The 57,671-nt window shown below is 47.5% G+C and carries 58 protein-coding genes, 1 tRNA gene and 1 riboswitch (1 of these 60 running past the window's edge); of the genes, 38 read left to right on the forward strand and 21 right to left on the reverse strand.

The genetic code is table 11. The annotated features are described in order from the left end of the window. Positions 1 to 130: 130 nt before the first annotated feature. Entirely contained in the window at positions 131 to 1,780 is a 1,650-nt protein-coding gene (locus ABE021_RS14330; protein WP_430289580.1) for a putative bifunctional diguanylate cyclase/phosphodiesterase, read from the reverse strand. A 128-nt stretch (positions 1,781 to 1,908) separates the two neighbouring features. Between ABE021_RS14330 and ABE021_RS14335 the strand changes: the two genes are divergently transcribed. The 3 genes from ABE021_RS14335 to ABE021_RS14345 all read left to right on the forward strand — a co-directional run bounded on the left by ABE021_RS14335 (position 1,909) and on the right by ABE021_RS14345 (position 6,531). Continuing rightward, entirely contained in the window at positions 1,909 to 2,808 is a 900-nt protein-coding gene (locus tag ABE021_RS14335; protein ID WP_430289582.1) for an EamA family transporter, read from the forward strand. 167 nt (positions 2,809 to 2,975) lie between these two features. Further along, entirely contained in the window at positions 2,976 to 4,748 is a 1,773-nt protein-coding gene (locus ABE021_RS14340) for an ABC transporter ATP-binding protein (protein WP_430289583.1), read from the forward strand. Beyond that, the gene (locus ABE021_RS14345; RefSeq protein ID WP_430289584.1) at positions 4,702 to 6,531 is read left to right on the forward strand and encodes an ABC transporter ATP-binding protein; all 1,830 of its coding nucleotides are present in this window, start codon (positions 4,702 to 4,704) and stop codon (positions 6,529 to 6,531) included. The genes ABE021_RS14340 and ABE021_RS14345 overlap by 47 nt, the downstream gene beginning before the upstream one ends. Positions 6,532 to 6,681: 150 nt before the next feature. On the opposite strand, the gene ABE021_RS14350 is transcribed toward ABE021_RS14345, so the two are convergent. The 3 genes from ABE021_RS14350 to ABE021_RS14360 form a co-directional block, all read right to left on the reverse strand. Next, positions 6,682 to 7,038 (reverse strand): hypothetical protein, encoded by a 357-nt coding sequence (locus ABE021_RS14350; protein ID WP_430289586.1) that lies wholly within the window; start codon positions 7,036 to 7,038, stop codon positions 6,682 to 6,684. 103 nt (positions 7,039 to 7,141) lie between these two features. Beyond that, the gene (locus tag ABE021_RS14355) at positions 7,142 to 7,612 is read right to left on the reverse strand and encodes a YusW family protein (RefSeq protein ID WP_430289587.1); all 471 of its coding nucleotides are present in this window, start codon (positions 7,610 to 7,612) and stop codon (positions 7,142 to 7,144) included. A gap of 91 nt (positions 7,613 to 7,703) precedes the next feature. Further along, positions 7,704 to 8,723, reverse strand: a complete 1,020-nt coding sequence (locus ABE021_RS14360) for a DUF2804 domain-containing protein (RefSeq protein ID WP_430289589.1) — start codon at positions 8,721 to 8,723, stop codon at positions 7,704 to 7,706. A 123-nt stretch (positions 8,724 to 8,846) separates the two neighbouring features. Here ABE021_RS14360 and ABE021_RS14365 point away from each other — a divergent pair. The 3 genes from ABE021_RS14365 (at position 8,847) to ABE021_RS14375 (ending at position 10,165) form a co-directional block, all read left to right on the forward strand. After that, positions 8,847 to 8,918: transfer RNA gene (locus tag ABE021_RS14365), tRNA-Ala, on the forward strand. A gap of 94 nt (positions 8,919 to 9,012) precedes the next feature. After that, complete coding sequence (locus tag ABE021_RS14370) at positions 9,013 to 9,498, forward strand: amidase domain-containing protein (RefSeq protein WP_430289591.1); 486 nt, start codon at positions 9,013 to 9,015, stop codon at positions 9,496 to 9,498. Positions 9,499 to 9,580: 82 nt separating this feature from the next. Next, a complete protein-coding gene (locus ABE021_RS14375; protein WP_430289593.1) occupies positions 9,581 to 10,165 on the forward strand; it encodes a nitroreductase family protein in 585 nt (194 codons plus the stop codon). Between the two features lie 205 nt (positions 10,166 to 10,370). Here ABE021_RS14375 and ABE021_RS14380 read toward each other — a convergent pair whose 3' ends face one another. Further along, a complete protein-coding gene (locus ABE021_RS14380) occupies positions 10,371 to 11,768 on the reverse strand; it encodes a dipeptidase (RefSeq protein WP_430289594.1) in 1,398 nt (465 codons plus the stop codon). Between the two features lie 330 nt (positions 11,769 to 12,098). Here ABE021_RS14380 and ABE021_RS14385 point away from each other — a divergent pair, with 330 nt between their 5' ends. The 3 genes from ABE021_RS14385 to ABE021_RS14395 all read left to right on the forward strand — a co-directional run bounded on the left by ABE021_RS14385 (position 12,099) and on the right by ABE021_RS14395 (position 15,596). After that, entirely contained in the window at positions 12,099 to 13,349 is a 1,251-nt protein-coding gene (locus ABE021_RS14385; RefSeq protein WP_430289595.1) for a hemolysin family protein, read from the forward strand. A 110-nt stretch (positions 13,350 to 13,459) separates the two neighbouring features. Then, positions 13,460 to 14,005 carry an RNA polymerase sigma factor gene (locus tag ABE021_RS14390; protein ID WP_430289596.1) on the forward strand — a complete coding sequence of 182 codons (546 nt, stop codon included), beginning with the start codon at positions 13,460 to 13,462 and terminating at the stop codon, positions 14,003 to 14,005. Positions 14,006 to 14,120: 115 nt separating this feature from the next. After that, positions 14,121 to 15,596 (forward strand): phospholipase D family protein, encoded by a 1,476-nt coding sequence (locus ABE021_RS14395; RefSeq protein ID WP_430289597.1) that lies wholly within the window; start codon positions 14,121 to 14,123, stop codon positions 15,594 to 15,596. Positions 15,597 to 15,725: 129 nt separating this feature from the next. On the opposite strand, the gene ABE021_RS14400 is transcribed toward ABE021_RS14395, so the two are convergent. Continuing rightward, positions 15,726 to 15,908, reverse strand: coding sequence for an SE1832 family protein (locus ABE021_RS14400; protein ID WP_430289598.1), 183 nt, complete (start codon positions 15,906 to 15,908; stop codon positions 15,726 to 15,728). A gap of 28 nt (positions 15,909 to 15,936) precedes the next feature. Continuing rightward, positions 15,937 to 16,989, reverse strand: coding sequence for a hypothetical protein (locus ABE021_RS14405; RefSeq protein WP_430289600.1), 1,053 nt, complete (start codon positions 16,987 to 16,989; stop codon positions 15,937 to 15,939). Between the two features lie 541 nt (positions 16,990 to 17,530). Between ABE021_RS14405 and ABE021_RS14410 the strand changes: the two genes are divergently transcribed. The 8 genes from ABE021_RS14410 (at position 17,531) to ABE021_RS14445 (ending at position 26,935) form a co-directional block, all read left to right on the forward strand. Then, a complete protein-coding gene (locus tag ABE021_RS14410) occupies positions 17,531 to 19,483 on the forward strand; it encodes a cation:proton antiporter (protein WP_430289601.1) in 1,953 nt (650 codons plus the stop codon). A gap of 68 nt (positions 19,484 to 19,551) precedes the next feature. Continuing rightward, positions 19,552 to 20,115 (forward strand): NADPH-dependent FMN reductase, encoded by a 564-nt coding sequence (locus ABE021_RS14415; protein ID WP_430289602.1) that lies wholly within the window; start codon positions 19,552 to 19,554, stop codon positions 20,113 to 20,115. A gap of 115 nt (positions 20,116 to 20,230) precedes the next feature. Next, positions 20,231 to 22,402 (forward strand): DNA topoisomerase III, encoded by a 2,172-nt coding sequence (locus tag ABE021_RS14420; protein WP_430289603.1) that lies wholly within the window; start codon positions 20,231 to 20,233, stop codon positions 22,400 to 22,402. Between the two features lie 80 nt (positions 22,403 to 22,482). After that, on the forward strand, positions 22,483 to 23,064 hold the full coding sequence (locus ABE021_RS14425; RefSeq protein WP_430289604.1) for a hypothetical protein: 582 nt from the start codon (positions 22,483 to 22,485) through the stop codon (positions 23,062 to 23,064). A 65-nt stretch (positions 23,065 to 23,129) separates the two neighbouring features. Continuing rightward, on the forward strand, positions 23,130 to 23,603 hold the full coding sequence (locus ABE021_RS14430; protein ID WP_430289605.1) for an aminoacyl-tRNA deacylase: 474 nt from the start codon (positions 23,130 to 23,132) through the stop codon (positions 23,601 to 23,603). A 276-nt stretch (positions 23,604 to 23,879) separates the two neighbouring features. Then, on the forward strand, positions 23,880 to 24,512 hold the full coding sequence (locus tag ABE021_RS14435) for a YczE/YyaS/YitT family protein (RefSeq protein ID WP_430289606.1): 633 nt from the start codon (positions 23,880 to 23,882) through the stop codon (positions 24,510 to 24,512). Between the two features lie 86 nt (positions 24,513 to 24,598). After that, positions 24,599 to 25,672 (forward strand): hypothetical protein, encoded by a 1,074-nt coding sequence (locus ABE021_RS14440; protein WP_430289608.1) that lies wholly within the window; start codon positions 24,599 to 24,601, stop codon positions 25,670 to 25,672. A gap of 72 nt (positions 25,673 to 25,744) precedes the next feature. Continuing rightward, positions 25,745 to 26,935, forward strand: a complete 1,191-nt coding sequence (locus ABE021_RS14445) for a glycine C-acetyltransferase (RefSeq protein WP_430289609.1) — start codon at positions 25,745 to 25,747, stop codon at positions 26,933 to 26,935. A 62-nt stretch (positions 26,936 to 26,997) separates the two neighbouring features. Here ABE021_RS14445 and ABE021_RS14450 read toward each other — a convergent pair whose 3' ends face one another. Beyond that, on the reverse strand, positions 26,998 to 27,168 hold the full coding sequence (locus ABE021_RS14450) for a hypothetical protein (RefSeq protein ID WP_430289612.1): 171 nt from the start codon (positions 27,166 to 27,168) through the stop codon (positions 26,998 to 27,000). An 11-nt stretch (positions 27,169 to 27,179) separates the two neighbouring features. Next, positions 27,180 to 27,848, reverse strand: a complete 669-nt coding sequence (locus tag ABE021_RS14455; RefSeq protein WP_430289614.1) for a hypothetical protein — start codon at positions 27,846 to 27,848, stop codon at positions 27,180 to 27,182. A gap of 188 nt (positions 27,849 to 28,036) precedes the next feature. Between ABE021_RS14455 and ABE021_RS14460 the strand changes: the two genes are divergently transcribed. After that, the gene (locus ABE021_RS14460; protein ID WP_430289616.1) at positions 28,037 to 28,981 is read left to right on the forward strand and encodes an L-threonine 3-dehydrogenase; all 945 of its coding nucleotides are present in this window, start codon (positions 28,037 to 28,039) and stop codon (positions 28,979 to 28,981) included. A 527-nt stretch (positions 28,982 to 29,508) separates the two neighbouring features. Here the strand turns inward: ABE021_RS14460 and ABE021_RS14465 are convergent. The 5 genes from ABE021_RS14465 to ABE021_RS14485 form a co-directional block, all read right to left on the reverse strand. Next, positions 29,509 to 30,864, reverse strand: coding sequence for a YjiH family protein (locus ABE021_RS14465; protein WP_430289618.1), 1,356 nt, complete (start codon positions 30,862 to 30,864; stop codon positions 29,509 to 29,511). Positions 30,865 to 31,032: 168 nt separating this feature from the next. After that, positions 31,033 to 31,701, reverse strand: coding sequence for a bacillithiol biosynthesis deacetylase BshB2 (bshB2, locus tag ABE021_RS14470; RefSeq protein WP_430289620.1), 669 nt, complete (start codon positions 31,699 to 31,701; stop codon positions 31,033 to 31,035). Between the two features lie 20 nt (positions 31,702 to 31,721). Continuing rightward, a complete protein-coding gene (locus tag ABE021_RS14475; protein ID WP_430289621.1) occupies positions 31,722 to 32,072 on the reverse strand; it encodes a YojF family protein in 351 nt (116 codons plus the stop codon). A gap of 126 nt (positions 32,073 to 32,198) precedes the next feature. After that, the gene (gene thiD / locus ABE021_RS14480) at positions 32,199 to 33,032 is read right to left on the reverse strand and encodes a bifunctional hydroxymethylpyrimidine kinase/phosphomethylpyrimidine kinase (RefSeq protein ID WP_430289624.1); all 834 of its coding nucleotides are present in this window, start codon (positions 33,030 to 33,032) and stop codon (positions 32,199 to 32,201) included. Positions 33,033 to 33,105: 73 nt separating this feature from the next. Then, on the reverse strand, positions 33,106 to 33,354 hold the full coding sequence (locus ABE021_RS14485; RefSeq protein WP_430289626.1) for a hypothetical protein: 249 nt from the start codon (positions 33,352 to 33,354) through the stop codon (positions 33,106 to 33,108). A 150-nt stretch (positions 33,355 to 33,504) separates the two neighbouring features. Here ABE021_RS14485 and ABE021_RS14490 point away from each other — a divergent pair, with 150 nt between their 5' ends. The 5 genes from ABE021_RS14490 to ABE021_RS14510 are packed head-to-tail and all read left to right on the forward strand — an operon-like array spanning position 33,505 to position 35,896. Beyond that, positions 33,505 to 34,287, forward strand: a complete 783-nt coding sequence (locus tag ABE021_RS14490; protein WP_430289627.1) for a DUF4230 domain-containing protein — start codon at positions 33,505 to 33,507, stop codon at positions 34,285 to 34,287. After that, entirely contained in the window at positions 34,287 to 34,970 is a 684-nt protein-coding gene (locus tag ABE021_RS14495; RefSeq protein WP_430289695.1) for a uracil-DNA glycosylase, read from the forward strand. Before ABE021_RS14490 ends, ABE021_RS14495 begins: the two co-directional genes overlap by 1 nt. A gap of 39 nt (positions 34,971 to 35,009) precedes the next feature. Beyond that, complete coding sequence (locus tag ABE021_RS14500; protein WP_191690034.1) at positions 35,010 to 35,186, forward strand: uracil-DNA glycosylase; 177 nt, start codon at positions 35,010 to 35,012, stop codon at positions 35,184 to 35,186. Next, positions 35,183 to 35,485 carry a YwdI family protein gene (locus ABE021_RS14505; RefSeq protein WP_430289628.1) on the forward strand — a complete coding sequence of 101 codons (303 nt, stop codon included), beginning with the start codon at positions 35,183 to 35,185 and terminating at the stop codon, positions 35,483 to 35,485. Before ABE021_RS14500 ends, ABE021_RS14505 begins: the two co-directional genes overlap by 4 nt. A gap of 30 nt (positions 35,486 to 35,515) precedes the next feature. Further along, positions 35,516 to 35,896, forward strand: a complete 381-nt coding sequence (locus tag ABE021_RS14510; protein ID WP_430289629.1) for a DUF423 domain-containing protein — start codon at positions 35,516 to 35,518, stop codon at positions 35,894 to 35,896. Positions 35,897 to 35,951: 55 nt separating this feature from the next. Here the strand turns inward: ABE021_RS14510 and gerQ are convergent, their stop codons facing one another. After that, the gene (gene gerQ / locus ABE021_RS14515; protein ID WP_191691208.1) at positions 35,952 to 36,323 is read right to left on the reverse strand and encodes a spore coat protein GerQ; all 372 of its coding nucleotides are present in this window, start codon (positions 36,321 to 36,323) and stop codon (positions 35,952 to 35,954) included. A gap of 18 nt (positions 36,324 to 36,341) precedes the next feature. Next, a complete protein-coding gene (locus ABE021_RS14520) occupies positions 36,342 to 36,761 on the reverse strand; it encodes a cell wall hydrolase (RefSeq protein WP_430289630.1) in 420 nt (139 codons plus the stop codon). A 747-nt stretch (positions 36,762 to 37,508) separates the two neighbouring features. On the opposite strand from ABE021_RS14520, the gene ABE021_RS14525 reads away from it, so the two are divergent. Further along, complete coding sequence (locus ABE021_RS14525; protein ID WP_430289632.1) at positions 37,509 to 38,462, forward strand: nuclease-related domain-containing protein; 954 nt, start codon at positions 37,509 to 37,511, stop codon at positions 38,460 to 38,462. Between the two features lie 422 nt (positions 38,463 to 38,884). On the opposite strand, the gene hemQ is transcribed toward ABE021_RS14525, so the two are convergent. Further along, positions 38,885 to 39,637 carry a hydrogen peroxide-dependent heme synthase gene (gene hemQ / locus ABE021_RS14530; RefSeq protein ID WP_430289633.1) on the reverse strand — a complete coding sequence of 251 codons (753 nt, stop codon included), beginning with the start codon at positions 39,635 to 39,637 and terminating at the stop codon, positions 38,885 to 38,887. 219 nt (positions 39,638 to 39,856) lie between these two features. Between hemQ and ABE021_RS14535 the strand changes: the two genes are divergently transcribed. Continuing rightward, entirely contained in the window at positions 39,857 to 40,699 is an 843-nt protein-coding gene (locus ABE021_RS14535) for a lipoate--protein ligase family protein (RefSeq protein ID WP_430289635.1), read from the forward strand. Positions 40,700 to 40,728: 29 nt separating this feature from the next. On the opposite strand, the gene ABE021_RS14540 is transcribed toward ABE021_RS14535, so the two are convergent. Next, positions 40,729 to 41,361: an RsfA family transcriptional regulator gene (locus ABE021_RS14540; RefSeq protein ID WP_430289638.1), complete on the reverse strand. Its 633-nt coding sequence runs from the start codon at positions 41,359 to 41,361 to the stop codon at positions 40,729 to 40,731. A gap of 173 nt (positions 41,362 to 41,534) precedes the next feature. On the opposite strand from ABE021_RS14540, the gene ABE021_RS14545 reads away from it, so the two are divergent. Together ABE021_RS14545 and ABE021_RS14550 are read left to right on the forward strand one after the other, a co-directional pair. Continuing rightward, positions 41,535 to 42,833: an HD domain-containing protein gene (locus ABE021_RS14545; protein WP_430289639.1), complete on the forward strand. Its 1,299-nt coding sequence runs from the start codon at positions 41,535 to 41,537 to the stop codon at positions 42,831 to 42,833. A 15-nt stretch (positions 42,834 to 42,848) separates the two neighbouring features. Continuing rightward, a complete protein-coding gene (locus tag ABE021_RS14550) occupies positions 42,849 to 43,355 on the forward strand; it encodes a YwgA family protein (RefSeq protein ID WP_430289641.1) in 507 nt (168 codons plus the stop codon). A 57-nt stretch (positions 43,356 to 43,412) separates the two neighbouring features. On the opposite strand, the gene ABE021_RS14555 is transcribed toward ABE021_RS14550, so the two are convergent. Further along, complete coding sequence (locus ABE021_RS14555; protein WP_430289642.1) at positions 43,413 to 43,598, reverse strand: 2-hydroxymuconate tautomerase; 186 nt, start codon at positions 43,596 to 43,598, stop codon at positions 43,413 to 43,415. A gap of 68 nt (positions 43,599 to 43,666) precedes the next feature. Here ABE021_RS14555 and ABE021_RS14560 point away from each other — a divergent pair, with 68 nt between their 5' ends. Further along, complete coding sequence (locus ABE021_RS14560; RefSeq protein WP_430289645.1) at positions 43,667 to 44,197, forward strand: YwhD family protein; 531 nt, start codon at positions 43,667 to 43,669, stop codon at positions 44,195 to 44,197. Between the two features lie 214 nt (positions 44,198 to 44,411). Here the strand turns inward: ABE021_RS14560 and ABE021_RS14565 are convergent, their stop codons facing one another. Continuing rightward, complete coding sequence (locus ABE021_RS14565; protein WP_430289647.1) at positions 44,412 to 44,771, reverse strand: hypothetical protein; 360 nt, start codon at positions 44,769 to 44,771, stop codon at positions 44,412 to 44,414. 43 nt (positions 44,772 to 44,814) lie between these two features. Next, positions 44,815 to 46,872: a transglycosylase domain-containing protein gene (locus ABE021_RS14570; RefSeq protein ID WP_430289649.1), complete on the reverse strand. Its 2,058-nt coding sequence runs from the start codon at positions 46,870 to 46,872 to the stop codon at positions 44,815 to 44,817. 163 nt (positions 46,873 to 47,035) lie between these two features. Here ABE021_RS14570 and ABE021_RS14575 point away from each other — a divergent pair, with 163 nt between their 5' ends. The 10 genes from ABE021_RS14575 to ABE021_RS14620 form a co-directional block, all read left to right on the forward strand. Then, on the forward strand, positions 47,036 to 47,473 hold the full coding sequence (locus ABE021_RS14575; RefSeq protein ID WP_430289650.1) for a DUF1934 domain-containing protein: 438 nt from the start codon (positions 47,036 to 47,038) through the stop codon (positions 47,471 to 47,473). Next, positions 47,470 to 49,137, forward strand: a complete 1,668-nt coding sequence (argS, locus tag ABE021_RS14580; protein WP_430289651.1) for an arginine--tRNA ligase — start codon at positions 47,470 to 47,472, stop codon at positions 49,135 to 49,137. Before ABE021_RS14575 ends, argS begins: the two co-directional genes overlap by 4 nt. Before the next feature lie 467 nt (positions 49,138 to 49,604). Then, positions 49,605 to 49,788, forward strand: a riboswitch (cobalamin riboswitch). A gap of 117 nt (positions 49,789 to 49,905) precedes the next feature. Continuing rightward, a complete protein-coding gene (locus ABE021_RS14585; protein WP_430289653.1) occupies positions 49,906 to 50,907 on the forward strand; it encodes an ABC transporter substrate-binding protein in 1,002 nt (333 codons plus the stop codon). Between the two features lie 8 nt (positions 50,908 to 50,915). Further along, entirely contained in the window at positions 50,916 to 51,899 is a 984-nt protein-coding gene (locus ABE021_RS14590; RefSeq protein ID WP_430289698.1) for a FecCD family ABC transporter permease, read from the forward strand. Further along, the gene (locus ABE021_RS14595; protein ID WP_430289655.1) at positions 51,899 to 53,368 is read left to right on the forward strand and encodes an adenosylcobinamide amidohydrolase; all 1,470 of its coding nucleotides are present in this window, start codon (positions 51,899 to 51,901) and stop codon (positions 53,366 to 53,368) included. Before ABE021_RS14590 ends, ABE021_RS14595 begins: the two co-directional genes overlap by 1 nt. Next, entirely contained in the window at positions 53,368 to 54,324 is a 957-nt protein-coding gene (gene cbiB / locus ABE021_RS14600; protein WP_430289700.1) for an adenosylcobinamide-phosphate synthase CbiB, read from the forward strand. The genes ABE021_RS14595 and cbiB overlap by 1 nt, the downstream gene beginning before the upstream one ends. Next, the gene (cobD, locus tag ABE021_RS14605; protein ID WP_430289657.1) at positions 54,311 to 55,969 is read left to right on the forward strand and encodes a threonine-phosphate decarboxylase CobD; all 1,659 of its coding nucleotides are present in this window, start codon (positions 54,311 to 54,313) and stop codon (positions 55,967 to 55,969) included. Before cbiB ends, cobD begins: the two co-directional genes overlap by 14 nt. Beyond that, positions 55,966 to 56,802: a cobyric acid synthase gene (locus ABE021_RS14610; RefSeq protein WP_430289658.1), complete on the forward strand. Its 837-nt coding sequence runs from the start codon at positions 55,966 to 55,968 to the stop codon at positions 56,800 to 56,802. Before cobD ends, ABE021_RS14610 begins: the two co-directional genes overlap by 4 nt. Continuing rightward, a complete protein-coding gene (cobS, locus tag ABE021_RS14615; protein ID WP_430289660.1) occupies positions 56,799 to 57,560 on the forward strand; it encodes an adenosylcobinamide-GDP ribazoletransferase in 762 nt (253 codons plus the stop codon). The genes ABE021_RS14610 and cobS overlap by 4 nt, the downstream gene beginning before the upstream one ends. Beyond that, positions 57,533 to 57,671, forward strand: the 5' end (the start) of a protein-coding gene (locus ABE021_RS14620; protein WP_430289662.1) for a histidine phosphatase family protein. Its footprint extends 458 nt past the window's final position; only the first 139 of its 597 coding nucleotides appear in the window; its start codon is at positions 57,533 to 57,535; its stop codon lies beyond the right edge, outside the window. The genes cobS and ABE021_RS14620 overlap by 28 nt, the downstream gene beginning before the upstream one ends.

Consider the following 57,671-nt stretch of genomic DNA (forward strand, 5'->3'; position numbering starts at 1 on the left):
ATTTCTAGTGTGCCATAAACAATTTCCTTAGGCGAAGTGAAACCTCTCCTATAACAGATCATATAGAATATAAAAAAGAGCAATTCCGTTTGCCCCAGAAGGGCGTTCGGAACAGCTCTTTTTGTTAGGTTCATTTCAATAAGGTTTCTGCGGCAACAGGTGCACCGATGTAATACCCTTGGACAGCATCGATGCCCATCGTTTTCAGCAAATCGTATTGGGCTTTATATTCGACTCCTTCAGCAATCGTATATAAGCCCATGGACTTGCTGAACTGGATCATTCCTTCAACCAGTTGCTGGGTTCTCGGGTGTGTCAGCAAGCTATTCATGTATACTTTGTCAATCTTCACTTTTGAAATCGGCAAATGCTGCATATACCGGAACGACGCATAGCCTGTACCGAAGTCATCGAGTGTGAATGCGACACCTGCATGTTGCAGTTCTTTCATCTGCTGGACAATGGACTGCTCTTCTTCAGCTTGGAAAGCGAACTTCTCCGTGATTTCCAACTCAAGCTGATCAGGACGACAGGATGTTTCTTGCAGAATAGTGAGAATGTCGTCTTTCATCGGATGGTTGGAAAACTCGCGGACGGACGTGTTAACTGAGACATGGGGTTTCCCTTCATGCGCGCCCAGTTTAACAGCTAATTGTGCAGCCTCCGTCAATACATACGCACCGATGTTGGCAATCAGCCCATTGGATTCTGCAATGGGTATAAGCTCATCCGGTGTTACTGTTCCAAGTTCGTCGTCTTCCCATCTGACAAGTGCCTCATAGACAACGATCTTCTCGGAGGCGATATCATATTGTGGCTGATAGACGACTTTCAGCGCATTATGGTCAAGCGCAGTTAGTAGTTTACGATTGATGAGTGAGCGGCGGTCGAGCACTTTGTGGGAGGAAGCGGACAGTGACATGATTTTTCCTCCGCCTTGCTGCCGTACTTCTTCCAGTGTCATCGCGGATGCATCTAGCAAATTCACGAAGCTCTTCTGGTCTTCCGGGTAGCGCGCAATTCCACCGCTGATTGAAAGAGGCAATGCCTCATTTCCCACATAGATCGGTTGCTGTTCAAGAAACTCTAGAAATCCTTGGACGTACCAGTCGCCAAACGGGGTTAGAATGACAAATTGGCTTCCCCCGACACGTGCAATGGGGTTATCTTGGAAATAGCGTTTCAGACGATTCGCAAAAGCTTGAGTCAGCTCTGTTTCAGCAGTTCCTGCCTGAAGTTCCTTCAATGTGTAATAATGGTCAATAGACAAGTAGACGAACGAGAAACTCTTTTCATCCTGAATCATTTCGTTCACGAGCACTTCTAATTTGTGGCGGCTCATTAAACCGGTTTCTACATCGATGAATGCAATCTGTTCAAGACGCTCTTTCAAATGGACTTCTTCAGTAATATCCAATTCCAGGAGCATCGTACTTTCTAGGGAACCATCCGCTGCCATGGAAGGGACGGCGAGTAAGTTCGTGTAGTACGTTTCACCTGTACGCTTCAGCTTCTGTGCAGTGCCGAACCAGGTTTTCCCCTCTTTGAGCTGTGCCCAAATGTCGTGGATAGCATCTTGTGCTTGCTCACAATCATCAAACATCTGCCAAATGGTTTTGCCTAAAATTCGTTTCGGTGTCCAATTGCTGACGTTCAGAAAATTTTTATTTACCGAAATTACGAGACCTTCGGCATCAGTTCGGGTTACCATATAGTAATGATCAAGACTGCGGCGGATATCAGGAAAGTCCGAATCGGTCTGTTCGCGTGAGGTTGTCATGATGCGTTCCCCTTTCAACTAGTTCATAAGACTAGTATATAGGAGAACCAGGAACTTTTCACCTATTATTGAAAATAAAAGTTGTGTAATTAGATATAGGTAGATTTCATAGAAAAGAAGGTGAATTAATGGAGCGGGTAAAAGGACTAGCGATGATTATTGTAGGTGCTTCACTATGGGGACTTTCGGGTCCAATGATGGAATGGACACTTGAGCATAGCAGTATGTCCGTATCATTTTTGCTAACGGTCCGACTGTTGACAGCGGGTTTGTTGCTTATTGCTTATTTGAAGATAAAAGGAAAACAAGTGACACGGCCTTGGCGCCAGAAAGTATGGGCGCGGCAAATGGTGATATTCGGGGTTGTGGGGATGTTAGGTGTCCAATTTTCATTCACCTCAGCAATCGCACAAAGTAATGCGGTCATTGCGACACTCTTTCAATTCCTTTCGCCGATATACGTCATACTATTCGTTTCGTTGAGACAGCGGTTCATCCCGCCGGTGGCTCAAATCCTTGGTATGTTCGTCACGTTAGGGGGACTTTTCCTATTGCTGACAAACGGGTCGTTATCGGGCTTCAGTTTAAGTCCGGGTGCTGTGTTTTGGGGGATCGCAGTAGGGTTTGCATTTACATTTTATACGCTCTATCCGGTACGACTCATGCAAGAGTGGGGCGTCTTGCTTTCAATTGGTTGGGCGATGGTCATTGGAGGAGCCGCGTTGCTGATTACGAACCCGGTTAGGATGGTCCGGGAGATCCGGTATTTATTTGACTGGAAAATTTCGTTGATGTTACTTGGGATTATCGTCGTCGGGACGGTAGCATTCTTGCTGTTTCTTGCGAGCATGAAGTTCATATCCCCGATTGAAACAAGTATTCTCTCCAGTTTCGAACCGTTGACGGCAATGATTGTATCCGTCATTTGGCTCGGCGCCGTACTCGGAGCATGGCAGCTAACGGGAGCAATCGTCATGTTGCTAGGTGTTACCGGAATTTCCATTGCCGGGGGTCGAGTGAAAACCTGAACTAACGGTACGCTCTCTCTTTTGAGGGCGTTTTTTTATCCAATCCTTGCTGAAATCATAGGTTTCAGATAATTCTGTTCAATAACTATACAGTCATTAAGGAATATGGCATACTAATGATAACTAAGTAGTTCGAGAAACGAAACAGTTCAGGGAGGACCATGACGATGAAAACAGTATTTTCTTATGCAAAGCCATATAAGTGGCCGATCGTGATTGCGCTCATACTCATGCTGATCGAGTTAAGCGTCGAACTCATTCAACCTCTCCTAATTGCAAAGATTATTGACGACGGGATTACCGCCGGCAACCGGGAAACGATCATTCTCTATGGGAGCATCATGATGGGGCTCGCGCTCCTCGCATTAGTTTCGGGTGTCGTAAATTCTTTCTTTGCTGCCCACGCAGCCCAAAGTTTTGGGTTCGATTTGCGACAGGCGTTATTTAAACAGATCCAGGCATTCTCGATGTCGACATTTTTACGCTTTCCGACGTCTTCGCTTATTACACGACTGACAAGCGACGTCACGATGGCGCAAAATATTTTGTTCATGGGGCTCCGGATTTTGTTGCGTGCTCCGCTCGTCGTGATCGGCAGTTTGGTAATGGCAATGGTCGTTAATGTGAAGCTCGCTTCGTTTTTGTTGATAGGGATTCCATTTCTGTTCATCTTTTTGTTTGTAATGGCGCGAAAAGGAGTCGGATACTTCTCTGACGTTCAGCGCCGATTGGATCGGGTGAATCGGGTTATCCAGGAGAATCTGCAAGCTGTCCGCCTCATCAAAGCGTATTTACGCGGTGTGTATGAAGGCAGCCGGTTCTCGAAGGTCGCGGATTCATTAAGAAAAGATACGGTGAAAGCATTTCGGATGATGGAACTCATTATGCCGATTCTACTTCTTATCATGAACGGAAGCCTGATGATTGTATTGTGGTTTGGAGTGGGGGTTGTCCGTGCGGGTGATGCTCAGGTTGGGGAAATTGTAGCGATTGTCAACTACGCATTCCGGATAACAGGGGGGTTCTCGATGTTTTCCTTCCTGATTGTGGCGTTCTCACGCGCTCAAGCGTCTTCTGTTCGAATGGAGGAAGTGCTGCTTGCAGATGATGACCGTGAAATCATTTTACCGGGAGTTTCAGAAAATGGTGAAGAAAAACGCGGAGCATTGGAGTTCAACAATGTGTCGTTCCACTATCCGGGTCATCCGGAAGAAGTACTTTCGAACGTTTCATTCAGCATCCATCCCGGAGAGAAAATCGCCGTCATGGGTGCGACCGGTTCCGGTAAGTCGACGATGCTGAATTTAATCCCTCGGATATTTACAGCGACGACTGGGGAAATTTTATTGGATGGGAAAAATATCGAGAAGTGGCCGTTAGAAGAGCTTCGCAATACGATAGGTCTAGTGCCTCAGCAATCGGTCCTCTTTACGGGTACCATCCGCGAAAACTTAGCGTGGGGTGACCCGGAAGCGCGGGCGGACGAACTGGAAGCTGCTGCTGAAAAGGCTCAAATCCATGCCTCCATACAACGTTTTCCAGCGAATTACGAAACGCGTGTCGGCCAAAAGGGAGTCAACTTGTCAGGCGGCCAAAAACAACGCTTATCCATAGCACGGGCGCTTGTCCGGAAACCGGCAATCTTATTATTGGATGACAGTACGAGTGCGCTTGATGTGAAAACGGAAAATGCATTATGGGAAGCATTGGAAGGCGAACGGGCGACGATGATTGTCATTACGCAGAAAATCCATACTGCTCAAGGGGCGGACCGAATCCTTTTGCTGGATGAAGGGAAAGTTGCCGCGTATGGAACCCATGATCAGCTCCTGAACCAATCGGAACTGTATCGGAAAATTGCTGAATCCCAATTGGATAAGGAGGTGGCGGACGATGGTGAACAATGTGAGGAAGCCCTTCGGTTACGAACCGATTATTAAGAGGGAAGACTTGAAAAAAGGTGCCAAACGTAAACGGGAAGAAGTCGGGGACTGGAAGCAGGCATTGCTTAACGTGTGGAAGCTTGTCGACGAACAACGAGGGCTGCTGATCACAGTTCTACTCCTGGTGTTCGCGAGCTCCGGTCTCACGCTGCTCGGCCCTTTTCTGATCGGGAAGACCATTGATAACTTCATCATTCCGATGAAAACCGATGGACTTGCTATGCAAATCGGCTTGTTACTAGCGATTTATGCGGGAACATCATTGACGATGTATTTCCAGAACTTCTGGATGGTCGGGATTGCTCAAAATACGGTATATAAATTGCGTTCCGGACTCTTTAATCATTTGCAGAAATTGCCGGTTTCGTTCTTCGATAAACGCCAGCACGGAGAACTCATGAGCCGGATGACGAACGACATCGAAAACATTAGCCAAACCTTGAATTCATCGTTCATCCAAGTGTTTTCGAGTATTTTAACACTCGGAGGGACCCTCGCAGTCATGCTTTATCTGAGTCCGCTGCTGACTGTACTGACGATGACAATCGTCCCGGTCATGTTCATCGCCATGCGGTGGATCACGCGTCGGACCGGAATTCTCTTTAAAGAGCAGCAGCGGGCAATTGGTGAATTGAACGGGATGATTGAAGAAACGATTTCAGGTCAGCGGATTGTAAAAGCTTTCTCTCAAGAGGAGCGCATGAAGGAAGAGTTTGCAGCGAAAAGTGACCGGTTGAAACGGACAGGATTTTGGGCACTCACGTATTCGGGATTCATCCCAAAAGTGATGAACATGCTGAACAATGCAGCGTTTGCAATTGTTGCAGGGATCGGTGGCTTGCTCGCCCTGCGCGGTGATGGGATTGTCACAATCGGAACAATCGTTGTATTTGCGGAGTATGCGCGTCAATTCACGCGTCCGCTGAATGATTTGGCGAACCAATTCAATACGGTGTTATCCGCAATTGCCGGGGCTGAACGCGTATTCTCGATTATGGGAGAAGACATCGAACGCGACGCGGCTGAGGCGAATGGAGATATCCAGCTGAAAGGGAACGTCGAATTCCGCAACGTATCATTCGGCTATGCACCAGAAACGGATGGATACACCGTGGAGGACGTCTCGTTGAGTGTGAAGGCGGGGGAGACAGCTGCACTCCTGGGGGCAACAGGTGCTGGGAAAACAACACTTGTGCAATTGATTGCCCGATTCTATGAAGCGGACAAAGGCGCGATTTTGATAGATGGGATTCCGATTGACGAGCTTCCGCGAACGACATTACGAAGTCAGACGGCGTTTGTGCTTCAGGATCCATTCTTGTTTGAATCTACGGTGAGAGAGAATATCCGATATGGGAAATTGGATGCGACGGACGAAGAGATTGAGGAAGCGGCGAAGAAGGCGAATGCTCATGAATTCATTAGCCGCCTGGAAGAAGGGTACGACACGTTGCTAACAGCAGACGGAAGTGAGATTTCTCAAGGACAAAAGCAATTATTGTCCATTGCGCGAGCTTTTGTAGCAGATCCCGTGCTCTTGTTGTTGGATGAAGCGACGAGCAGTATCGATACGGTGACCGAGTTGGAAATCCAAGCAGCGCTTGAAAAGCTCATGGAAGGCCGCACAAGTTTCGTCATCGCCCACCGTCTGAATACGGTGAAAAAAGCGGATGTCATCTATGTGATGGATCAAGGCAAACTGATCGAGTCTGGGAGTCAAGCTGAGCTGATTGCCGAGAAAGGCATGTATTATATGATGGTGCAGCAATCGAAATTGTAACAAGGTGGCGCTCCCAGTTGAACTAGCGGGAGCGTCTTTTTTGTGATCAATGGCGGGTAATGGGTGCAAGAGGCGGTCTATTACTTGAACCCGCTCGTTCCAGCGTGAGACCCGCCTGTTACTCCTTGGAACTGTCCATCCCGCGGTACCTCACCTATTTCTACCAATTACCAAACTCGCGACCAATCCATCTTTCCCTAATTCAAAACCAAGATTGATTGGTGTGCTCCGCTTCGCTGCGCATTTAAGGAAGAGGAACGGTTGAGCGAAATTGGCTTTTCTCCTCAAACCGCCCATTCCCGCGAGGAACCCGCCCGTTTCGTCGCTGAACCCGCTCATTCTCACGAGGAACCCGCCCGTTTCGTCGCTGAACCCGCTCATTCCCGCGAGGAACCCGCCCGTTTCGTCGCTGAACCCGCTCATTCTCACGAGGAACCCGCCCGTTTCGTCGCTGAACCCGCTCGTTCCCGCGAGAAACCCGCCCGTTTCACCGCTGAACCCGCTCATTCCCGCCATTCAACCCGACCATTCAACCCGACCATTCCAGCCACCCGTTCCGCAACAAAATCCACCCTACAAAAAAACCACCAGATCGGTGGTTTTTAAACTATTACTGCTTATCTTCATAATTCAGCTTAGTCCCATCGTCAAAATCGACATCCAACTTAAACTTCGAATACAGGTCAATTTGGAAATACTCTAAAATCTTATTTCGAGCTTCCTCAGCTGACATATCATGTTGAAGGTTCACGACATCGAACATCTTGTTGATTTCATCCATCGCATCTGCGCCTTCTAAGTCGATGTTAGTCAACTTATTTTGATACTCGGGATTGAACTCTTTCTCGACTTTGTATTCAACATCGATTGCGTCTTTGTTATCAATGTCTATCTCCAATTCAAAGTTATTGAAACCGTACGCGTCCCCGGTATCCCGGTCGCCGCCTTCTTTTTGTTGATTCGTGACTATGTCAGCTTCTTCCCGATTCTCTTTGTTTGCATCTTTTCCTAAGTTTCCGCACCCGCTGACAAATAGGATGCTCGCAAACACAACAGAACCCATCGCTGCTAGCTTATTCAACGCCTCACGTCCTCTCTGAATCATTCGATTGCTTACTACTTCTGCACCTTTTTTTCAAACGAAATTAAACGACAGAGGACGGAAAACCATTTCACCACTTCGCATTGAACGTCTCGCAAGAACCTAGAAGACTGCGAACAGATAACCATTCGCCAGACGCTAATCTTACTTTCCCATTAAAGTAGCCGAACATTTGGGTGAAATCCGCTTTTAATCCTCTCCGATGAGCATTTGCTTCCCGTTCAAAAAAAGGCGTGAATGACAAGTCAACGCAATCTGTGAACTTAGTATGGATTGACCATGGCTCCATCATACGTTCAGGATTAAAAGAAAAAATCACATCTTCATGAATTTTAGTCATTACCCCGTCAACAAACACAGCGTTTTCGGTCATGCCTGTCCCATCTGTCCATTTGCCGCCAAAATTCAAACCGATCCGGCGGCCACTTGAGCGCTGAGAAGCCATAGCCCAATTCCATTCCGTCATTTTGGGCCATACACCTCTGGTATAATTCAATACCGTAAAACTGTAATCAGGATTGAATTCATATCGTTTGTCACCGATTTTCAGGAAACCTGAAGTAGGTAGCGTATGATGCTTTGCAGTGAATTGGAAGGTGTTCCGGTTTTTGGGAACCACGACATTCAATGAATGATCTTCTCTAGGGTGGCTAATATGAAGGTCAGCATGAAGGGTCTCATTGTCGAATTCTGCGATGGTGACGTATAAGTGGGTTTCCTCATTTGTATAGCTTGCATGTATGGAAAGACGGTTGTCTACGAACTTGCTATCTGTCAGTACATCTTCAGCCATCTTTACATGACGTGCAAAGGGTAAGGCAATCCGCTTCTCGAAAAAACGTTCCGTCTCATAGTCAAGGAAATAGACAAGACATACAGCACCGATGTCGAAGTGAGCAATCGTTGCCGTGAACAAGACTTCTTCTCCATAGACGGTCCACGTATTCCATTTCTTCTTATTGGGGAACTGTCCCTTCAGATTACTTTGGATAATCGGCTTCACTGCATAGCCGATCGCTTCGGGATTCAGTAATCCCTTGCTGTCACAAAGCAATACAGGCGAAGACAGTTCGCGTTCTGCATGTTGCATAAGCCTTCCTCCTAGACATTGTCATCTATCGCATTTGTTGTTATACTATTAATTGTATCAGATTGAGGCAGAATTAGCGTGATTCAACAGTGCTGATTTTCAATTGATATTCCGTTAAATAACGGGGCATTAGTTCAGCGGGAGAATACTTCGCTGGCAGCGAAGGGGTCACCGGTTCGAATCCGGTATGCTCCATAGAAATAGCGTCCGCTCAGCGGGCGCTTTTTGTGTACAATTTTAAGGATGAAACCCTGGACTTTCACATAAACTAGTCTGAGGAGGCGAATCGATGTATGACCGTGAAGCCGCAGTCTGGTATGCGGACAAATGGTGGGATGGGCGAAATCCCCAGTATCCTTCGTTCGATGTCGATTGTACAAATTTCATCTCACAATGCTTGCGTGCGGGAGGTGCACCGATGCATGGAAGCCCCGTTCGAGACCGAGGATGGTGGATCACAAATTCAAACTGGAGCTTCAGTTGGTCAGTTGCCCATTCGCTGCGCTGGTACTTAGCAGGTTCGAAAAGAGGATTGACGGCCTATCAGGTACAATCGGCTGAAGAGTTGCAACTCGGAGATGTCATCTTATATGACTTCCAGGGAGACGGTCGCTTCGATCATTCCACCATTGTGACCGCTAAAGACGGCTCTTCACCACTTGTTAATGCACACACGTACGATGTACAAAAAAGAAGTTGGGATTACAAAGACTCTTACGCCTACCGACCAACCGCAAAATATAGTTTCTTTCGGATAAACGATGAATTTTCTTAACGCCTGACACACCAATGAATTAGAAACTAGCCATCGAAATGATGTATACTGAAGGTTAACAACGACAAAAGGGGATACAAAAATGGATGAACAAGCACTATCAGTAAGAGACGCAATTATTTCGCGCCGTTCCATCAAAAGCTTTAACGGACAGCCTGTGGAACAAAGCGAAATTGACGATATCTTAGAAGATGCAATTTGGGCACCCAATCACGGAAATCGTAATCCTTGGCGTTTCGTACTTGCTGCAGAAGACAACTACGAACAGTTTTTAGAGGTCTTGCGTGATTTCGGTGTGCCTAAATGGAAAGAATTGTCGGATGAAACCTTAACGAAACAAATGAGCAAATTTGCAAATGCAAGCGCAGCTATGTTTGTAATCGTTCCGGAAGACGCCCGACAAAAACAGCGTATGGAGGACTTCGCAGCGGCAAGCACGATGATTCAAAACGTCCAATTGCTTGCTTGGGACAAAGGCATCGGTACGTGCTGGAAGACTCCGGGATTCCTGGATGACCCAAAATTCCGCGACGTACTTGGCGTCAAGCCAGGCGAACGGATCATTAGCATGCTTCAGTTCGGTCATTTTGATGAATTACCAAAAACAAAACCGCGTACACCGGTCGTGGACATTGTCACGTATTGGCAAGCCGAACCGACAGAATAATGCACTGCCTCTTCCAGTTCAATGGAAGAGGTTTTTATTTTTCACGAATCTAAAGCTCACTCTCCTGCAATTGCGGGAAAATTTGGAGAGAGAGGATAGTGGAAAAGAGGCCCGATTCAACAAAGGAGATCATTTCACTATCCCTCATTCACGGTTCCAACCAAAAACCCCCTATCGCGAGCAAGCGCAATAGGGGGTGCATTCCTTATTTCTTCAATTCATCTTTAGATAACGCAGAGAGCTCTTGGTAATAGTCGCCAAGTACGCGCAAACCTTTGTCGAAGTTCTCTAGGGTCAAGTGTTCGTTCGGACCGTGCAAGTTTTCTGTCTCCAGCCCGAATCCCATGAGGACAACGGGCAAACCTAAAATTTCATCGAAGTCGGCAACGATTGGAATCGATCCGCCGCCACGTGTATACACAGTCGGCACGTTGTACACTTTTTCGTACGAACGGCTGGCTGCAGTAAGGGCCGGGTGATCGAACGGTGTGATGAACGGACGTCCTTGGTCAAACGGTGTGACCGTCACGTTAACCCCTTCAGGTTTGTGTTTTTCCACGTGTGCTTTCAACTTTTCAACGATTTCCGCTGGGTCTTGATCCGGAACGAGACGGCACGTGATTTTTGCTCCTGCTTCTGCAGGCAAGACCGTCTTGATGCCTTCACCGCTGAATCCGCCAAAGACACCATTGACTTCAAGAGTCGGGCGGGCAGAAGTACGCTCCAGGAACGAGTAGCCTGGCTCGCCGAACAGCTCGGGAGCACCGATTTCCTGTTTAAGCGATTCTTCGTCGAAGTTGAGGTCTTTGTAAGCTTGACGCTCCTCTTCACTCAAATTACGGACGTTATCATAGAATCCTTCCACTGCAATGGTTCCTTCTTGGTCATGGAATGACGCCAAGATCTCCGCGACTGCGTGAATCGGATTTTGGATACCGCCCCCGTAAACACCGGAGTGCAAGTCGCTTTTCGCACCGAAGACATCGATTTGTACACCGCTCAAACCGCGAAGTGCATAACAGATCGCAGGCTGACCCGGAGCATGAAGTGCAGTGTCCGAAATGACGATCGTGTCTGCAGCCAGTTTTTCTTTGTTGTCTTTGATGAACGGAACAAGGTTCGGACTGCCGACTTCTTCTTCACCTTCAATGATGAACTTCACGTTGATGGGGAGTTTGCCATCCAATTGCATAAGCGCTTCCACCGCTTTCACATGCATGAACACCTGGCCTTTGTCATCAGTAGATCCACGAGCGAACATTTTTTCATCACGGATTTCCGGCTCGAATGGCGCACTCTCCCACAAGTGCAAGGGGTCAACAGGCTGCACGTCGTAGTGGCCGTAAATCAGGATTGTCGGCTGGCCTTCTGCATGAAGCCAGTCTGCGTAGACGACCGGATGCCCTGCAGTAGGTTCGATGGAGATATTTTCAAGACCTGCTTCTTTGAACGAGTGCGATAACCATTCGGCAGCTATTTGCATATCTGCTTTGTGCTCGGATAATGCACTGATGCTAGGGATTTTTAAGAATTCTTTCATCTGGTTCAGATGCGTCTCGCGATTCTTTTCAAAGTACTCGTTTAATTGGTCAAGCGTTGCCATGAAATTACCCCTTTTCGTTTTCGATTGGATGACTGAGCGCCTGCAGCAGACTCTCAGTCGCCGTCAGTGCCTCCTGGTATTGGGAGGAATCCCCCAAAAAAACTGTTCACTGAAACGGTGCTGATTCCTTTAGTATAGCAGAATCGAAACGGAATCGAAAAAGAGGAGACTTCTGAATCCATTTCATTCTAGTACTTATGCTATACTGTTCCAACAGCTATGAAATCGGATTCAAATTATAGCCGTCTTAGGTTTGCAACTTTAATCCCTGGACATACGTCTATATGTGCAAATCGAAACGAACCAGGAATTTTTCGGGAGGAATCGCTCTTGTTCATCGCACTTGCTTTCTTTTTGGTAATGTCTTTTTTCTTATCAGGAAGTGAAACTGCATTAACTGCCGTCAATCGGATGAAAATCCAAATGCGCGCAGAGCAAGGAGACCCCAAAGCAATTCGGCTCCGCGCCCTCGTTTCGAAACCGGATCGAATGATTACAGCAATTTTAATCGGCAATAATGTCGCCAATATCATGATGCCGACCATTGTGACCATGATTGCAATCGACAAAGGTCTGAATGTCGGTCTCATGACGGGTGTGTTAACTGTTATCCTGATCATTTTCGGTGAGGTATTACCGAAGACGATTGCTGCAACATTTGCGGACAAGCTAGCGTATTCGGTAGCCCCTGTCATTCAGGTGATTGTGAAGCTGATGACCCCGCTAACTTACCTGCTGGCGCTTTTCACCAATCTGTTCATCCGCATCCTGTCAAATGGGAAAGTGACAGAAGCCACACTGACCAAGGAAGATCTGCGTTCCATGGTCGATCTTGCGTCAACTGAAGGAACGTTCCAACAAGACGAATCGCTGCGGTTAAAAGGAGTCCTCGACTTTCCGGAAAAAGACGTATCGGACGTCATGGGAACCCACCGGACAGACGTCGTTGCCCTGCCGCTCGATTCTAGCTATGAAGACGTTCGCAGTACAGTGCTTGAGTATTTCTATACGCGTTATCCGATTTATGAAGAAAGCATCGATAAGATTATCGGTGTGTTCTATTCCAAACGGCTGATTGAATGGTCGATGACACCGGATGAACCGTTTAAAGATATGATTGACCATGATCCATTGTTTGTTGTCCAGACTGCGAGTGTTGAAAAAGTGTTTAAAATGATGCTTGCGCATAAAAAGCATATGGCGATTGTATTGGATGAGTATGGAGGAACGCTTGGTATCGTAACTCACGAAGATATTATCGAGGAAATGATCGGGCAGGAAATTGAAGATGAAACCGACGAAGCCGAAGACGCAATGGTTTATGAACATACGGAAGACACGCTCGTTTGTCAGGGGCGTCTTGAAATCGAAGAGGCAGTCAGGCTTCTCGGAATCGACTTGCCGACTGAAAACGAAACGATTGGCGGCTTTGCTTTCCAAGAACTGGATCACGTTCCGGACCCAGGAGAACGATTCACATACGGTCCGTTACTGTTTGAAATAGAAGAAATGGATCGCAATCGCATCGTCCGTCTTCGAATCATACGCCGTCCGGAAGAATGGATAGATGATGAATCTTAACATACAGCAACCTTACACGTTTGTAAGGTAACTGAAAGAAACTCCGATAGTTCAGCCGATTGTTCTAGTGCATACTTAACGTAACAGCTAGAACACGGAGGCGTTAACGGATGAACCCAACACTTAATGAACTACACGATGAATATGGTAGATACTTATATCACTTATGTTTGAAATTGACACGTAATAAAGAAGAGGCCGAAGATCTCATGCAAGACGTTTGGGTCAAAGTAGTCCGCACAAGCGATCGAATGGAAGGTGTGGACCGCATGAAAGCCTGGTTGACAACGATTTGCATGAATACATTCAGAGATCGTTATCGTAAGGACGTCCGTCGTAGCAAGTATGTCATGAACCAGCCGGATACGCTGGACATCCCTTTGCTCGATCTAGTGCCAAGCGGCAGTCCGCTGCCAGGTGATATCGTCGAGAAACAAGATCTTCGTGCTGCAGTCCGCAGTAAGATAGACGAACTCGATGGCATCTATAAAACAACAATCGAGTACTTTTATGTGAACCAATACTCGCTTATTGAAATTGCTGAAATGATGCAAGTGTCTATCGGTACGGTGAAATCACGCCTGTTCCGGGCGAAAAAGTATTTAAAAGAGCTATTAACGCAAGATCAGTCTATCAACGAACTTGTGATTGCGTGATTATAACGATTTTGGACTTCTTCTAATTATAGGAGAAGTTTTTTGTTATGGATAGAGTTTGGTTGAGGGGCAGATAGGGAATGTTACAGTGATAGATTTGGAGCGGGGGGAAGTCATGGGGAAAAAGAAACAGAAGCGTGAAAGATTTACAAAGAAACATAAAAGAATGATGTGGCTTGCGATAGCGGTTTTTCTGCTTATTTATATTGCTGTCATTTTATATCATACATACAAACCATTGCCGGAAGGCGTGAGTTATCAAGGGGATGTCCATTGGACTGACGATATAGAAGTCTTCACAGATCTGACCTATTCGAAAACAAAGAAGAAAGACGACATGAAGCATGAGCTGAATATTTTTGACGAAGTATATTCGATGATAGAGGAAGCGGATGACTTCATCGTTCTGGACTTCTTTTTGATGGATCATTATTCAGATGAAAAATTAGACTTCCCGAAGATTGCCGAAACAATTACAAAAAAGTTGGTCGATAAAAAGAAAGCTCATCCAGATATGCCGATCGTTTTCATCACAGATCCGATCAATAAAGGGTATGGGTCATTCGAGTCGAAATGGTTTGGCAAGTTAAAGGATGCGGGTGTGGAAGTCGTATATACCGATTTGGAACCATTACGTGATTCGATGCCGCTCTATTCTGGAATGTATCGGACGTTATTCCGCTGGGGGGACATTGGCGGAAAAGGCTGGATTCCGAACGCGATGGCTTCGGAAGCACCGAAGTTCCGATTAGCATCGTACGTTGAACTGCTGAATGTGAAGTCGAATCATCGTAAAGTGATTGCGACGGAAAAAGCAGGACTTGTCACCTCTTCCAATCCGCACGATGCGAGTGGCTTCCACGGGAATGTAGCACTCAAAGTGACGGGGCCCATCATTAACGATTTATTGGAAGCGGAAGAGGCGGTACTGAACTATACGAAGGGAAACACAGGTCAAACACTGCCCAGAATTGAAGCGGAAGAACCGAATGGCGGAAAATACGCTGTTCAATATGTAACCGAGAAAAAGATTAAAGATGTGTTGATGGATCAGCTTACCGCTGCACAATCAGGTGACCGGATCCGGATGGGGATGTTCTTCATTGCCGAACCGGACGTTGTGAAGGAAGTAACGGAAGCTGCGAAGCGCGGCGTCGAAGTGAAACTCATTTTAGATCCAAATGAGAATTCTTTTGGAAATCAGAAATCAGGTCTTCCTAACCGCCCTGTCGTACAAAAACTCGTGGAAGACAGCGACGGAGCAATTGAAGTCCGCTGGTACAATACTGTGGTCGGCCAGTATCATACAAAACTTGTCATGATTGAACGGGGCGATGATGTGCATATTCTGAACGGATCTGCTAATTTAACAGAACGGACTCTTGATAACTACAACTTAGAGAATGATTTGTACGTCATCGCGCCGACTGACAGCGAACTCGCTGGTGAGTTGGATGCGTATTTCGAACGATTGTGGAATAACGAAGATGCTCTTTTCACACTCGATATGGAAGAGTACCAAGATACATTCACTCGTCCGCAGCGTGTCATCTATGCGTTACAGGAGTGGTTGAAATTGACCTCCTACTGAATTGGATGATACAACCGGAGAACGACGAAAAATCCTCTTACCTAGTATAGGTAAGGGGATTTTAGTATGCATACACAATTGAATGTCCGAACAGTGGACAGGGGTCTATTCACCTTAAGGAAAATGGTTTCAAAAGGCAGCAAGCTGCTGGTTAAGTTCAGCGAGACGCTCTTCCATCTTCGCAAGACGCGATTCCGCTTTTTGGACTGAATCACCGTGACCAGTGGATTCCAGTTTTTCGATATCCCCTTGGAGACTGATGTAGTCCATTTTGAGTTCTGCGATTTCGGATTCGATTTGTGATTTAGTCATGTCTGTGCCCCTCCCGCTAGCTTTTCCCTCAGTTTACCACATCGCGTATGGGTTTGCCGGGTACCGATCGCTTCGGGTGATCCAGTAAATAACGAACCGTTTCAACTACGGTCTCTGCTTCTTCGCCGAGGGGCAAGGCAAGCTGACGATCGACGTCGCGCTTTCTGAGAGAATCGTGCAACAAAGGCTCCATGATCGCGTTCAATAGATTGGATTGTTTCACTTTGCGTCCAAGGCCTAAGTGTGAAAATCCATCCCGGTCAGTCGGGAAATGCAGCTCGGATTCGAAGCTGCTTTGAGCGAGTATAATACAGGGCACCCCGATGCTCGCAACATCATAAGGCATGTAACCACCGCCACAGAGGACGATATCCGCCTCCGCCGCGAGGTCAAGGAAGTCGTGGGGTGCCTTTTTGACAGTCGTATTCCTTCGGCTCAGCGCCATCATCTGGAGAGTTCCGGCGTCGTGTTCATAAGATTTGCCAAGCAATACGGTTACATTGAGCGGGATTTGCAAGTTCATCACATGGCGGAGAGCGCGGAACGTCAAGTTACCCGGATCCTTCTCACCAAACGCAATAAGCAGGCGAGGGGGATCGCCAAACGTTTGCTGATCCCGCTTTGTGCGCAAATAAGCGCAACGCGGATCTGGCATGAACGTCCGGATCCCCGTTTTGAATTGATCGGTAACGTCCAGCGTGTTTTCTCCATATAATGTTTGGATAACGAAGTCTGCGGCATGTCCGCCTTCTCCAAAGTCATCGAAATGTAAGATAGAAGGAACGAGTTTGCAAATTGCCTCGACCTCTTCTTTCACGGTGCTGCCCGTATCACGTATGAGAAGATCGGGTTTCAAAAAGGACACAACTTGAAGAAGGGTACGATGATTAGTGGCCTCCATAGTCCGATAAGCAATGGGCAAGTCAGGGATAGGGGAATCTGTAATGAACACAATGGTTGCTTCAGAAGACAACTCTTCAGCAATTCGTAACGCTCTCCGTAAAGGATAGCCATTTTTTTCTTCTGTAGATGAAAGACAGATCGCAATCAACTTAGTTGTTTGAGTCGTAATAGGAATCATCCTTTCTATGCAGTCTCTTCACCTCCCAGTCTATGAAGAGAATTCGCGAGTTATGAGGGATTCTAGTGAATGAATTTCCAAAGGGAAAGTGAGCATTGTGGAAGGGTTGTTGTAAGAAACATAGGGTTATGATCACAATTCGAGGGTTATGAGCGGAATGACAGAGTTATGATCACAATTCGTGTTTTATGAGCGGAATGACAGAGTTATGATCACAATTCGAGGGTTATGAGCGGAATCATAGGGTTATGATCACAATTCGAGGGTTATGAGCGGAAATGCAGAGTTATGATCACAATTCGTGGTTTATGAGTGGAATGACAGAGTTATAATCAGTTTTCAATGGGAATGAGCAATTTATTCAAATGCTGTTGATTGCTCAAGAGATGGGGTTACGTAGAGAAGTGGAATGATTTTCGCTGATCCTGATGGATGGGCAGACGTTGGGGCTCTTCAGCCAAAAACCCTCCAAAAGTGGTTTCACAGAATAGTTGTGGTACACTAGTACGAAATTTCAACTCGATAGGAGTGGCGAAATCCAATGTTCGGAACCATAGCTGCAGACCTTATGCTCGTTGTATTGATTGGTATCCTCTCGCAATGGGTTGCCTGGCGCTATCGCCTTCCTGCAATTGTGGTCATGGCAATAGCAGGTCTGCTCGTCGGACCTATATTCGGATTCATCAACCCGAAAGAAACGTTGGGAGAACTCTTCAGTCCGATAATCTCATTTGCGGTTGCAATCATATTATTTGAAGGAAGTCTGAACCTCGATTTCCGTGAAATCAAAGGATTCAGTAAGCCGCTCACACGTATCGTTACGTTCGGTGCATTCATCGCGTGGATCGCCGGATCACTCGCGGCGCACTATTTGGCGGGACTTTCGTGGGCAGTCGCTTTCATTATCGGCGGGCTGTTTATCGTAACGGGACCAACGGTGATTCTACCGATGCTGAGACAGGCGAAATTGAAGCCGCGTCCAGCGGCCATCCTGAAATGGGAAGGGATTATTGTGGATCCCTTCGGTGCATTACTTGCTGTCTTCGCTTTTGAATTCATCAAATTCGTCAATGGGCAAGTAACTCTTGCAACGCTTGGACTATTCGTTGTCGCATCCATTTTTGCTGTGTTCATCGGTTGGGCATCTGCCCGGATTCTTGGCAGTGCATTTGAAAAAGGGAATGTCCCTGAATTTCTGAAAGCGCCTGTGCTGTTTGCAGTTGTCTTGTTTGCGTTCGTCCTATCGGATGAACTCATGCATGAAACAGGATTGCTCGCCGTCACTGCGATGGGGGTCGTGATGGCCAACATGCACTTGACATCCATCCATGACATCCGCCAGTTCAAAGAAAATATATCGGTGCTGCTCATTTCAGGGATATTTGTGATGCTCACTGCATCGTTAAACCCTCACGTACTTATTGAAATTTTCGATTGGCGTATCATCACTTATGTATTGGCGATGTTGTTCATCGTCCGCCCATTGTCGATTTGGGTATCTACCATTGGTACGGATTTATCGAACCGGGAAAAGCATCTGATCGGTTGGGTGGCTCCGCGTGGGATTGTCGCGCTCACAGTATCGGGATACTTCGCATCGATTTTGCTTGAAAATGGTTACAAAGATGCTGAATTGCTTACTGCCCTTACGTTTGCACTTGTACTTTCCACTGTGGTGTTACATGGATTTACAATTGGGCCGATTGCACGGCGCCTCCATTTGACGACGACCGATGAATCAGGTGTACTCATCGTCGGAGGTACGAAATTCGCGGCAGAACTTGCGCAATCCATTCAAGACACTGGAAATGAAGTGCTGTTGATGGATACTTCTTGGGCGGGCTTATCCCATGCTCGGAATCTTGGGTTGTCCAGTCATGTAGGGGATATTTTAACGGAGCAAACGGAATATACATTGGATTTGTCACCGTATCGATACATGCTTGCGATGACAAAGGCGGATACGTATAATGCACACATTTGTGCGGATTTCCTGTACGACATAGGACGTGAGAATTTATTCCAAACTGCATTCCATGTAGGCGAAGGAGTGGCGTCGTTTAACGTCACAGGTGGGCGCACGTTATTCACTCCTGCGTTATCGATCTATGATCTGGAAGAACGCATGAATTCGGGGCACGTATTCCGAAAGACGGTCCTCTCGAAACAGTATAGTTACACCCAGTATTTGCGTGAGCGGGACGACCGATCTGTGTTGCTCTATATTTTGAGAGAAGACGGCACCGTCGAATTTTACACGCCGAAAGAAGAGCTGCAAGCAGTAGCAGGAGACACGGTTGTTGCGCTCTCTCATCCGAATAAACAGATTGAACGTGCGATAGAGCGGATTGCGGAAGAAAAAGGTGAGACGGATGTTAAGCATGAGGAAATCGAAAGACGCTTCAGTGAGGAGCATGGGAAAACGAAATTGACGATCCCAGGTGAAGCACCGCCTTCGAACCAAAGTGCATCCACAAAAGGCCCATCAAGCTAATTGCAAGTCAATTCCCATACATTCTGATAGGATGTAGAGTGAGAATATAACTAGGAGGTACGGTCATTTTGAAAGTTTTGTTTGTGGACGGGACCATTATCGGCAACAAAACGGGTGTCGTACTCGAAGCAGTGCAGCAGTATATTGAAGATACAGGCTGCGGTTTTGAGATAGAGAGATTGAACTTCTCGGAGTATGAACACCAGTTTGTCGATGGGCGACCTGCAGAAAAGTATAATGAAGATATGAAAAAGCTGATCCGCAAGTTTGAAGAAGCGGATGGCTATATAATTGCGACACCTGTATTCCAAGGATCCATCCCAGGGGTCCTGAAAAATGCGTTCGATTTGCTGCATCCACATACGATGCGCTACAAACCCGTTTCCATTGTTGCAAATGGTGGAACGTATCAGCATCACCTCGTCGTAGAGAATCAGTTGAAACCGATCCTCGACTATTTCCGATGTCTCGTGACACCGAATTATGTGTATACGCATCGTGATCATTTTGATGAAAACAGTGAAATTTCAGATGAGAATGTACATGACCGTTTGAAGGAGTTAGCGCGTGTATTCGTGAAATATACAGAAATGGGTAAAGAACTGACCCATGGCATGCTTGACGCACAATAACGAATTTGAACGTCCGTCCGAGCGGAATTCCGCGGGATGGACGTTTTTCATCTAGTCAAAACTGAAGAAACCGTCTAACTTGCGTATAATGGAAAGAACGAAAGGGGATTAAACGATGTCTAAATCACTTGTACTGGCAGAAAAACCATCTGTCGCACGCGATATTGCCCGTGTGCTCGGTTGTCATAAAAAAGGGAACGGATTTTTAGAGGGGGATCGGTACATCGTCACTTGGGCACTGGGCCATTTAGTGACACATGCCGATCCTGAAGGGTATGGGCAGGAATTCAAAGAATGGAAAATGGAGCATTTACCGATCATTCCTGAGCCTTTCAAGCTCACCCCTATTAAACAAACTTCGAAACAATATAATGCGGTCAAAGCACAGTTACGTCGCGCAGATGTAAAGGACGTTATCATTGCAACGGATGCGGGGCGTGAAGGGGAGCTCGTAGCGCGCTGGATTTTGGAACTTGCAAAAAACCGCAAGCCGATCAAGCGGTTGTGGATTTCATCCGTGACGGACAAAGCCATCACAGACGGATTTGCCAATCTGAAAGATGGAAAAGCCTATGAAAACTTGTATGAAGCTGCAGCTGCACGTGCTGAAGCGGATTGGGTCGTCGGCATTAACGCAACACGTGCGCTCACGGTCAAACACAATGCCCAACTCTCGACAGGTCGCGTGCAAACGCCAACGCTAGCCATGATTGCTGAACGTGAACAGGTGATCCAGAAGTTCCAGCCGAAGCCGTTCTGGGGTATCCAGGCCCTAACGGAAGCGGGCCGTTTCACATGGCGGGATACGAAAGGTCAAACTCAAGTTTTCGATGAAACCGTCATCGATGCCAAGATGAATGCGTTGGACGGCATCACAGAGGGCAAGATCATCGAACTGAAATCGACACCGAAATCTCAGCCGGCTCCTCCGTTATTCGATTTGACGGAGCTGCAAAAAGAAGCACATCGCCGCTGGTCATGGTCCGCCAAGGAGACGTTATCGACTTTGCAGAACTTGTACGAGCGACACAAGGCGGTCACCTATCCACGGACCGATTCAAAGCATTTAACTGCGGATATGACAAGTACGCTGAAAGATCGCGTCAAAGCGGTTGAAATCGGACCGTATCGAAAAGCCGTCAATTCGTTACTGCGAAAAGGTCCCGTCAAACCGCAAAAAGGTGTTGTCAATGACAGTAAAGTGTCCGACCACCATGCAATTATTCCAACTGAGGAGAGTCCTTCTCTTCACTCACTATCCGATAAGGAACAACGTCTCTACGACATCATCGTAAAACGGTTCCTGGCTGTGTTCTATCCACCATTCCAATACGAACAATTGAGTGCGGAATTACAGGCGGGCAGCGAAATCTTTACATTGAAAGGTCGTACCGTGACGGACGAAGGTTGGAAGGCAGTCTATTCATCCGATGAAGAAGAAGCGGACACAGATGCACTTCCTGCAATGAAAAAGGGGGAAACTCTGCAGATCCGAGCGTTTTCAAGAACTGAAGGCAAAACTAAGCCACCTGCACGTTTCAATGAAGGGACGCTGCTCGCTGCGATGGAGAATCCCACACAGTTCATGGCTGGAGAGTCCAAGGAATTGATCAAAACAATAGGTGAAACAGGCGGGCTCGGGACAGTTGCAACGCGAGCGGACGTCATTGAACGCTTATTTGGCATGTTTGTCATCGAGAAAAAAGGGAACGATATTTACACTACGTCCAAAGGACGCCAGTTGCTGGAACTGGTCCCGGAAGATTTGAAATCACCGGCACTCACTGCTGAATGGGAAAGCGACTTATCAAAAATTGCAGCTGGGAAACTGAAGAAAGATCAGTTCATCCGCACGATGATCGACTTTTCCAAGAAGACAATCGTGGATATAAAATCAGATGACACGAAATTCAAACATGATAACGTAACCGGGAAAATGTGTCCGGATTGCGGAAAACCGATGCTTGAAGTGAACGGGAAACGAGGTAAGATGCTCGTCTGCCAAGATCGTGAATGCGGTCATCGTCAAACGATCTCTACACTGACGAACGCACGCTGCCCGAACTGTAAAAAGAAATTGGAGCTTCGCGGACATGGTGACGGCAAGATATTTGTTTGTAAATGTGGATATCGGGAAAAGCTGTCCTCATTTGAAAAACGAAGAGCCCAAACAACAGGTAAAAAGGCCGACAAACGGGATGTTCAGAAGTACCTTAAGAAGCAAGAGAAGGAAGAACCTGAAAACACAGCAATGGCAGATGCGCTAAAGAAACTATTTGACAAATAATAATTGAAATCGTTCGCCTCATGAATCGGGGGCAAAGAAGCTGTATAATTAACAGACTAATTGTTGGCGGGGTGAGTTCAATGGTCTCTATTTCAAGAAATCCGGTAGTTACGGAAAATACAAGATATGAGAATGCAAAAAAGCGTTCTGCAGAAGTGGCTTATACCCGCCACGCGGATTATACAGGCGGTAACGAAGCGAAACGGAATGAGTTGGCGCAACGGCTGACTGCCACTCAGGCAGATCCGCAGCCTCAAGAATTCCGGAAACTGGGTGCAGGTCAACTGAAGCAAGTTGCACTTCCCCTCGGTGAAACATTGGAAGAGACAATTGCGAGTTGGCGGAATGTGCGCAGCGAAGCACTATCGAAAACAGATCCATCCGAAGTGGACCATCAGCTGGCAGCAGCGGCTTCCGCTAAAATCATGGAAGCTGAGGCACAGCTGGCATTGGAAGACCGTTTGCGCTCTGCACAACTAGCAGAAGCAAGTTTAGAACATTCAATGGTGAAACCCCGACAGTCGAAAACGGCAACAGATTCCTCACTGGCGGACGCAATGCGCAAATTATACGATCAGGCTGCAGCAGCGTATGCGATTCAGTCGGATGCGAAGCAGCGTGGATACATGGGAGCCAGCCCGGCATACTCACTGATTGCTTAATCGAAATCGACAACCCGCCCTTACAACCGGCGGGTTTTTGAATTGGAAAAAGGGAGGCACTTATCATGGCGAAGAAGAATAAACCTATTAAAACGAATGCGATTCGCATATTGGAATCTGAAGGGATCCCCCATGAGTTGTTGGAACGAAACCTGTCTGAAGATGCAGACGCTGCAGCGGATGGCGGGAATGAGACGGATGTCTACAAAACCCTCGTAACAACAGCAGGAACAGCCCGCAATTATGTGTTTGTCATTCCCGTCGTATGCGAACTTGACTTGAAAAAGGCGGCACGCGCAGCCGGAGAGAAGAAATTGGAAATGCTTCCTCTCAAACAGCTGACGGACGTGACGGGCTATATCCGAGGCGGATGTTCGGCAATCGGTATGAAGAAGACGCTTCCTACGTTTCTGGACATTTCTGCCGAATCAAAACCATTGATCTACGCGAGCGCCGGGAAACCAGGCTTCCAGATGAAACTCGCCCCCGCAGATTATGCCAAAGTGACCGGTGCCTCATTTGTGGAGTTGTGCAAATGAAACGGAAAGCACTTAGATAATTTCGTGAGGAAGCGCTCATAACGCTGATTGAAGCGATCGTAACCCATGGAGAAGCGCTCGTAACGCAGCGAAACCGCTCATAACCCGGGAAAAGCGCTCATAACGCAGCGAAACCGCTCATAAATTGAAGAAACTCGCTCATAATTATCACTTCTAACATAGAATTCCCTCACCATAACCACCATACATGCTACAATTGCCTTTAGAGAATACGCCGCTAGTTCCAAACAGCGGCTTGTGGAAAGAAGAATGTGTATGTTGACGTTAAAACAGTGGAGATGGATCTTTTTCATAGTAGGGCAAATGATTCTCTCATTAGGGATTGCGATGACCATCAAAGGGCAATTGCTCGGTATTGGTCCTTGGGACGTCCTACATGTCGGGCTTTATCAAAATCTCGGGTTGTCCATTGGATCGTGGAGCATCCTCACAGGATTGCTCATTGTCCTCATTACAGCAGCCGCGCAAAAAAAGTGGCCGAAATATGGGACATGGCTCAACATGCTGCTGCTCGGAACTTTTATTGATCTATTCAATTGGCTGCTGCCGGATGTGACGTCAATTGCAGCACAAGTCGCGTTTTTCGTAACAGGCGTTGTGATCATGTCTTATGGCATCGGGCTTTACGTATCACCGAATATGGGGGCAGGCCCGCGGGATAGTCTGATGCTGCTCATCGTGCACAAGTTCAACATCAGTGTAAAGCTGGTGAGAACGTCCATTGAAGTTATTGTTGCACTGCTGGGGTGGGCACTCGGAGGGCCGGTTGGAATCGGGACTGTGCTTATCGCATTACTGATTGGACAATTCGTCCATTACGCAATGCCGCAATGCCAGCGGTTACTACTTAAAGTGGCCAAGCAGGAAAATAGTGAAGCTTTATTATAATGAAGAGCATAGTCCCCCGTGGCTGTGCTTTTTTTCGTTCCCATTTCATAAGCTGTTCTGAAGAACATCAGAAAGGACTGGTCACGATGAACGGAAAATTAACAGAATCGATGGGAACGGCCTATACAGGAGGGGGACTGACTCATAAGTACGAGCATCTCATCCAACAAGCTGCGACGACAGTCTTCATAAAATCACCTCCTACCTTTGCGTTATCCAGCATTTTGAATGAGCTTGCGGTCTTTTATGTAAAACGAGGATACGATGTAGATCGTTTCCGGAGTCCCTTGCATATCGAAAAAACAGATGGGATTTACGTCAAGGGGCCCGAGCTCTTTTACGTTTCAGCTTCCTATCCAATTCCACTCGAACCGACAGACCTTGGTGGCAAACACCGCGTCGTCAGTTTTTATGATGTCTATGATGAAACCAAATTACGTGAAAACAACCCACAAATTGCGGGGCATCTCGAAGAGGCGGCCACTTACTTGGAAAAAGCACTTGCCTCACTCTCTGAAGCGAAAGCGATTCATGACGAATGGGAAACCGTCAACATCCGTCGCATGGATTGGGCAGCACACGAGACGAAAACCCAATCGCTTGCAAATGAATTATTCGGCTCACTGGATTTACACAAAAGTGCCGCCGTTTCCCATCGCATCATTGGCTCATTATCTTCAAAAGGTGCGCATGATTTCATCCCATCCATCACCAAATCCGTAAAGCGGAGACTGTTAATCAAAGCCCTGCCAGGAACCGGCAAGTCCACGATGATGAAAGCACTTGGAGAGGAAGCGGAAAAACGCGGCATAGATGTGCTGTATGGCTGGTGCGGGTTAGATACGGGAAGTATCGATCTTGTCCAATTTCCTGAGCTTTCCGTTTGTATCTTCGATGCAACGGAGCCCCACGTCTATGAGGCAGAACGAGAAGGCGATGAAATCCTGGACCTCGTTGAGATGTGTGCGCCGAGCGAAAAGGCGGAGCAGGAAATCGATGGCATCCGCACACGCTACAAAGAAACAATTGCAAATGCGGCAGGGTATATGCAATCTTATGCGCGCTTGGCAAGCCAAATAGACGCGGGGATGGACAGTGCGCTGGATTTGAAAGCGTTCCATGAAAAAGCAGAACTGCTGACAAAACTCATCGTACCTTAACACACTTCAGTTAGGGGGAAGGGCACAAATATGCTACACTAAGAGCATTACGTGTCTGAAAGGAAGATGAGTTTGTCTAACATATTGAATGCATTTCTAGACGAGAACTTGCAAGAACTTCGTGACCAAGGTCTCTATAACGAAATTGAGCCGGTCGAAGGTCCGAATGGCCCGATCATTAAAATTAAAGGCAACGACCTCATTAACTTATCATCGAACAACTATTTAGGTCTTGCGACAGACGAAGACTTGAAAAAGCTGAATATTGCAGCTGTGAATAAATACGGTGTCGGTGCAGGAGCTGTACGTACCATCAATGGTACACTCGACATCCATATCGAACTTGAGAAAAAACTCGCTGAATTCAAGGGGACGGAAGCTGCGATTTCATTCCAATCCGGATTCAATTGCAACATGGCCGCAATTTCTGCAGTCATGAACAAAAACGATGCGATTTTGTCGGATGAATTGAACCATGCCTCGATCATCGACGGCTGCCGTCTATCAGGCGCAAAAATTATCCGTGTGAAACACCAAGACATGGACGATTTGCGTGCGAAAGCAAAAGAAGCGACAGAATCCGGATTGTACGGAAAAGTCATGTACATTACGGATGGCGTATTCTCGATGGATGGGGATATCGCAAACCTCCCAGGTGCTGTTGAAGTCGCGAAAGAATTCGACCTCATCACATACGTAGATGATGCACATGGTTCAGGCGTTACAGGAAAAGGGAAGGGAACAGTGAAGCATTTCGGTCTTGAAAAAGAAATCGACATGCAGATGGGAACCCTTTCAAAAGCAGTGGGCGTCGTTGGCGGTTATGTAGCCGGATCACAAAAGCTGATCGACTGGTTGAAAGTCCGTTCTCGTCCGTTCTTGTTCTCTACAGCAGTGCCACCTGGTGACGTTGCAGCAATTATGGGGGCACTCGATAAAATCAGTGCGTCCACTGAACTGCACGACAAGCTTTGGGAGAACGGAGACTATTTGAAAGCGGGCTTGAAGAAACTCGGCTTCAATATCGGGAATTCCGAAACACCGATTACCCCATGTATTATTGGCGAAGAGAAACTGACCCAGCAATTCTCGAAACGGCTTGCCGAAGAAGGCGTCTATGCAAAATCGATCGTATTCCCGACCGTACCAAAAGGGACAGGCCGCGTCCGCAACATGCCAACTGCAGCCCACACGAAAGAAATGCTTGACGAAGCACTTAAGATTTATGAAAAAGTCGGTAAAGAGCTCGGCGTTATTCAATAATGGAAATTGCATAAAAATCAAAAAAACAGTCTGGAAAGGGAGTTATCCTTTCCAGACTGCTTTTATTTCGTTGGCATGTCAACAGGCCGCGCAACTTCTTGATGATACACAGTCGTCAATTCACCATTTGCAAGTTCGATATCATATTGGGTGCGTTCATCAGATCGGACAAGTACGATAAGTCCTTTACGACCGTCATGCAGCTCTACGTAAGTCTCTTCTTCATAAATCATCGCAATCCCTCCTATTGGATAATGGGAGATACTTGGTCTTCGCGCTGGAACAGAGAAACCAATACATAATATTGAACTCCACTTGCATGGGAGGTGGCCAATTCCACTTCCCGTCGATAGGCGGTTTGATCACCCGACTGCTTGGCAATACTAGCTTGAAGCGCATGTTTCATCCAAGGCTTTTTAATTGAGGTTTGGAGAGTTTGAGCTCGTTCCATATTCCCTTCCATCAAAAGTGCACTGGCCGTATAATAATTCACATAATCGGCTGTAGGTAAATGGATGGCGATTCGATGGAGGGCATCCGCATCTTGTTGCCAAACTGCAAGATTTGCACCATAAATGGCTTGCACTTTAGGTTGTTTATAAGTTTGCAAAATAGTTTCAATCGTTTCGATAATCATTCCATCAGACTCATGAGCGATTGCATAGCCATAAGCGAAAATAGCATTGGAACGATTCTTCGTTAGAAAAGTATCGATCTTTTTCATATCTTTCGTAACGTAAATAATATAGACTGGCCATCCCAATGTGGCTGCCAAATATACAATCATGACAATGACGAATACTGCCCAAAAAGGAATATTCAAAAATAACAGCACGACGGTGAGGAGAATTCCGCCGCCAAATAGTAACAGCCAGCGGGATACTCCGCCGACGAGAAATGGATTATCTTTCAAGCTGCATACCCTCCCGTTACTTCTAGCATAACATACAATTCCGATAACGAGAGGGATCGTCAGTCGGAGAATTGTGTTTTTCAGCAGAACAGTTTATAATCAGTTTCAGCTGTTGAAACATGTTATTTTATTTGATGAATACCAACTGTCCTCTCCAAAAAGACAATCATTCATAGGGGGAATACATGATGAAGAAGATTATGGTGACTGGTGCACTCGGTCAAATCGGTTCTGAACTGATTACCAAACTACGGGCTGAATATGGAACGGAAAACGTACTGGCAACAGATATTCGTGAGCCACAAACAGAAATGGATGGGCCATTCGCAATTCTTGACGTCACAGACGGGGAAAAAATGACTCAACTTGCAAGAGAATTCGGGGCAGACACGCTTATGCACATGGCGGCATTGCTTTCTGCCAAGGCGGAAGAAAGCCCGATGCTCGCATGGAACTTGAACATGGGCGGCCTGGTGAATGCGCTGGAGACAGCACGTGAACTCGACCTTCAGTTTTTCACACCAAGCTCAATCGGCTCATTCGGACCTTCCACACCGAAAGACAACACCCCCCAGGATACGTTCCAGCGTCCTACAACGATGTATGGTGTCAACAAAGTTGCGGGTGAATTGCTATGTGATTATTATTATCAAAAATTCGGCGTTGATACACGTGGTGTCCGGTTCCCTGGACTTATTTCATACGTGGCGCAACCAGGTGGAGGAACGACAGATTACGCGGTGGATATCTTCTACAAAGCTGTAGAAGAAGGCAAGTATACGTCATTCATCGCAGAAGGCACTTACATGGATATGATGTATATGCCAGATGCGCTCCAAGCGATTGTGGATTTGATGGAAACGGATGCCGCGAACTTGAAACATCGCAATGCATTCAACGTAACGGCGATGAGCTTCGAACCATCTGAACTCGCAGCTGCTATCAAAAAACACATTCCAACGTTCGAAATCAGCTACGACGTCGATCCGGTTCGCCAATCGATCGCAGACAGCTGGCCAAACTCTCTCGATATCTCTGTCGCAGAAGCAGAATGGGGTTTCAAAGCCACCTATGATCTCGATACAATGGTCGCGGATATGCTGGAAAAGATTCGCGAAAAAGTGAATGCCTGAAAAATGACTCCCCGTGTGCCAGTTTTTACTGGCATGCGGGTTTTTTTGCTATGAGGGGAAAGCGTTCATAAATTGAGTAAAGTGATCATACCCGATGGGAAACGCTCATAAATCGCGAAAAGTGATCATAAGCGATGGGAAACGCTCATAAATCATGGAAAGTGATCATAACCGTGAGAAAACGCTCATAAATCGAGTGAAGTGATCATAACCAATGGGAAACGCTCATAAATCGCGAAAAGTGATCATACCCGATGGAAAAGCGCTCATAAATCGAGTAAAGTGATCATACCCGATGGGAAACGCTCATAAATCACGGAAAGTGATCATAACCGTGAGGAAACGCTCATAAATCGCGAAAAATGCTCATAACCCAGAAAAAGCGCCCATAACACCAGCTAATCATCTCCCGCGGAAGAAAACCCCAGCCGCCCATCATCCAATCTCGCGAGCAACCAAGCACTCCCCTAAAACGACAAACTCCGCCACGCAGCTATCTAGCCGCGTGGCGGAGTTTCTAATTTCCATTAAAATAACAAGTGTGCAACGCCTGCTACGATTGGCAGCGCGATGATCGTACGAAGTAAGAAAATCACAATTAAATCCCAGATGTTGACCGGAATCTTCGTGCCGAGAATCAATCCTCCGACTTCTGACAAGTAAATGAGCTGAATGACGGAAATGGTCGCCACGGTGAATAGTGTAATCGGATCAGAAATCATACCTTCTGCGAGAAGAGCAGGCAAGAACATATCTGTAATTCCGACAACCATCAGGGAACCGGCTTCAGCCGCTTGTGGAATTCCGAGAAGATTCAAATACGGAACGAATGGCTTTCCAAGAATCGTGAAAATACTTGTGTACTCTGCGAGCATTGTCGCAATCGTACCGAACGCCATAACAATCGGTGCTACACCGATCCACATGTCTAGAACGTTGCGGAACCCTTCATTCACCATTTTACCTGGAGAACGGTTTTTATCCGCAGTCGCGAGCGCATTTTCAAGTCCATGAGAAACGACATTGTATCCTTCAGGCAAGCTTTCTTCAGTTCCTGTCTGCGGAGAGCCATCGATGAATTCATCCGGTTTCTTCGAAAGAGGATAAATTCTAGGCATGATCAAACCGAGAACGAGTCCGATCAATCCAACTGTTGCGTAAAACGGTACGAAATAGTTTTCAAGACCGACAGTAGTGATGATGACAATAGAGAATGTAATCGAAACGATTGAGAACGTCGTTGCAATAACAGCTGCTTCCCGTTTCGTATAATGGCCATCCTCATATTGCTTGCTTGTCAACAGGACACCAATTGTCCCATCTCCCACCCAAGACGTCAAAGCGTCAATGGAGGATCGCCCCGGAAGCTTGAACAACGGACGCATGATTTTCACCATCATCGTTCCGAAGAACTCAAGCAATCCAAAATTCAATAATAACGGCAAGAACAAACCAGCGAATAGGAAAATGGTATATAGGAACGAAACCAGGCCATCGGGTGACAGTAACAATCCGCCTGTGTTTTCACTCCAAATCGCTTCAGGACCGATTTTGTACGTGACCATTACTGCGAAAACTGCACCGACTACGCGCGTCAATGTCCAGAACGGCGTCACTTTGAACAACGTTTGAACGAATGGAGTCTTCGAGTCTTCATCATTACGGATGAATAGGAAGATTACGGAACCTACGGCGGAAATGATAATGAGCACCATTGCGGCAAATGGCATTGCAGGTTCTACAAAACCAGCTAGTTTGTCTGCCAGAAACGCAATCGGGACTTTCCAGCTGTCGCCGATCTTCAGTGGAATCATGAAGAGGATGACTCCGATAATAGATGGAACTAAAAACAATAGCCAGTTGGATAAAGACGCTTTTTTCATGAATGAGCTCCTTCTTAATTAGTAATGCATACTATGTATATTTATTCATATTAATGAATGAATATCGAAAAGTAAACAAGAAATTTTCTCCAAAGCCCTATATGTATACCCGGATTCAGTAGTTGAAAACTAGCAATCCGGGTGTGACCGCGTTTGAAAGCGGTTTCCTTACTTAAAGGAATATGTGTAGAAATGTTCTGTCTTTAACCATCTTAACGCATCAGGTTCCTGCGCGTCCAGACGTTTTTGCATATCTTCCATCATCCAGACGGTTTGAGACGCATGGGCATTCATGGCTCCCAGCTTTTTCTCAGTCACACCTGACACATCATGGTGGACATCGGGGTGCCCGATTTGCTCAACTGTCTTGTTATCGAACGCAATCGTGTACAATTTCGGACGCTCAGATTCTGCCATTCTGCTAATCGCTTCGACTACAGCGCGTCCAGTAGCATCGTGATCCGGGTGAACAGATAATCCTGGATAGAACGAAATCATCAGGGAAGGATTCAGTTCGTCGATTAAATCTGCAACGAGCTTCACCATTTTTTCATCATCCTCGAACTCTACCGTCTTATCGCGCAGACCCATCATCCGTAGATCCGTTAGTCCCATAGCGTCTGCAGATGCCTGCAACTCTTTCTTACGGATCATCGGTAACGTTTCGCGGTTGGCAAATGGAGGATTTCCAAGATTGCGTCCCATTTCACCGAGTGTCAAGCAAGCGTATGTCACAGGGACGCCCATTTCGATATAAGTTGAAATTGTTCCTGAAACACCGAATGCTTCATCATCCGGGTGTGGGAAAATGACTAATACATGACGTTCTTTTTCCATCTCTATTGGACCTCCTTTTATTAGTACGTGAACGGAGTTTCGCTAATTTCTAAGGCAACGGCCAATTTGCCATCCGGCCCTAGTCCTGCCATTAGCAGACGTCCGTGTTCGTCCAATTCGCAGTGTGTAATCCCTTGTGCGTAAATCCACCCTGAAGGCAGTTTCAATCCGATTCGGTGAGGGGAGTCGCCCGCCACTTTTCCGAGTTCAAAATTTACAACAATATTGCGGATGAACGCACCTGCGTTAAAGAAACCTTCTTGAAAATGCGCAGCATAGGAGCCGTTTGTCGTCTCCAAATGAATGTAGACATCTTTGCCCGCAAAGGAATCGATCAGGCGTTGAAGCTGATCTCGTTGTACAAGTTCCACATGTCTTCCTCCTCTGGCTGTATTTTTACTCTGCCTTCAATTATATCCGGAAAGAGAAGCAATTGCGATTATGCCGTTTCAGCAACAAAAAGCACAGAAGGACATGTCCCCCTGTGCTTGGAAATATTACACTTCAGTTGTCGTGATTTCAGATCCGCCAAAACGGTTTTTCGCACCGTGCATGACAGGTCCTACATACTCGTTCAATTTCCAGCCGTTCGCTATAGCAGCCGCAACGAATTCTTTCGCTTCGATCACTGCCTCTTTAATATCTTGCCCATTTGCTAGGTTCGCTGTAATCGCTGCGGCAAACGTACAGCCAGCGCCGTGGTTATAGTGGGTATCCGTTTTTTCAGATTCCAACAAAAGATGGGTTTTTCCATCGTAGAACAAGTCTGCTGCTTTATCGTGCTGCAGCTGCTTGCCGCCTTTAATGACGACATTGCGTGCGCCGAGGGAATGGATCTTCTCAGCTGCCGCTTTCATCTGCTCGATTGTCCCGGGAGTTTTCATGCCAGCAAGCTGACCCGCTTCAAATAAGTTCGGCGTCACGATTTCAGCACGCGGAAGCAAGTATTCAATCATTGCATCGACGGTGCCGGGGTTCAAGACTTCATCCTCCCCTTTGCAAACCATGACGGGGTCGATCACGACGTGTGAAAGCTCGGATTCTGCAATCGCTTCCCCTGCAGTCTGAATGACTTCCTCTGTGCTTAACATGCCTGTTTTAATGGCATCGATGCCAGTGGAAAGCGCAGTTTTGATTTGCGATTTAATGACATCGATCGGAAGGGAGTAGACATTATGGCTCCAATGCTTGACCGGGTCCATTGTGACGACTACTGTCAAAGCCGTCATTCCATATGTACCGTGTTCCTGGAAGGTTTTGAGGTCAGCCTGAATGCCGGCACCGCCGGATGTATCTGATCCTGCAATTGTCAAAGTCTTTTTCAACGTCATTGTAGAGGACTCCTTTACGAATAGGGTATACTTAAGTGTACTCAAACAGAAAAGTAAATACAAATTGCTCGAATTATGCGCGTGCCAGCTTGAGGAGGATGAACCCTAGCCCCCCTCCCGCGACGAGGCAAATTCCACTTCCTATATAGTGGCCACTTTGTGCGAGACCGATTGTTAGCGCAATGAGAAACAACATAGCGATGCCGAAGATGCTATAAAAGAAAAGCATTCCTGCACTTTTTGAGGACTCAGAATACGATTCTCCATCTTTTGCGGCTTCTGCAATACGCCTTACTTTTTCACGGATCGGAACGTTGGACAAGGCAATCCCTCCTTCGCGCCATCATACCATGCCGGATTGCTTGTCTGCACAGGAACTTTACTGCAAACTGTACGTAATGATTAAGGCCGTATTGCATGGACTAAAAAGATAGACCAATAGCTGGAATCGCTGCTGGAAGGGAGGACTGAGATGAAGAACGAGAACAACTCGAATGACGAGCGGAAACTGGAAGAAATCGAGAAATTATTGAAAGAGTTGAAAGCCTCGGACAAAGAAAGTGCGGTCACGGTGGATGAAGCATTCGCCCGTCCGAAAAAGAAGCGCAGAAGTCTATGGCACATTCTCACACTTTTCTTCTCGCTATGGCGCAAATCGTTTCTCATCATTGCATTGATTGTCATTCTCCTTGTCGCTTCACTGCCGTTTGTCGCTTTCTATCTATTGAAGCAAGGCAGCACATTCACCGAACAGAAAACAAGTTTCTTAGAACAAATCCAGGACTTGAATGAAATGGCGACGGCGGAAGCCTATACGAAAGTCATTATTGAACGTCAAGATAACCAGCTGTTCGGACAAAGTATCGGACTGAACCTCCCAGGGACACAGCGGCAGCTGCTCGTCGTAATCCCCGGAGCTATCAAAGCAGGCGTGGATTTATCGACATTAAGCAAGAAAGACCTGGACATCAATGAGGGGAAAAAAACCGCGACACTCACGTTGCCGAAACCTGAATTCCTTGGGGGCGCCGAAATCTTTTTTGACCAAGTTGAAGTGTACTCGTTCGAAGGGGTATTCCGTAATAAAGCCGACATCGAAGAGGCGTATGAGCTTGCAGAAGAAGCGAAGAGATTGATCCGCGAAGAAAGCGCAGGTCAAGGTGTATTGGAAACTGCCGAAAAAAATGCGGAACAAACACTCCGTGAAATGTTTTCACTAGCGGGATACGACGTGACAATCCAGTTTGAGGAGTGATCGAGTTGAAACCACAATTCGGAAGTCAGTGGGATGCAGTGCTTCAAGACGCATTTGAAACCCCATCCTATGCGCAGTTGCGTGAGTTTTTGAAGAAGGAATATGGAGAGCATATCGTCTATCCGGGGATGGATAATATATGGAACGCATTTAAGCGTACCCCCTATGAATCGGTGAAAGTGGTTATTTTGGGACAAGATCCCTACCACGGAAAAGGCCAAGCACATGGCTTAAGTTTCTCGGTCCAACCCGGTGTCAAAATACCACCTAGTTTGCGCAACATTTTTAAAGAACTTGCTAGCGATATCGGCTGTTCGATCCCTAAATCGGGTTCCTTGCTAGGATGGGCGGAGCAAGGCGTGCTTCTGATGAACACTGTATTGACTGTCCGGGAGGGGGAGGCCCATTCTCATCGTAAGCAAGGGTGGGAAGCGTTCACTGATGAAGTGATCAGGAAGCTGTCGGACCGCGACGAGCCGATTGTGTTCATCCTCTGGGGGAGGCCTGCGCAGGAGAAAAAGCGACTCATCGATTTGACAAAGCATGTTACCATTGAGTCAGTGCACCCAAGTCCGCTCAGTGCAAATCGAGGATTCTTCGGGTCGCGTCCTTTTTCGAAGACGAACGAACAGCTTGCTTCGTGGGGGAACTCCGAAATCGATTGGTGCAAGACAGAATTGTAGAAAATGAATGGAATACTACCGGAGGAGGTGGCCGCTGTCATGGCTGTGAATTGTTTTCAATGCCGTCATTTCTACGTAACCTGGGATCAGAAACATCCCCGTGGTTGCAAAGCGTATGGATTTAAAACGCGCGAGCTGCCTTCTGCAGTGGTTCTGCGTTCCTCAGGATTGGAATGCATGAAGTTTGAACCGAAGAAAGGAAGCGGTGGCGCATGATTTCAACAAATCGTATTCTGGAAGAATTGCAACGTCAACTGACGAATGCGAAAACGACTTCCGATGAAGCCGCGATGCGTGAATCGATTGCTGCGATGCAGTCGCTATGCGGTTTGATACTTGGCGAGAAGACGCCATCCCGCGACGTTGAGTTGAAGGGGAATAGTCCAGTCCAGGATGAGTCTCCACTCGGAATGTCACCCGCGAACGAGACATTCACCACTCCTATGCAATCTGGTCTAGAAGGCAAAGTTTTAAACGAAGAGGATGCAAATGGCGACTCGCTGTTTGATTTCTAATGTAAAACTAATCGGAAAGAGGGATAACACATGCCATTTTTCATTATTGCAGGTGCAGTGAACGGAGCGATTGCTGTTGCGCTCGGAGCGTTTGGCGCGCATGCACTAGCTGACAGATTATCTGCACATTACTTGGATGTTTGGGAGAAAGCTGTGCACTATCAAATGTTCCATGCAATCGCACTGCTCGCAATCGGAATTCTGATGAGTCCGGCACTTTTCGGCTCATCGACCGCTCTATCATGGGCAGGATATCTCATGTTAGCTGGGATCATCATTTTCTCAGGAAGTCTGTATATATTAAGCTTATCGGGGATCGGAATCCTTGGTGCCATTACACCGATTGGTGGCGTTGCATTCATCGCCGGGTGGATTATGCTGATTGTGGCAGCCGTGAAGTTTGGAAACTAATGAAATGAAAACACCTGCAACGTCTCTATAGTAGAGTCGTTGCAGGTGTTTTTGGTTATGGCCGTTGTGGGAAGTAATTGAGTTCTTCGTTGAACTCTGCATAGTCGAAGTAAATCATAGGGAAGAGAAAACGTTTGCCGGTCGCTTGTTCAGATAGGATGACATGATCACGGCCAGCTGCTTCTACCATGCCGGTTACTGCTTTCACGTTCGTGCCTGCTTCCATCGCGTTTTCAAATGAAAAGTGGAACGTCCCGACCTTACCTCGGTTTAACCGTAAAATATTCTCGATGTATGATTCCTCACGAAATGCACCCGCTGGCGGACGTCCGCTCGGAATAGTGACTTGCGGGGGAACGGTCTGCTGTTGCTGGGGATACTGATATTGCGGTTGCTGATAGTTAGGTGTCCATTGATATTGAACCATTCTGTCATCCTTTCAAAGTTAAATATTTGGGCAATCTTGTTCGGTTGGCGAGAAGAAACAGTGTGATTTGTAGCGGCCCGTGTTGTATTGTCCGTACCATTGCTCTGGGCAATCTCCAGCAGGCATGAAAAACCAGAGTGATCTTTCAGCAGGTGTGAAACGTTCCCCGTTCACCGCACGTCTTGCCAATTTGCGATCGACTTCACGGGCGCGTTGGTAAAAGTAGCCTTTCGTTGTCGCTTCAAAACCGCCGGGTCGTTGGAACACCATGTCCTCTAAGTCGCGAATCTCCGTGAAATCGAGGCAGTCCGAGCGAACCCGATTGACGCCCACATTGCCGACCAACAGCATTCCGAGCTGGCCATCGCCTTCCGCTTCCGCGCGCATCAACCGCGCAAGCAAATCAATTTGTTTATCTGTCGTCTTAATTACCGCCACACGACAACCCCCTCACACGTATCCTATGAACGGCACGGCCCAAACATACCAATCATCTTGAAGTAATGATGATTTGTAGAAGTGATCATAAAAATCGGGGAATGCTCATAAAAATGGGAGAGCGCTCATAAATCACGGAAAGTGCTCATAAACTCCGGCAAGCGCTCATAACCCATGGAAAGTGCTCATAAACATGGGGAAACGCTCATAAACCATGAAGAGTGCTCATAAACATGGGGAAACGCTCATAAATCATGAGAAGTGCTCATAAACTCTTGGAAACGCTCATAAACCATGGAAAGTGCTCATAAACTCCGGGAAACGCTCATAAACCACGGAAAATGCTCATAAACTCCAGGAAACGCTCATAAACCACGGAAAGTGATCATAAACTCCGGGAAACGCTCATAAACCATGGAAAGTGCTCATAAACTCTAAAAAACGCTGATAATTCTCCAGAAATGCTCGTAAATCACTAGAGAACCTTATGGAGAATCACTCTGTTCTCGTGAATTGACGCTATTCCATCTGACGCTTCCCAAAATAAGCGAAGCGCCAACAAATCAAGCCCTGCCAATGGTTCACAAGCTATTTTTGGGAAACAGGAGTGCTCTGAATAGGAGAAAATAGATACCCCAAACCTCAAGTTTGACACCTTAAAACAGTCCAAAATGCTATCTTGGCAAAAGCCATTCCAATCAATCAGGAAACAAGCTACACTCAATGAAAATGAAAGGAAGGTTGCCCATGCTCTTTAAACAACGAACAAAATCCATGCAGTTACAAGGATTGGAATCCCTCGCAAGGAGACTATCGCCAACACACGAGAAGTATCGATTCATCCAGGATGAATTGTACAAAGCCCGTGCCGGATTTGGAGGGGAGCAAGAGTATGACCGATGCATGAAAGAAGTCCATACTGATTTTCCCCATGCAATCTTGCATGACCTCAGCCTTCAGCAAAACGGAGTGTACTTTCAAATCGATTCCCTATTCATAGCACCAGACCGCGTCGTCATAACGGAAGTCAAAAATATCGCGGATAAAATCATCGTCAAAGCGAACCCGACACAATTTCTAAAAGAGTTGCAAAGCGGTTCTCGCACAGTCTTTAGAAATCCAATTGCTGAAGTCGAACGCAAAATCCACTTTTTGACCAGTTGGTTACGCGCGCGGGACGTTCATCTACCTGTTACGGGCCTGATCACGTTTGCGCACAACAACGAAATCCTCATCGAAGAACCGCCAGCTATGCCGATTCTGCCGAATTACGAAGCGCCTGCTTTTTTTAGAGAATTATCGATTGAATCCCCGACACTATCCAAACAAGATATCCAACACCTTGCACATATATTCCTGACAGATCACCAAGAATATGACCCGTTTCCACTTGCTGCCCGATACGGAATTCATCCAAATGAATTAAAGATGGGGGTCCTCTGCCCCGATTGCCCAAATGACCATGCGATTGTTCGCAAAGAAAACACGTGGAGCTGTCCACTTTGCGGGCATAAGGGTCGAGCACCTTATGAGCATGCGATTAAAGAGTATTTCATGCTCGTCGGTAAGTCGCTGACGAATCGCGAATATTGTAGATTCACTGGATTGACTTGCCGGCATACTGCAAAACGACTGCTGTCCAGTTCGCTGCTGCGAAAAGTTGGAACACGTAAAGCGACCACGTATACTCTTGCCAAGTAAAACCAAGATTGATTGGCTGCGCTTCGCCTTGCGAAGCGTTTTCTGTCGTAGAGCTCCACTTATAATGGGAATATAGATGAGTGAAAGTGATCATAACCGGGCCGGCCCCGCTCATAAACAAAGAAAAATGATCATAACCGGGTAGGTCCCGCTCATAAACAAAGAAAAGTGATCATAGCCGGGTAGGTCCCGCTCATAAACAAAGAAAAGTGATCATAACCGGGCCGGCCCCGCTCATAAACGGAGAAAAGTGATCATAACTGGGCCGGCCCCGCTCATAAACGAAGAAAAGTGATCATAACCGGGCCGGCCCCGCTCATAAACAAAGAAAAATGATCATAACGGAACCGGCCTTGCTCATAAAACCACAAAAAAGCCGCCCCAGGAACACTCCCATGGGCGGCTCGTATAACAAATCACCTTCACACCGCGAAGAAATCGGCGCGTGTAGCATCTTGCAAAATCGTTCCTACGAAGAACTCCCCGAACTCGCTGTATCGCGCGCTCACTTCGTCAAAACGCATTTCGTAGATTAATTTCTTGAATTGAAGTACGTCGTCTGCGAATAGCGTAACGCCCCATTCGTGGTCGTCGAACCCGACAGAACCTGAGATGATTTGCTTCACTTTGCCAGCATAGCTGCGTCCGATCAAGCCGTGGCTGCGCATCATCTCTTTCCGGACATCCATATCGAGCATGTACCAGTTGACGTCGCCTTCGCGCTTCTTATCCATTGGATAGAAGCAAACATACTGGCTGCGTGGAAGTTCAGGGTACAACCGACCGCGAACGTACGGATTCTGGTATGGGTCTTCATCCGAATCCCCACCTGCTAAGTAGTTGGAGAGTTCTACTACGGATACGTACGAATACGCAGGAAGAGTGAAGTCTGCGATCGTGAGCTTATTGAATTCCGCTTCAAGCTGCTGCAATTCATCCATCGTTGGACGCAATGTCATGAGCATGAAATCGGCTTTCTGACCGACAATTGTATAAAATGCATGGCTGCCTGTTTTGTTTTCATCCGCTACGTTCAGCTTGTCCAGAAACGTGACGAACTCGTCAACCGCGTGCTGGCGCTCTTCTTTGGAAATAAGTTTCCAAGAGGTCCAGTCCATCGTACGGAAGTCGTGTAATACATACCAGCCATCCAGAGTTTGTGCTGCTTCAATCATGAGAAATCGAACTCCTTTAAATTGAGATTCGTACGGGTGGACGGAGAAAAATCCCCGAGGCAGCCGTTCTTTTCCCAGTGTACCATAACGGACAACGTCAATTCAGCCAAGACATCGGATTTCACGAATTCGACATGCCGAAGCGAGTGGAAGAGGAATGGATTGTAGTGTAAACTGAGACTAATCCAAACTAAAACATTCACATATAGGAGTCTATTCATGACAGCAATCGAATCGTATGTATCCATCCCGACATGGCGTTATATAGATGAATCCCTTTCGGCTAAAAGTCGATCTGCACTGGAATCGTTCGCAGCGGACGATACCCTTTGCCAGCTAGTCGGCCAACAACAAAGCGCCCCGACAGTCCGTACTTGGGTGCATGATAATACAATCGTACTCGGTGTTCAAGATCACCGGCTCCCTCACCTGGAACGGGCATTACCAGCTATCCATGAAGCAGGATACAAGACAATTGTCCGAAATTCGGGAGGCCTTGCAGTCGTACTCGACAGCGGAGTACTCAACATTTCCATCGTACTTTCCGAGCGCAACGGGTCAATCGATATCTCTGTCGGATACGATGTCATGCTGGAATTTATCCGCATGCTGTTCCCGGAAGCGGGAGAGCGTATCGAGGCTTATGAAATCGTAGGGTCATATTGTCCAGGAAGCTATGATCTCAGCATTGATGGAAAGAAGTTTGCGGGCATTTCCCAGCGTCGATTGAGACAAGGCGTCGCCGTCCAAGTCTACTTATGCATCGAAGGCAGTGGGAGTGAGCGGGCAGCGCTCGTCAAAGAGCTATACGAAACTGGACTCGGAGGGGAGATGACGAAATTCACCTATCCTGTCATTCATCCGGAAACGATGGCTTCATTATCTGAATTGCTCGATCAGCCGCTTACTGTACAGGAAGTCAATTTGCGAGTACAACAACAGCTCCATCTCCTTGCTGATAGCGTCCAATCCGGCGGTTTCCGTGATGAGGAAATGGAACTCTATACGTATTACTTGAATCGCGTCGTCGAACGTAATGCCAAAATGATCGTTCCAGTTTAACAGCAACATGAAAAAAAGAACCGCCTATTTTAATGAATAGGCGGTTCTTTTGAGATTAAATTTCCGTTCTGTTCCATTTTGAATGTGGGAGCGGTATGTTCTCCTTCTTCATTCAACGTAACCAGACGGCGCGCTCGGTTCATAATTTCAACGAATTGCTCGTAATCTTCCCGGATTGTCTTGTTATCTTTCTTCAAACGCTCTATCGTCTTTTCAAGTTCATTAACACGGGCTTGTGCGGTTTTTGCGGTTTGCTGCCAGCGAAGCGTATCATTGTTTACACCGCCTGAATGGTGCATGCGAATTAAGAATGCAATGACTGTATCCATGGATAGGGCAGACAGTGGAACTGATGCTGCGCGCTGTTCTTCCTCATTGGTTTGCACGGAAAAAAGAGGGGTCGCACGGCGTTTGAAGTCTGAACCTAGCACTCGCAATGCTTGCTTGCGTTCCTTCTTCGCTTGGGCGAGCTCTTTCTCATAATCTTGTCGAACCACAGCGTTCCAACGAAAACCACATGCCGCTGCTGTCCGATTCAACGCATCTCCAACTTCTTCAAATGCACTTAACTGTGTGCTTCCTTCACGAACGTGTCGTAGTACCGTTTCTGCCAGTAGTGTATCATTTTCTTCCAACCATGCATCTTGTCTAATTTTAACCATCTCCAATGCCTCCCATAATTCGTTCTCTCTTTCTACTGACAGCATGGACAGCCCGTAAGATTTTTATACAGAACAAAAGATTGATACTTTCTTCTTTTTTTGAATGTGCCATTTGCAGCTGTCGGACTTGCTGATTTTTGGTATACTAGATAAACGTTGAACGGAGGTGCGCTATGTCGTACGAGCATGAGAAACTGGCAGAAGAAAAGGTGTTCAAAGACCCTGTACACCGTTATATTCACGTGAGAGACCGTGTTATCTGGGATGTCATCGGCACGCGGGAATTTCAGCGGCTGCGCAGAATCCGGCAGCTCGGCACAACGTATCTCGTCTTCCATGGAGCGGAGCATAGTCGTTTTCAACACTCGCTCGGTGTCTATGAAATTGTCCGTCGCATCATCGACAATGGTTTCGGAGGGCGTCCGGAGTGGAATGAGGATGAACGGCTGGTGGCATTATGCGCAGCACTCCTGCACGACCTCGGTCACGGGCCGTTTTCTCACGCGTTCGAAAAAGTATTCGACTTGGACCACGAGAAATTCACTCAAGCCATTTTGTTAGGGGACACGGAAGTGAATGCAGTGCTAAGCCGCGTCAGTCCGGAATTCCCGCAGCGTGTAGCCGATGTCATCGGTAAAACCTACAAGGACAAGCTGGTCATCAGTTTGATCTCCAGCCAAATCGATGCGGATCGGATGGATTATTTGCAGCGGGATGCCTATTACACAGGCGTTCAATATGGACACTTTGACATGGAGCGGATTTTGCGCGTCATGCGTCCAGCCGAAGAACAAGTCGTCATCAAGTCCAGCGGCATGCACGCGGTCGAAGATTACATCATGAGCCGCTACCAGATGTACTGGCAAGTCTATTTCCACCCCGTCTCCCGTAGTGCAGAAGTGATTCTCATCAAGATTTTGCATCGCGCAAAGTCGCTATATAAGAATAGCTATTCATTCCAACAAGACCCCGAACCATTCCGGTCTTTTTTCGATAAAACCATTACGCTCGAAGACTATATTTCTTTGGACGAAGGTGTCCTATTCACTTATTTCCAGTTATGGATGAAAGAGCAAGACCCGATCCTATCTGACTTATGTCGTCGATTCATTAATCGTAAGTTATTTCAATATGCCGAGTTCGATCCTGCTAAGGAATATCGCAAAATCGGTCAACTCGATGCATTGTTCAAAGAAGCGGGAATTGATCCCGAATATTATTTAGTTACGGACTCTTCTTCCGATTTGCCATATGATTTTTATCGACCTGGAGAAGAAAACGAACGCGTTCCGATCTATTTACAACTTCCGAACGGGGAGTTGAGCGAACTGTCCCGGTCATCCGATATCGTAGATGCCATTTCCGGCAAGCGGCGTACGGACCACAAAATCTATTTCCCTGAAGACATATTAGAAGCAGGACAAGAGGACAATCCTCTGTATAAGGAAATTTTACAGCTAGTAAGAGGCTAGAAAGGAGCGTGCGCAATGCTTGCGGAACACGCGAAAATCGTTCAGATGATTTCCCTGGCGGATGAAGTGAAAGGCAGAAAAAAACTGCAGAAGATGGTCTACATATTGAAGAAGATGGCGTTCCCCTTCGTAGAGAAATACGAATTGCACATGTACGGCCCCTATTCAGAGGAGCTGACGCTGCGGGTGGAAGAATTGTGTGAAATGGGTTTTTTGGATGAAACATGCACAGACAAAGGATCGTATGTCCAATACTCTTACCACGCAACAGAAGACGGGCTTAAGTTTTCGGAAACCGGAGGCGCTCCGGCAGCCTCCCTTGCCCCATGCATCAGCAAGTTGAATGACCAGAGTTCAAGGTTCTTGGAACTCGTCTCCACTTTGCTCTATTTCGACCATTTAGATCGCTCCGAGCAAATCGCTAAAGTACGTATCGTCAAGAACAAATTGAACTTTTCAGATGAAGAAATGGATGCTGCATTTGCATTTATCGCAGAAATGGCAGCCTGTGTTGTCGCATAATGCATGCCACTACAAAAACCGGAGGCGCAAGGGGATCCCTTGCGCCTCCGGTTTTTCTTATTGATCACTCAATCGTTTTCCACCGACAGCATAATGGTTTTTCGGCATTTCTTCGATGAACACTACGACGTTCTCGCGTGGAGCATTCGCTGTTTCCATGACCGCTTCCGTCACTCTTTCGACCATCGCACGTTTTTGTTCTTCTGTGCGGCCTTCCAACATTTTAACAGTTACATACGGCATACAATTTCCACCTTCCCGGTAAATTCGGTATAGTAGTTATACTACCAGAAAGAAAGGGGTTTGCGGAAATGGCAGAAGAACAAAAACCGAAACAGAAGCTAGGGTTCACCATTATAAAGAATGACCCGACGGATGGTCATAAAGGATTTGGCATCGGATCACTATCGTTGGAAAACATCACACCCGTCATGATCGACGCAGAAGAAGAAATCGCTTCCATCCAAATAGGCGCGATGCATGCGAAAAGCGATATCGAGCGGGGCATCAAGTTCACAACTAACCGCGAAGACTCTGAAGGCGGTAAATTATACTGGCTCGTTTGGGTCACGATTGATTTCAATGAAAACGGACCGTACTACGCGGGTGTTACGTCTTGTGAAATGATCGTCAACCGAGAAAAACGCCGAGGCTACAAGCTTTTGGCGGATCACGTGAATTTGATGGATAAATCCATGAAGCGCCGCATCATCGTCGACAATATGGATGAAAAGTCGAAAAAAATTCTAGCCGACTTCTTGAAGGATCATAACGAAGACATGTGGAAAAACAGTGAACCGAAACTTCACATCGATCTCAGTGAATCGTCCCCTCATTTATAAAGGATTATGACAAATCATTTAAATTCCGTATTCGGTAGTTGAATGTAACACCAAAACGAAGTAAACTAAAGTAAGCTTGCAATTGTAAGCTAGGACACTCGGGTTCGCCCGACATAAAAAGCTTCCAGCCTGTTCGACCAAACAGACTGGAAGCTTTTTTCGTTGTGGTAAGGAAATGTTGTGGCCTAAAAAGCGCTAATGCGCAACTTCCTGCTCAAAAAATGACGAACCCGCTCAATTCCGGCCACAACCCGCTCGTTCCGCACGCGAACCCGCCCGTTTCCGTCCACAACCCGCTCATTTCGCGCCCGAACCCGCTCAATTCCGGCCACAACCCGCTCATTTCGCGCCCGAACCCGCTCGTTCCGCACGCGAACCCGCTCAATTCCGGCCCCAACCCGCTCATTTCGCGCCCGAACCCGCTCGTTCCGCACGCGAACCCGCTCATTTCCGGCCACAACCCGCTCGTTCCGCGCCCGAACCCGCTCAATTCCGGCCGCAACCCGCTCGTTCCGCACGCGAACCCGCTCAATTCCGGCCGCAACCCGCTCGTTCCGCACGCCAACCCGCTCATTCTCGACCACAACCCGCTCGTTCCACCAATCCAGCCTCCAAACTCACTCGAAAAATGAAAATGGGAACAGCTCGAACTCCTTATCCTTCTTCGACCCGATCATCCGGGATTCTCGTAACGTTTTATCCGTGCACAGCTGCTTTGGGACATCCTTCTCTTTCATGTAAACGAGCCGCTGCTTGCTGCATCCTTCCACAGCCAATCCGCCCGTTTCGATATCCACCGTCACGCCTTTCACACCTTTTGGCGGAAGAAATGGTTCAGACATTAAGCCCTCGTGAGCGCCTTCCATGAATTCAATCCAAATTTGCTTTGACACAGATTTATCAACGGCGTTTTCCAGTTGTTTCCCGACATCATAACCCGTCCAAATGCCAGCGGTCAGTGTTGGGGAATAGCCAATCAGGTATTGATCGGAAATCGTTGTTCCGGATTTTGCAGCGTAGGGCCGAGATTGTTTTGCTCGCATTGAAATCCCTGTTGACGTCAAATAATCATTAAAAACAGGGTCGAACATTCCAGTTAACAAATGGGTGAGTACAAACGCGTTCTGTTCGGTCATCGCCCGCTTTTTCGTCTGTTCGGGATGCTCGTAGACAAGTTTCCCTCGAGAATCTTCAATGGACAGAATCATGACAGGCTCGACTTTCTTTCCTCCGGACGCAATTCGGTTATACGCTCCCGTCATTTCAAACAGCGTAACAGAAGACGTGCCAAGCGCCACCGCAGGAGACTCTGGAAACTTTACATGGATGCCTAGTTTTTCAGCCATCGTATTATACTTTTTATAACCAATCTCTTCCAGTGTTTTCACTGCATAGATGTTATCCGACACCGCCACCGCCTGTGCAAGAGAAATCGGGTGATCCCCGAATTTCCCGTTCACGTTGCTCGGTTCATACGAAGAACGACCATCATCATACGTGAAAATCGTCTTCTCAGTGGAGATATACGTTAAAGGATTAAACCCATCCTCCAAAGCGGCCGCATACAAAATGGGTTTCATCGCCGAGCCGGGCTGCCGCTTTGCCTGAGTCACCCGGTTAAAGGGACTGCCTTCAAAACTCCGCCCGCCGACCATTGCTGTCACTTCACCGGTTTCAGGTTTCATCGCCACAAATCCGATCTGTAACTCATTCTTAGGCATCCGGTCTGCAATGACATCTTCAGCCGTCTTTTGATGCTTCAAGTCGAGAGTGGTCTTAATGGTCCAACCGCCTTCAGCAGGGTAACGCCCTTTGTCGATCAAGATTTTTTCCGCCTCTTGCCATACCTCATTCAAAAAGTAGGGAGCCACATCTTTAGTGCCCGACCAATCCTCTGTTTTCAGTGCAAGTGCCTGCACGCCCGCACGATTTTTCTGTTCGGATGATATGAATCCTTGTTCTTCCATCAAACGTAAAACGATCTTTCTGCGACTCGTGGATTTCTCCAAATCTGCAGCGGGCGAATAGATAGAAGGACCCTTCGGAATCGCTGCGATTGTAGCCGCTTCTTCCAAAGTCAGTTCGTTCGCGGATTTTGCGAAAAAGTACCGACTCGCTGCTTCCACTCCATACATTCCATGGCCGAAATAGACTGTATTCAAATAGCCTTCCAAAATCTTTTCTTTATCGTAAAATAATTCCATCCGATACGCATAGAGGGCTTCATTCACTTTACGGGTCCATGATTTTTCATTGGATAAATACAAGTTCCGCGCGTACTGCTGCGTTATTGTACTTGCTCCTTCCACTTTTCGACGCGCCTTCACGTCTTTCAGTACCGCGCCGCCAATCCGTTTGTAGTCAAAACCATTATGCTTGTAGAAGTTTTTATCCTCCACAGCGACGAACGCGTCAATCAGGGAAGGGGACATTTCTTCAAGGCTGACCCAATAACGACGCTCACCTGAAAAGCGATCACCGAGTTGCTTATCATTCCGGTCCATGAAAATAGACGCTTCAGGAACACTTAACGAAGGAGGACCGGCAATTTGTGCATATACTCTTAGGCAGACAAGCACAGTCAACAGAGCGGTAGCCCCTGTAATTGCGAGCAGCCCGGCGAAACGGTACCGTGCTCTGCGCTTATTCTTCTTTACATAGTCCGTTCGCCGCATATCATCCCATCCTTCTCGACACTCATTTGAGAGTAGTATGCGATAGGTCGAGTCAAATTAAACGGAAGACTTGGAAAAAACGCCTCTTATTAAGCAATGATTGAAAAAAGGACTGACGAACGGCTATAATAGAGAGATATATGAAATTGAAGGCGGTGAGCGGATGGGAACGCAAAACTCGGCTGTGCCGGTGAAGATTAAGTTGAAGTCGGCAATCCAACATCCCGGACAGGAAACCGACACGTACGAGCTTGAAATAGAGGGCACGATCGTTGAGAAAGCAGGCAGCCGATACTTGCGCTATGTAGAAGAGCAAAATCGTGAACTTATAAAAACGATGATTAGGCTTGACCCGGAAGACGCTCTCGTAATGCGGACGGGTGCTATAAGAATGCGCTTGCCATTTGAATTGAAAGGTAAACGTGTCGGGACATACGCCAATGGGCCACTTTCGATGGACTTGCTTGTCGTAACAAAAGAACTATCCATTAAAACTGAACAAACAGCAGGCGAATTCCATGTGCATTACGACATGCACTCCGAACAATCCTTGCTCGGCACTTACCAACTAACTATTCACTATGCGGAGGGAACACTATGAATGCAGTAGAACAGATCCAGCACGAAGTTAAGACCGCTTTACACAACGCAGTGCTTGCAACAGGTTTAGTAGAAGAAACAGACATACCGGTCATCATGCTGGAAACACCGAAAAGTAAAGAAAACGGCGATTATGCAACCAATATTGCAATGCAGCTCACTAAACTAGCGAAAAAGCCTCCGCGTGCGATTGCAGAAGCCATTCTTGAAAAGTTGGATAAAACCGGAACGTCTATCGAGTCGATTGACATTGCAGGTCCTGGATTCATGAACATCATCTTGAAGAAGGATTACTTGGATGACGTCGTTAAGACTGTTATCGAACAATCCGCAGACTACGGTCGTAATGATTCCGGAGAAAATGAAAAAATCCAAGTGGAGTTCGTGTCAGCAAATCCAACAGGCGACTTGCATTTAGGACACGCTCGCGGCGCATCCCTTGGAGATTCACTATGCAGCATTCTCGACTTTGCGGGCTACGATGTATCACGCGAATATTACATTAACGATGCCGGGAAGCAAGTGGAAAACTTGGCGTATTCTGTAGAAGCACGTTATTACCAAGAACTCGGACTCGAAAAAGAAATGCCCGAAGACGGCTATCAAGGCCCGGACATTATTGAAATCGCTAAGCAACTCGTAGAAGAAAACGGAGACAAATTCGTGCATGTGCCCGATGAAGAGCGTTATCAATTTTTCCGCGAGTACGGCTTGAAAATCGAGCTTGGCAAATTGCAGCAAGATTTAGCGGACTTCCGTGTACCGTTTGACGTCTGGTTCTCAGAGACTTCGTTATACAAAGATGGCAAAATCGACGTCGCGTTGAACAAACTGCGTGAAAACGGGCATGTCTTTGAAGAAGAAGGCGCGACATGGTTCCGTTCGACTGAATTCGGTGACGATAAAGATCGTGTCCTCATTAAAAATGATGGATCCTACACATATTTAATGCCGGATATTGCGTATCACGAAGACAAATTGAATCGCGGGTTCGATAAACTCATCAACATCTGGGGCGCAGACCACCATGGCTACATCCCTCGTATGAAAGCGGCAATTCAAGCATTAGGTTATGACCGGGATACGTTGGAAGTGGAAGTTGCACAAATGGTCCAGCTTTATAAGGACGGAGAAAAATTCAAGATGAGTAAACGTACTGGTAAAGCCGTCACGCTTCGCGAACTCGTTGAATTGGTCGGCTTAGACGCAACCCGTTATTTCTTCGCGATGCGTTCAGGTGATGCCCAAATGGACTTCGACTTGGATCTGGCTGTTTCGAAGTCGAATGAAAACCCGGTATATTACGCGCAGTATGCACACGCTCGAATCTCATCGATTTTGCGTGCAGCTGAAGAAAAAGGCGTAGCCGCGTCTGTTGCGAACGTCTCCCTGTTGAAGGCGGAAAAGGAAATCGACTTGATCAAAAAAATCGGGGACTTCCCACAACTTGTCAGCGATGCAGCACGCCTTCGTGCCCCGCACCGTATCACGACATACATCCAAGAACTTGCTTCGACATTCCACAGTTTCTACAATGCGGAAAAAGTGTTGGACGATGAAAACAAAGAACTGTCCGAAGCGCGTCTTGCATTAATCACAGCAGCACGCACAACGATTGCCAACGCACTGAAACTCGTAGGCGTCGCAGCTCCAGAACGTATGTAATCAGCACGATCAGCCCTCCTGGAGACAAGGAGGGCATTTTTGTGTGATCAAAACCAAGTCAACAGGTACGAACAGGATTTATTAAAAGAGGTTGGCTCGTCTTCTGATGCCGATTACTCCCCGTATGGCCGATTCTCCTCACCATATTGCCGATCCGCGCTGCCATAATGACGATTTCTCAAAGCTGATACGTTTCCATAGAGATATAAGAAAAGCACACACAAATAACCCTGAGATCAAGGTTGAATTGTGTCCGGATATTGCGAAACGTCGCTAAATGATTGAGAAATGTCCTTAAGTGTCGGACAAATGGCTCCAAGTGTCGGAGAAACTCCCGCAAGTGTCGGACAACCCTCCGTGAGTGTCCAACAACACAAACCTTCCATCAATCACACGTCATGACAATATTCGCCAGTGGCCTCTCGACATTTCCAGACACTTCTGTATAATAGAAATGTATCAAATTACATAACAAACACGAAAAAGGTGCCTCGAGCGATCGAGGTTAAAAGGGAAGCCGGTTGAAATCCGGCGCGGTCCCGCCACTGTACGTGCTAGCTCATCCGCTGTTGCCACCGGAACACTCCCGGGAAGGCGCGGATGAAGCGTCATTGCACAAGCCAGGAGACCTGCCTTCTTCGATTATCACCCGAGATCTACGAGGATAGACATGGTGAAATTTGGCGAAGTCCGCCTTATTTCCAATGCACCTATCCTCCGAGACAAAAGCGGGGGATTTTTGTTTGGACAAAACAGGAGGAACATACTATGAAAAAAATGTGGCAGCTGTGGCTTACCGCCGTTCTTGCTGTCCTGCTTCTGACTGCTTGCGGCGGAACGGACGACAACCAAGACAAGGGAACAGACAACAATGCATCATCTACGGAGCAATCCGGCAAAGATGAGGGAACCGATTCAGAAGCTAGTGAAGACGCCATCACCTATCCATTGACGATAACCGATGCAACGGGTAAAGAAATCACACTTGAAAAAGCACCGGAAACCATCATTTCAACACTTCCAAGTAATACGGAAATTCTTTTTGAACTTGGACTTGATGACGAAATTGTTGCAGTCGATGACTATTCCGATTATCCGGAAGCAGCAAACGGAAAAGAAAAAATCGGGGACATGAACCTCAATATCGAAAAAATCATCTCCATGAATCCGGACATCGTTTTCGGACACGAAATGTCACTCCCTGGGTCGGAAGCGGGCTTTGAACAAATCCGCGATGCGGGAATTCCCGTGTACGTCGTGAAAAATGCGATGAACTTCGATGAAACCTACAGCACAATCGAAGCAATCGGTGAAGCAACAAATAAGCCGGAAGAAGCCTCGAAAATCGTTGAAGACATGAAAGCGAAAGTGGAAGAAGTCGTTGCGAAAACAGCTGACGTCGAAACTCCGAAACGTGTCATCGTAGAAACATCTGACGTACCTGAAATCTACGTACCTGGTAAAAATACCTTCATGCAAGAAATCCTCGACAAGATCGGCGCTGAAAACGTCGTGACAGAGGAAGGCTGGATCATGATCAGTCCGGAAGAGATTGTCAAACAGAACCCCGACGTCATGGTTATCATGCATGATTACACGCCTGACGTTATCAACAGCGTCAAAAAGCGCGACGGTTTCGCAGACCTTACTGCAGTCAAAGAAGACCACGTCGTACAAGTCGACGACAACCTAACGAGCCGCACAGGTCCGCGTCTTTCTGAAGGACTCGAAGAAGTCGCGAAAGCAGTTTACCCTGAGGCATTCAAGTGAGAAACCCACTGATTGCTTACATCATTTCAGCTGCCGTCCTGTTGACGGCAGTTGGTCTCGGTGTATCCATCGGGTCTGTCCATGTGCCGATCAGCACACTTTGGAACCAAGGGGCGGACACGACTGCGACCAATATCTTATGGAAAATCAGGTTGCCACGCGTTATCCTGGCAGGACTCGTCGGTGCGTCGCTCGCTATTGCTGGCGCTGCATTCCAAGGATTGCTTAAAAATCCACTGGCAGATCCTTACACCCTCGGAGTGTCATCCGGCGCCTCTGTTGGTGCTGTGATGACACTCTTTTTCGGCATTAGTATTCCCGTTCTCGGCCTCTACACGCTTCCTGTTTTCAGTATGGTCGGTGCCGCAATCACGATGTTTCTTGTCCTCGGCTTTGCGAAGCTCGTCGACCGTGGCCTCAATATGGAAACGATCATCTTAACAGGAATCATTTTCGGCTCATTCCTGGGCTCTGTGCTGTCACTGATGATTGCGCTTACAGGCGAAGAGCTCCGTCAAATCATCGGTTGGCTCCTTGGAAGCGTCTCGATGCGCGGCTGGAATTACATCCATATGATTCTCCCATTCACAATCATCGGTTCGTTTCTTTTGTGGATGAATCGCAGAGAGCTGAATGCGATGCTTTTCGGAGAAGACCGGGCGAAACACTTAGGTGTCGACGTCAAACGCCGGAAACTCGTCATCTTAATTGGAGGTTCGATCTTAACAGGTGCAGCCGTCTCCGTTTCCGGAACAATCGGTTTCGTCGGGCTCGTCGTCCCCCATATGACGCGCTTGCTTTGGGGAGCGGACCATCGTCATCTACTTACACTATCGTTCATGAATGGGGCGACGCTGCTCATCATTTGTGACCTCATTGCGCGCACGATCATTTCGCCGACAGAGCTGCCCGTTGGCGTCATCACTGCATTCATCGGAGCACCGGTATTTGCCTTCATCTTTTATCGACAACGGAAAGGGGGGACTGCGTAATGTTGCACGTACAAAGTTTAACAGGCGGGTATGGCAAAGAACCGATTGTAAAAAACGTGTCATTCAACGTTCAGCCTGGGGAAATACTTGGCATTCTCGGTCCGAACGGCAGCGGGAAGTCGACACTTCTCAAGATGATTTCAGGCATCTTGCCGAAACAGGCAGGAAGTGTTGTAATCTCAGGAAAACCGGCAGCCCATTATTCGCCGAAAGAGTTTGCACGTCATGTTGCCGTACTTCCACAAATGCACGCACATGCGTTTTCGCATACTGTCAGAGCCACCGTTGAACTCGGGCGCTATCCTTACCAAACAGGGCTTTTCTCTTCATGGACCGCTGAAGACGAAGCGGCCGTGAACCATGCAATGGAACGGACTGGGGTCGCACGCTTTAAAAACACCCTCATCGAATCGTTGTCAGGTGGAGAGCAGCAGCGCGTATTTGTCGCGCAAGCCCTCGCCCAGCAAGCCCCTCTTTTGTTATTGGATGAACCGACGAATCATCTCGATATCGCCTACCAGCAGCAATTGCTCGATACAGTCAGAAGTCTAGCAGTCGATGAAGGGAAAACCATTGTGTCCGTCTTCCATGACGTCAACTTGGCGGCACTCTATTGCGATCGGCTATTACTCATGGAAAACGGTGAAATTGCGAAAATCGGATTGCCGCAAGACGTTGTGAGGGAGCCGGTTATTCGATCCGTTTACAATGCGGCGGTTAAAACACAAGCCCATCCAGAATTGCCGAAGCCGCAAATGACATTGCTGCCCGCTATGAACGGAAAAACAAACGTGCCTTACGTGGTGGATGAAACCCAGTTCAACGTCACCGCGGACAGCGTCCTATTTCAAGCGCCACAGTCACTCAAAACGGTTTCGTCCGCTGTCCATAATCCAGGGACGGGCTGGTACACAACATTCGTCAATCGCCACGTCGATGCAACTTATGATTGTGATGATGTGAAAAAGGAAATGGAAAACTACCTTGAAAAACGCGGTCACCATCTGACTGATACAGTCGGTATGATGACAGCTGTGCAAACACTCCATGCTGAAATTGCAAGTTTTTCGGATGAAGGTGTTTCCATCGTGATCGCTGTCACTGCAGGAGTAGGCAACGCAGTCGACGTCTCGAAAGCGTGTGAAAGGGACTCACGCGTCGGTACGATTAACACGTGGATTATCGTCAATGGACGACTATCGGATGAGGCGTTCATCCAAGCGATGATCACGGCAACTGAAGCGAAAACACGAGCGCTTCAGACGGAAAACGTGCTCGATCCGTTAACTGGAACCCAAGCAACAGGAACCTCGACGGATAGTCTCCTCGTCGCAGCAACGCAAACGGGACAAGAACTCCCCTATGCAGGACCCATTACTCCGCTCGGGAAATTGATCGGGACCGGTGTTTATGAATGTACAATCCATGCCATCAAGACGTACAAGGAGGCGAAAGGATGGAAGGACTGATCCTAGCGCATCTGCTCGCGGTTACACTCGGATTCTATCTGGATCGGATTATCGGCGATCCCCCAAACTGGCCGCACCCTGTCCGATGGCTCGGAGCATATATTACAAAACTCACAAACTTGCTGAATAACGGAAGTCAACGCACTGCAAAAGGGGCTCTCTTGCTAGTCCTTATCGTCCTGCCGACGTTCTTACTCGTTGCCATCTTCACTGTTGCAGCCTACTGGTGGCATCCCGCTGTCGGAATTGGGGTGGAAAGTGTCTTCATCTCTGTCGGTCTCGCACAAAAAAGTTTGCGCACTGCAGCACTTGAAGTCTCGATGCCGCTTGCAGCAGGTGACATGAAAGAAGCCCGTAAAAAATTGTCATGGATTGTAGGGAGAGATACAGAGAAGTTGAACGAATCGGAAGTCACGCGAGGCGTCGTGGAAACGGTCTCTGAAAACATTTCGGATGGCGTCACTGCACCTCTATTATTCGCTTTCATACTGGGTGCGCCTGGTCTGTGGATGTATAAAGCGGTGAACACATTGGACTCCATGGTCGGCTATAAAGACGACCGGTATCGCGAATTCGGAACGGCATCTGCTCGTGCTGACGACGTCCTGAACTTCATTCCATCCAGAATAACCGGCTTACTCATCCTCGTCCTTTCGCCAAATGAAGGCGACATTCCGCTCGGTAGGCGATTCGAAGGCTTTCGAACGGATGCTAAGAAGCACCCGAGCCCGAACAGCGGCTATCTGGAAGCTGCAACCGCATGGCAACTCGGCGTTCAGCTTGGCGGCACGAATACATACAAAGGGGTCACGTCCCATCGTCCGGAATTCGGTCCGAATTTAAAAAAACTGACCGGCATTCATATCAATCAGACACTCGTCCAACTAAACCGCGCGGCATCCGGCGTTTGGGCGCTCGGCATCATCATCGGAGGGATCATCTATGCCATTGCCTAACCATGGTGCGAACCCGCACAAACTATACGAAACACTGAATCTGAAACAGCCTGCGCACGTGCTCGATTTCAGTGAAAACTGCAACCCAGCAGGTCCACCTGAAGCGATTCGAACAGGATGGAACGAACTCCTGCCAGCAATTGCACGCTATCCCGATCCGAACGGGGAACCATTCCGCTCAGCTGTCGCAAAGTTTCACGGCATCGATGTCTCCCAACTCGTTCTCGGCAATGGCGCGGCTGAAATCCTTTCGCTTGTCGCCGAACGCTACCGTGGAAAGCGGGCGATTCTCGTTCACCCGACGTTCTCTGAATATGAGGCGACATTAACCGCAGCTGGCGCGCGAATCACGCATGTCCAAGCGCACGAGGATGACGGATTCGCTTTACCTATCGATGAACTCAAGACCGTCATCAAGACCGCGGACGCCTTATACCTATGCACACCGAACAATCCGACGGGGGTTTTACCGAGCCGAACAGACTTAATCGCGCTCATTCAACATGCGAATGCTTTTTCCTGTGATGTCGTTTTGGACGAAGCGTTCATGGATTGGGTCGATGAAACCTTATCGTTCATTCCCGAAATCGGGAACTACCCGAATGTGATCGTTGTCCGCTCGATGACGAAATTGTATGCGATACCCGGCATCCGGCTCGGCTATGCAGTTGCGCATCCTGAGCGTATTGAAGGCTTGAAACGACTAGCGCCTCATTGGAATGTCAATGCAATTGCGGCGCAGCTCGGGACGATTTGCCTAAGTCAATCAGAGTATCGTAAACGTGCCATTCTGCAAGCAGCCGAGGAACGCGTAAAGATGACAACTTTTTTAACGACAAACGGATGTAGAGTCATTGATTCTGCAGCGAATTACATCCTGTTTCAACCGCCTGCACATCGTCCTGCCAAAGAAGTGTTCACCGAGTTGCTGAAGCAAGGCATCGTCGTCCGTCATACGGAAAACTTCAAAGGATTAGATGGTCGTTGGCTCCGCATTGGGTTGAAGTCCGCTTGCGACATGGACACCCTACGGACCGCACTGACCCCTATTTTGAATGAAACCCGAAGTACGCTCACTTTCATAAGCGGAGGAGTGAGAAGCGGGAAAAGTGCTTACGCTGAACAGCTTGTTCGAACGGAAGCAACAAAAACAGGCGGCCGGCTCGTGTATATCGCATCCGGCACAGCAACCGATGAAGAAATGGCAGAGCGGATCGCACGCCATCGGGTCGATCGGGCGGATGACGGCTGGACCACGATTGAGCAGCCCACGCATCTTGAGGATGTGCTTCCTTACTTGCAGCCTGACGACCATATCCTGTGGGACTGCGTCACAACATGGCTTGGAAACGAAGCGTTTGAAGGTTGGGAATCCGGGATGCCCTGTATTTTGAAGCCTGAATGCATGGAACGAAAAGTTGCGACGTTGCTCGAAACGATTGAGCGTATTCAAGGGTACACGAACCAACTTGTCATTGTTTCAAACGAAGTGTTCGACGAACCACCTAAGACCGAGGAAATCACTCGAACGTACACTCAACTACTTGGCGCCTTACACCAAGAACTTGTTGCCAAGGCGGATGTCGCGATTGAAATGGATAGTGGATTGGCGATTGTCCATAAGCAAAGGAGGATGCACGGATGAAAGGAATCATGGTCATGGGGACCGCGTCAGACGTAGGGAAAAGCCTTGTCTGTACGGCACTTTGCCGCTTGCTTGCGAATGATGGCGTCCGCGCTGCGCCGTTCAAATCCCAGAATTTATCCCCCTTTGTAGAACATGCGATGGACGGAACGCCGATCAGCCGCGCACAATTCATTCAAGCTGAAGCCGCCCGGACACAACCGACTGCGGACATGAACCCAATCATTTTGCAGCCTGGAGCGGACGGAACCCTGAAAGGCACTTTTTGTGGACAGCCACTCGAGCCGGTGAGTGGCATCGCCTATCGTGACATGTATTACGAACGGGCGATTCAAGCGATTGAACAGTCACTCGATTCGTTAAGCACCTCTTTCGAAGCGCTTGTCATCGAAGGGGCGGGAAGTCCAGTGGAAATGAATTTACTCGCACGGGACATTGTCAACATGAAAGTTGCTGAACTGGCGGACGTTCCCGTCGTACTCGTAGCGGATATCGATCGAGGCGGCGTATTTGCGTCAATTGTCGGCACGCTTGAATTGCTGCAGCCATCCGAACGGAATCGGGTGAAGGCGATTGTTATCAATAAATTCAAAGGCGATTCCGCAGGGTTCCAAGATGGCATTGAATTCATAGAAACCTATACAGCAATTCCGGTTGCAGGAGTGCTGCCATACAAACCCGATCACGGAATTGCAGAGGAAGATAGCGAGCGATCCATATCACAAGTGGCGAGCGGAACGGATCCATATGAAGCATGGGCTGAACACGTTTTAAACCATATCAACTGGCCATTGCTGAAAGGGATTATCGGAGTGGGAGTGGAGAGCAGATGACCGGGATCCTACTGGCACTCCAGTTTTTCACAAGCATCCCTGTGCGAAAAGAATTGCCGATGGAACGCCATCATGTCACCGCAATGTATGGCGCGCTGCCATTTGTCGGTGTGCTGGTCGGGCTTGCCATGACTGCAAGTATTTTAGTGAGTGAATGGCTCGGATTCGGGTCTATTCTCGCGAGCGTCCTAACAGTGGTGGTCGGAATCGCCTTAACTGGCGGATTGCATTTGGACGGAGTTGCAGACACGAGCGACGCCTATTTTTCTTATCGGGATCAGAAGCGCCGCCATGAAATTCTTGCGGATCCGCGAATCGGCGCATTCGGTACGCTTGGGCTCGTAGTGTTCATCCTATTGAAATTTGCACTGCTGCACGAATGGATTGCATCGGGTCAAGCGAGCGTTTACGTACTCGTCGCAGTACCTTTTTTCGCCCGATGCGCCATGGTCCTCTACTTCGTCTCAACAAATCCTGCAAAAACAAGCGGCATGGCGGCTTTCTTTCTAGAAAAACTGAATCGCAGGCCGCTCATTGGTTGGACGATTGTGTGCATCAGTGCCGGGATGATCGCTATGGGAATCGTTTTGGAAACAGCCGTTCTGCCGATTGTCATGGCGGGTGTAATCGGTGTTTCACTTCTGCTGTATCGATCGTGGACCGTTCGTAACTTTGGAGGCGTCACAGGTGATTTAAGCGGTGCATTCATCGAAGGAATGGAGGTTGTGCTATGGTTGGCGGTATTGAGCTCGTTGTAATCCGTCATTTGCCGACAATCGGGAATGGGAAACGGCAATACATCGGGTGGACGGACGAACCAATTGTGCCGACAGTTTTAGAACCGTACGATACTAAGTGTACTGAAGTTT

It is taken from the genome of Sporosarcina gallistercoris, from assembly GCF_050459885.1.
In the GTDB taxonomy this organism is placed as follows: Bacteria; Bacillota; Bacilli; order Bacillales_A; family Planococcaceae; genus Sporosarcina; species Sporosarcina gallistercoris_A.

What these genes read in the sequence shown, in the direction of transcription:
- ABE021_RS14330 (WP_430289580.1), bottom strand. Translation starts at nt 1,780, where the DNA reads ATGACAACCTCACGCGAACAGACCGATTCGGACTTTCCTGATATCCGC.
- ABE021_RS14335 (WP_430289582.1), top strand. Translation starts at nt 1,909, where the DNA reads ATGGAGCGGGTAAAAGGACTAGCGATGATTATTGTAGGTGCTTCACTA.
- ABE021_RS14340 (WP_430289583.1), top strand. Translation starts at nt 2,976, where the DNA reads ATGAAAACAGTATTTTCTTATGCAAAGCCATATAAGTGGCCGATCGTG.
- ABE021_RS14345 (WP_430289584.1), top strand. Translation starts at nt 4,702, where the DNA reads ATGGTGAACAATGTGAGGAAGCCCTTCGGTTACGAACCGATTATTAAG.
- ABE021_RS14350 (WP_430289586.1), bottom strand. Translation starts at nt 7,038, where the DNA reads ATGAGCGGGTTCAGCGGTGAAACGGGCGGGTTTCTCGCGGGAACGAGC.
- ABE021_RS14360 (WP_430289589.1), bottom strand. Translation starts at nt 8,723, where the DNA reads ATGCAACATGCAGAACGCGAACTGTCTTCGCCTGTATTGCTTTGTGAC.
- ABE021_RS14370 (WP_430289591.1), top strand. Translation starts at nt 9,013, where the DNA reads ATGTATGACCGTGAAGCCGCAGTCTGGTATGCGGACAAATGGTGGGAT.
- ABE021_RS14375 (WP_430289593.1), top strand. Translation starts at nt 9,581, where the DNA reads ATGGATGAACAAGCACTATCAGTAAGAGACGCAATTATTTCGCGCCGT.
- ABE021_RS14380 (WP_430289594.1), bottom strand. Translation starts at nt 11,768, where the DNA reads ATGGCAACGCTTGACCAATTAAACGAGTACTTTGAAAAGAATCGCGAG.
- ABE021_RS14390 (WP_430289596.1), top strand. Translation starts at nt 13,460, where the DNA reads ATGAACCCAACACTTAATGAACTACACGATGAATATGGTAGATACTTA.
- ABE021_RS14395 (WP_430289597.1), top strand. Translation starts at nt 14,121, where the DNA reads ATGGGGAAAAAGAAACAGAAGCGTGAAAGATTTACAAAGAAACATAAA.
- ABE021_RS14400 (WP_430289598.1), bottom strand. Translation starts at nt 15,908, where the DNA reads ATGACTAAATCACAAATCGAATCCGAAATCGCAGAACTCAAAATGGAC.
- ABE021_RS14405 (WP_430289600.1), bottom strand. Translation starts at nt 16,989, where the DNA reads ATGATTCCTATTACGACTCAAACAACTAAGTTGATTGCGATCTGTCTT.
- ABE021_RS14410 (WP_430289601.1), top strand. Translation starts at nt 17,531, where the DNA reads ATGTTCGGAACCATAGCTGCAGACCTTATGCTCGTTGTATTGATTGGT.
- ABE021_RS14420 (WP_430289603.1), top strand. Translation starts at nt 20,231, where the DNA reads ATGTCTAAATCACTTGTACTGGCAGAAAAACCATCTGTCGCACGCGAT.
- ABE021_RS14425 (WP_430289604.1), top strand. Translation starts at nt 22,483, where the DNA reads ATGGTCTCTATTTCAAGAAATCCGGTAGTTACGGAAAATACAAGATAT.
- ABE021_RS14430 (WP_430289605.1), top strand. Translation starts at nt 23,130, where the DNA reads ATGGCGAAGAAGAATAAACCTATTAAAACGAATGCGATTCGCATATTG.
- ABE021_RS14435 (WP_430289606.1), top strand. Translation starts at nt 23,880, where the DNA reads ATGTTGACGTTAAAACAGTGGAGATGGATCTTTTTCATAGTAGGGCAA.
- ABE021_RS14440 (WP_430289608.1), top strand. Translation starts at nt 24,599, where the DNA reads ATGAACGGAAAATTAACAGAATCGATGGGAACGGCCTATACAGGAGGG.
- ABE021_RS14450 (WP_430289612.1), bottom strand. Translation starts at nt 27,168, where the DNA reads ATGATTTATGAAGAAGAGACTTACGTAGAGCTGCATGACGGTCGTAAA.
- ABE021_RS14460 (WP_430289616.1), top strand. Translation starts at nt 28,037, where the DNA reads ATGAAGAAGATTATGGTGACTGGTGCACTCGGTCAAATCGGTTCTGAA.
- ABE021_RS14465 (WP_430289618.1), bottom strand. Translation starts at nt 30,864, where the DNA reads ATGAAAAAAGCGTCTTTATCCAACTGGCTATTGTTTTTAGTTCCATCT.
- bshB2 (WP_430289620.1), bottom strand. Translation starts at nt 31,701, where the DNA reads ATGGAAAAAGAACGTCATGTATTAGTCATTTTCCCACACCCGGATGAT.
- thiD (WP_430289624.1), bottom strand. Translation starts at nt 33,032, where the DNA reads ATGACGTTGAAAAAGACTTTGACAATTGCAGGATCAGATACATCCGGC.
- ABE021_RS14490 (WP_430289627.1), top strand. Translation starts at nt 33,505, where the DNA reads ATGAAGAACGAGAACAACTCGAATGACGAGCGGAAACTGGAAGAAATC.
- ABE021_RS14500 (WP_191690034.1), top strand. Translation starts at nt 35,010, where the DNA reads ATGGCTGTGAATTGTTTTCAATGCCGTCATTTCTACGTAACCTGGGAT.
- ABE021_RS14505 (WP_430289628.1), top strand. Translation starts at nt 35,183, where the DNA reads ATGATTTCAACAAATCGTATTCTGGAAGAATTGCAACGTCAACTGACG.
- ABE021_RS14510 (WP_430289629.1), top strand. Translation starts at nt 35,516, where the DNA reads ATGCCATTTTTCATTATTGCAGGTGCAGTGAACGGAGCGATTGCTGTT.
- gerQ (WP_191691208.1), bottom strand. Translation starts at nt 36,323, where the DNA reads ATGGTTCAATATCAATGGACACCTAACTATCAGCAACCGCAATATCAG.
- ABE021_RS14525 (WP_430289632.1), top strand. Translation starts at nt 37,509, where the DNA reads ATGCTCTTTAAACAACGAACAAAATCCATGCAGTTACAAGGATTGGAA.
- hemQ (WP_430289633.1), bottom strand. Translation starts at nt 39,637, where the DNA reads ATGATTGAAGCAGCACAAACTCTGGATGGCTGGTATGTATTACACGAC.
- ABE021_RS14535 (WP_430289635.1), top strand. Translation starts at nt 39,857, where the DNA reads ATGACAGCAATCGAATCGTATGTATCCATCCCGACATGGCGTTATATA.
- ABE021_RS14540 (WP_430289638.1), bottom strand. Translation starts at nt 41,361, where the DNA reads ATGGTTAAAATTAGACAAGATGCATGGTTGGAAGAAAATGATACACTA.
- ABE021_RS14545 (WP_430289639.1), top strand. Translation starts at nt 41,535, where the DNA reads ATGTCGTACGAGCATGAGAAACTGGCAGAAGAAAAGGTGTTCAAAGAC.
- ABE021_RS14550 (WP_430289641.1), top strand. Translation starts at nt 42,849, where the DNA reads ATGCTTGCGGAACACGCGAAAATCGTTCAGATGATTTCCCTGGCGGAT.
- ABE021_RS14555 (WP_430289642.1), bottom strand. Translation starts at nt 43,598, where the DNA reads ATGCCGTATGTAACTGTTAAAATGTTGGAAGGCCGCACAGAAGAACAA.
- ABE021_RS14560 (WP_430289645.1), top strand. Translation starts at nt 43,667, where the DNA reads ATGGCAGAAGAACAAAAACCGAAACAGAAGCTAGGGTTCACCATTATA.
- ABE021_RS14565 (WP_430289647.1), bottom strand. Translation starts at nt 44,771, where the DNA reads ATGAGCGGGTTGGCGTGCGGAACGAGCGGGTTGCGGCCGGAATTGAGC.
- ABE021_RS14570 (WP_430289649.1), bottom strand. Translation starts at nt 46,872, where the DNA reads ATGCGGCGAACGGACTATGTAAAGAAGAATAAGCGCAGAGCACGGTAC.
- ABE021_RS14575 (WP_430289650.1), top strand. Translation starts at nt 47,036, where the DNA reads ATGGGAACGCAAAACTCGGCTGTGCCGGTGAAGATTAAGTTGAAGTCG.
- argS (WP_430289651.1), top strand. Translation starts at nt 47,470, where the DNA reads ATGAATGCAGTAGAACAGATCCAGCACGAAGTTAAGACCGCTTTACAC.
- ABE021_RS14585 (WP_430289653.1), top strand. Translation starts at nt 49,906, where the DNA reads ATGAAAAAAATGTGGCAGCTGTGGCTTACCGCCGTTCTTGCTGTCCTG.
- ABE021_RS14595 (WP_430289655.1), top strand. Translation starts at nt 51,899, where the DNA reads ATGTTGCACGTACAAAGTTTAACAGGCGGGTATGGCAAAGAACCGATT.
- cobD (WP_430289657.1), top strand. Translation starts at nt 54,311, where the DNA reads ATGCCATTGCCTAACCATGGTGCGAACCCGCACAAACTATACGAAACA.
- ABE021_RS14610 (WP_430289658.1), top strand. Translation starts at nt 55,966, where the DNA reads ATGAAAGGAATCATGGTCATGGGGACCGCGTCAGACGTAGGGAAAAGC.
- cobS (WP_430289660.1), top strand. Translation starts at nt 56,799, where the DNA reads ATGACCGGGATCCTACTGGCACTCCAGTTTTTCACAAGCATCCCTGTG.